This is a genomic window from Nocardiopsis alkaliphila YIM 80379 (assembly GCF_000341005.1).
Lineage (GTDB): Bacteria > Actinomycetota > Actinomycetes > Streptosporangiales > Streptosporangiaceae > Nocardiopsis > Nocardiopsis alkaliphila.
On the sequence record NZ_ANBD01000103.1, the window covers coordinates 1 to 57,671 of the forward strand.

The following is a 57,671-nucleotide window of genomic DNA, read 5'->3' on the forward strand; positions in this document are numbered from 1 at the left end:
AGAAGTCCGGCTCGCGCTCATGGAGGAGCACGTCGATGGTGATGGCCGCACCGAGCACCAGGCGACGCAGGGGCCAGGGCAGGTCGTAGGCGAACTCCAGGGCGTAGCGGTCGTCGGTGGTGAAGAACCCGCCCGCCAATCCGGGATGCTCCTTGCCGATGCGGGCGATCTCGATCCCGGTGTGGTCGAGGATGGTGAAGTCCCAACCGCCCCAGTCGCCGCGGATCTCGGCGATGGTGTGACCGCGGGGGTCGTTGAGGCGAAAACGCGACCCCATGAAGGAACGATCCTGCACGATGCTGCCGTAGGGCTCGCCGTGCGGGCCGGTCACGTGGATGTAGGGACGGCCTCGGTCCCAGGGCTTGTCCAGGGTGAGCAGAGGATAGCCGTCGGGTCCGTAGATGGTGAACCGGTGCGGGGGGTGGGATCCCTGCCGACGGGACCAGGCGATCATGTGCTCGTTCACGTACGCCAGGGGGTGACCGGACTCGCTGAGGACCTCGTAGTGACCTTCATGGGCGTACAGCTGGTGGGGCTGTTCGATCAGGAGTACGGGGGCGGTGAACAGGGGTGCGTGCATGGGGGCCTTTCCAGCGTCGCCGTCCACACGGGGCGGCGGAGTCAGCGTGTTCAGGCGGGGAGGGACTCGGGGGAATCCGATGGAGAACCTATCGCCCGCCTTCGACGCGCGTGGCCGCTGCCCGGTTCCGGTCGGGTCTGGCGGGGTGGTGTCGACTCCGCTGGGGCTTGCGCAGACAAACCTAACAATGTTAGGTGGTGACAGTACCGACCCAAGGAGGCCACAGGTGGACGCCGAACACATCGTGACGACCGTGAACGGACCGGTTCGCGGCACCCCCTCGTCCCGATCCGGAAAAGTCACGGTCTACCGGGGCATCCCGTACGCGGCGGCGCCTTTCGGAGAACACCGGTTCGCCGCACCGCGACCGGCCTCCTCTTGGGAGGAGGTACGCGACTGCTTCGAGTTCGGCGCGCCTCCGCCCCAGGGCACCCAGCTCATCGGCGCCGCTCCTTGGAGTCCGGACACCTCCCTGGACTGCCTGGTCCTGAACGTGTGGAGCGCGGTGGAACCGGACGCCAAGGCCCCCGTCCTGGTGTGGATCCACGGCGGTGCCTACATCGTCGGTTCCGGATCCGAGGCCACCTACGAAGGCTCCCACCTGGCCGCCGCCGGTACGGTGGTGGTGAGTCTCAACTACCGGCTGGGTTTCGAAGGCTTCGGCCACGTACCGGGGCGTCCCGACAACCGGGGCCTGCTCGACCAGATGGCGGCCCTGCGCTGGGTGCGCGACAACATCGCCGCGTTCGGCGGCGACCCCGACAACGTCACCATCGCGGGTGAGTCCGCCGGCGCCGGCTCCGTGGTGTGCCTGATGGCCTCGCCCGAGGCCCGAGGCCTTTTCCATCGGGCCATCGCGCACAGTGTGCCCGGCGACATGATCACCACCGACACCGCGCGTTCGGTGTCGGAGGCGGTAGCCGAGGCGGCGGGTGTGCCCTTGGAGGCCGAGGCACTGGCCGCTTTGGCTCCGGAGAAGATCCTGGAGGCCACGGACGTGGTGCTCTCGGGCCGGGGCCGCTCCGAGGAGGGGGTGCGCACCAAAGCGTTCACCTGCTACGCCCCCGTGGTCGGTGGGCCCGAACTGCCCGAAGCTCCGCTGGCGGCCATCGGCCGAGGTCAGGCCCGGGAGGTGGACCTGCTCGTCGGGCACAACACCGAGGAGTATCGCCTGTTCACCGAACTAGGGCAGCAGGTGGAGATCGACGGGGAGGGGGCCTTGGCGATCACCGCTGGACGTTTGGGGTTGAAAGAGGGCGCCGTGCGGTCCTACCGGGCCGTGTACCCCGACGCCTCCTTGCGGGAGCTGTTCAACCAGATTCAGGGTGATGCGTTGTTCTGCGAGTACTCGGTGCGCTTCGCCGAAACGCACGCCGCCGCCGGGGGGCGTGCGTTCTTCTTCCGCTTCGCCGCGCAGAGTCTCACGATGGAGGGCCGTCTGGGCGCCTGCCACGCCTTCGATCTCCCCTTCGCCTTCGGTAACCTCGACAGCGACCTGGCGGTCTTCCTGTGCGACGGAGAACCGGACGCGGGGATGCACGCGTTGTCGGAGCGCATGGTCCAGGCCTGGCGGGACTTCGCCGCCACCGGTGACCCGGGGTGGCCGGCGGTAAGGCCCGAAGGCACCGTGGTCCGGGTCTGGGACGTGGAGGACACCGTGCGGGAAAAGGACACCTCACCGCTTCGGGCTTTGTGGGCCGACGTCGACTTCGCCCCCAGGTAGCCGCCGGCATCCAGCGGCGCCGAATGTTTCCACGGCTCATGTCTCCCACGGATAACATGCGATTTCGATGTTGCTGGTGTTGTGGGGGCTGATGTTGTGGATGACGTGTCCGAAGCGCTGTTGGAAGCGCGTGAGGACGTCGCACGCTTCCTGATGTCGTACCGGTTCGCCATCGACACACTGTTGTTGAAGGTGAACCTTCTCAATGAGGAGTTCCGCTACGCACACGACCACAACCCGATCGAGCACGTGGGCTCGCGGCTCAAGAGCCCGGCGAGCATCCTGGCCAAGGCCCGGCGTCGTGGGGTGGCCCTGGACCTGGACAGCATCGCCCAGGAGATCCTGGACATCGCCGGTATCCGAGTGACGTGCAGTTTCATCTCCGACACCTACACCATCCGGGACATGCTCTCCGGGCGTGAGGACATCCGGGTGATGGAGGAACGGGACTACATCCGTTCGCCCAAACCCAACGGGTATCGGAGTCTGCACCTGCTGGTCCGTACGCCGGTTCGGATGTCGGACCGGACGGTGGAGGTCCCGGTGGAGATCCAGATCCGCACCATCGCGATGGATTTCTGGGCCAGTCTTGAACACAAGATCTACTACAAGTACGGCAAGTCGGTGCCCCAAGGGTTGTTGGACGAGTTGCGCTCGGCCGCAGGAACCGCGAACCGGCTGGACGTGACGATGGAACGACTGCACGATGAGGTACGTGACCTGGGAGATCACTCTCAGGAACCGCTCCCCGGGCCGGACGACCTACGCAGGATTCCGTTGGCTGATGAGCTGTTGGGTGCCTTGGCCGACCGCGTCAACTCCCGACGCACCGACTGAGGCCGCCCGAAGAGCCCGAGGGAGCGGCAGGGGGCGATGGGCCCGGCCGGTTCGTGCGCTCACGACCGTTTGACCGGCGTCCTCACCGGTAAGCCGAGTGGGAATGAGACCCGTTCGCGCTCGGGGAGGAAGCCGGCCTTGGACACCACGATCACTCTGACGGTGGACGGTGAACGCCGTGAACTCACCGTCGACAACCGGACCACGCTTTTGGACGCACTCCGCGACGGTCTGGGGGTGTATTCGCCGAAGAAGGGGTGTGACCACGGTCAGTGCGGTGCCTGTACCGTGCTGCTCTCGGGCCGGCGGATCCTGTCCTGTCTGGCTCTGGCCGTCGCCCACGATGGTGCCGAGGTGACCACCGCCGCCGGACTGGGGGAGGGGGAGGAACTCCATCCGGTCGCCCAGGCCTTCCTGAACCACGACGGTTTCCAATGCGGTTACTGCACACCGGGTCAGATCTGTTCGGCGGTGGGCATGCTGGCCGAGGTCGACCAGGGATGGCCCAGCCACGTCACCGAGGACCTGGGCGCCCCGGTGGAGTTCGATGAGGCCGAGATCCGCGAGCGCATGAGCGGCAACCTCTGCCGTTGCGGCGCCTACCCGGGCATCGTCGACGCGATCAGGGAGGCGTCCCGATGATCCCCTTCACCTACTCACGCCCGAGCGTGGCCGCGGAGGCGGTGGAAGCCGTCACCGCGGACCCCGGGGCGAGCTTCCTCGCGGGCGGCACCAACCTGGTCGACCACCTGAAGCTGGGGATCGCCTCGCCCACCGCCCTGGTGGACGTGCGCGACGTGGTCGGTGACCAGGTCGAAGAGCTACCTCGGGGCGGGGTCCGGATCGGAGCGGGGGTGACCAACAGTGAACTGGCCGCCCATCCGTTGATCCGTGCTCGTTACCCGCTACTCTCCTCCGCCGTGCTGGCTGGTGCCTCCGGACAGCTCCGCAACATGGCCACGACCGGCGGAAACCTGCTCCAGCGCACCCGTTGCCCCTACTTCCAGGACGTCACCACCCCCTGTAACAAGCGTGCTCCTGGAAGCGGGTGCTCCGCACTGGAGGGGTACGGGCGGGACAACGCCGTACTGGGAGCTTCGGAGCAGTGTGTGGCCACCCACCCCTCCGACATGGCGGTGGCGTTGCTGGCGCTGGAGGCGGTGGTCCGTGTGCTGGGCCCGTCGGGTGAGCGAGAGGTACCCCTTGAGGCCTTCCACCGCCTACCGGGGGCCGACCCCGAGCGCGACACCGTCCTCGAACACGGGGAGCTCATCACCGCGGTGGACCTGCCCGCGCCGCCCAAGGGTGCCCGGTCCGCCTACCGCAAGGTACGTGACCGGTCCTCCTACGCATTCGCCCTGGTGTCGGTGGCCGTGATCGTGCGTGTTCAAAGTGAGCAGATCGCCGATGCGCGGATCGCCTTCGGTGGCGTGGCCCACGCCCCGTGGCGGGCCCACCGGGCCGAGGAGGCGTTGCGCGACAGGTTGGTGACCGAGGCCTCTTTCCGGGTGGCGGCCGAGACCGAGTTCGTCGAAGCGCGCACCGGGCGAGAGAACGCCTTCAAGGTGCCTTTGGCGGTGAACACGTGCGCAGCGGTTCTGCGATCTTTGACGGGGGCGACCCGGTGAACGGTGAGGTGAGGGACATGGTGGACGTGGCACCGGGAGCCGGGGCCATCGGCGAACCGATGGAGCGACTGGAGGGCCGGGCCAAGGTGACGGGCACGGCCCCTTACGCCTATGAGCATCCCTTCGACGATCCCCTGTACCTGCATCCGGTGCTCTCGACCGTGGCGCGGGGGCGGGTGCTTTCGGTGGACACGGCCAAGGCCGAGACGATCGAAGGGGTGCGGGCGCTCCTGACCCCGTGGAACGCCCCGCGTCTGGTCGACACCGGGGATCGAGAATTCGCGGTCCTACAGGACCGAGAGGTGCTCTTTCGGGGGCAGTTCGTGGCAGCCGTGATCGCGGACGGCCCCGAGATCGCACGTCAGGCGGCCGACCTGGTACGGGTGGAGTACGAGGCGCTCCGCCACGAAGTGGACCCATCCTCGCCCGGGCGGGAGGTGTACCGACCGGACGCGGAGGACGCCGGTGTGGAACCCGACACCGAACAGGGTGACGTGGAGGGCGCTCTGGCCGCCGCCACGGTGCGGATCGACCACACCTACCGGACGCCGCGCGCGTACAACAATCCCATGGAGCCGCACACCACGATCGCGCTGTGGGAGGAGGAGACCGAGCGGCTCACGCTGTACGACTCCACACAGGGGGTGCACGTGGTCCGGGGGACCGTGGCCGAGGTGGTGGGGCTCGACCCCGAGCGGGTACGCGTGGTCTCACCGCACGTGGGCGGTGGATTCGGGTCCAAGGGGTCGGCGCACGCCCACAACGTCCTGGCGGTGCTGGCCGCCAAGGCGTCGCCGGGAAGACCGGTGAAATTCGCGCTGACCCGGCGGCACATGTTCTCCCTGGTGGGTTATCGGCCGGACACGGTCCAACGGATCCGGATGGGCGCCGAGGAGGACGGACGACTCGGTGTGCTCGTCCACGACGTGGTGGAGACGTCCTCCCGGGCCAAGGAGTACGCGGAGATGAGCGGGGCGTGCTCGCGGACGATGTACGCCGCTTCGGCCCGGCGCACCACGCATCGGCTTGCGGCCTTGGACGTGCCGATCCCGTTCTGGATGCGTGCGCCCGGGAAGGCACCGGGAATGTTCGCGTTGGAGACGGCGATGGACGAGCTCGCCTACGCGTGTGCGCTGGACCCGATCGAATTACGGGCGCGCAACGAGCCGGAGCGTGATCCGCAGACGGGGCTGCCGTGGTCTGGCCGCCACCTGGTGGAGTGTCTGCGTCGGGGGGCCGAACGGTTCGGCTGGGACGAACGGGATCCCAAGCCCCGAGCACGGCGAGAGGGTGACTGGTGGGTGGGCACCGGGGTGGCCTCGTCCATGTACCCGAGGTCGACCATGCCGGGTTCGGTGGCCGAGATCGCCCATGAGGGGCAAGGGCGTTACACGGTCTCCATCGGGGCGGCCGATCTGGGCACCGGCACGTGGACGGCGCTCACCCAGATCGCCGCGGACGCGCTGGGATGCGGCATCGATCGGGTTCGGTTGCGGATCGGGGACACGGACCTTCCCCCGGCCAGTGTGGCGGGTGGCTCCTCCGGGATCTCTTCGTGGGGATCGGCCGTGGTCGCGGCGGCCCGTCGCCTTCGGGACGAACACGGTGGCGACCCCGCTCCGGGGGCGCGCTCCCGGGCCGGGACACCACACAACCCGGACGAGGAGCGGTACGCGTTGTACTCGTTCGGCGCCCACTTCGCGGAGGTGCGGGTCAACGCCGACACCGGAGAGGTACGTGTGCCGCGGATGTCGGGGGTCTTCTCCGTGGGCCGGATCATCAACCCCAGGACCGCACGATCACAGCTCGTGGGCGGGATGGTGATGGGCATGTCGATGGCCCTGCACGAGGAGGGGGTGGTGGATCCTCGGTTCGGTCACGTGGTCAATGGGGATCTGGCCGAGTACCACGTGCCCGTGAACGCGGACGTGGGCAGGGTCGAGGCGGAGTGGTTGGAGGAGGCCGATCCGCGTGTGAACGCCTTGGGCGCGGCGGGGGTCGGTGAGATCGGCATCGTCGGCAGCGCGGCGGCCGTGGCCAACGCCGCCTTCCACGCGACGGGGACCCGGGTGCGCGAGTTGCCTTTGACACCGGACCGGTTCCTGAGCTGAGCGGTGACGGGTCCGGTGGAGACTTCGTGTTTGGGTTCGGTGGCGCAGGGTAATATGGCGTGCGGGAGCGCTCCCGGTGAGTTTCACCGAAGGACGCGAAAGAAAGATGAACAACGACCCCGCTACCACCCCCGTCACCACCTCCGATCCGCGTCGTACCCTGACCCGGACCGCTGTTCTGGGCGCGGTCGCCCTCTTGGGCGTCGGCCTCAGCGCCGTTCCGGCCTCCGCGCACGGCTCCATCGTCGACCCCGCCGCTCGGGCCTACGGCTGCTTCGAGCGTTGGGGCTCCGATCACCTGAACCCGGACATGGCGCAGGAAGACCCCATGTGCTGGCAGGCGTGGCAGGCCGACCCCAACGCCATGTGGAACTGGAACGGCCTGTACCGCGACAACGTGGGTGGTGACCACCGGGGCGCCGTCCCCGATGGCACTCTGTGCAGCGGTGGCCAGACCCAGAACGGTCGCTACAACGCCATGGACACCGTGGGGGCGTGGGAGACCACGCCGGTGGGCGACGACTTCACCCTGCACCTGCACGACGGCGCACGTCACGGCGCCGACTACTTCCAGGTCTACGTCACCAGGGAGGGATTCGACCCGACCACACAGGCACTGGGCTGGGGCGACCTGGAGTTGGTCGAGGAGACCGGCTCCTACCCGACCGTCGAGGACATCTGGATCGACGTGAGCGTCTCCGGCCGTACCGGTCACCACATCGTCTACACGGTCTGGCAGGCCTCGCACATGGACCAGAGCTACTACTTCTGCAGTGACGTGGACTTCAGCTGATTCGGCTGAGGAACACGGAGGGGCCGGGGGTCTTCCCCCGGCCCTTGCCGTTTCGGTGGATCGGTGGGGCGGAACACCTCGCCGCGTTCGCCCGAGCGGGGGACACCACCCGAGCGAACGGCCCACGCACCGGACACAGAGCGTGGCCGGCGGAGCCGGGGCCACGGCCCGTCTGGCCCTGACCTCCTGTTCAGGAGTCGTTCCGGGGAAGGAGGGAACCGAGCGGCCCCAGATCCAGGTTGAGGTCCTCAACGGTCAGGTCGTAGCGTTCACGCAGTTCGTCCATGCGTTCTTCCAACAGCATCAGCGTCATGCCGATGCGTTCCTCCTGCTCCTCGCTCAGGTCCCCCTGGTCCACGCGGCGTAGCGCCTGACGTTCCATGAGCTGTCGGACCAGTTCGACCACGGTCAGGACCAGCTTGATCAGGTCCCGTTCGACCGTGTCCGGGTCGGTGGCCAGCCGGCGGTGCGTAGTCGTGGGCTCTCGCCTGGCCTGGGAACCCCGGGGACGAGGGACGGGCCCGTCCAGGGCGCGTTGCAACCGGCCCAGGAGTTCGGGCCCCGGAGCGTCCTCTTCGAGGTCCATCTCGTCCAGGTCGTATACGTGACCAGAACGGGGAACGCGCGGTTCGTCGGGGCGTTCTCGGCGCCGAGGGCCCTCGCTCATGAACGGTCTCCTTTCCGGGAACGTTCGTCCTGGTGCGCTTCGGTGCGGGGAGCCCGGACCACACCCCGCACCGGATGTCCGTGTTCCCAGGGCGAGGGAACGTCCTCGTTGATCGAGGAGATCAGAGCACGTAGTGACACACGCACCAGATCGACGTCGGCGATGGAGATGGTCAGGTCACCGGTGACGATCACCCCTTTGCCCAACACACGATCGAGCAGGTCGACCAGTGAGATGTCACGGTCGGCGAGCGGATGGTCCTGGTCGAAGGACCGTGCCAGAGAACTCGTGTTCTCGAAGAAACCGGTGACGCCCCGCTCCCGTTCCGAAGGCACGGCGGGGTCACGGGTGGTCATGAGGCCTCCGTGGTGGCATCGAGCATGAGAAGACTTCGACACCGATGAACGCAGATGGTCCGAACGGGTCGGGACCGGGCGACCTTTTTCCGCCGATGCGTGCTCCCCTCAAGGCCTCGGAGCACGTCCGCGGGCCGAGAACCGTCCCCATGGCGACGAGAGCGTTTCCGGGTCATGGCGTACCCGCGCGTGCCCTCCTTCGGCGGGTTCATGGGCGTTCCTCGAAAGAGCGTGAAGATGGAGCCTGCTCGGAGGCCTGCGACTCGGCCTGATCGAGTTCGGGTGAGTGTCCGCCTTCCAAGGCCATGACGCGCTCGCGCAGCCGCCGGTTCTCCTCGGCCAGTTCATCGTCCTGCCGTTCCCTGGCCTTGGAGGAGAGCGCGGGATCGTGTTCCCACCAGTCGATCCCCATTTCCTTGGCCTTGTCCACGGAAGCCACCAGCAGTCGGAGCTTGATGGTGAGAAGTTCGATGTCGAGCAGGTTGATCTTGATGTCGCCCGCGATGACGATGCCCTTGTCCAAGACCCTTTCCAGGATGTCGGCGAGACTCGCCGAGGAGGACCCACCTCGGGGGCGGACCTCTTGGGCCGAGTTGCGCCAAGGCGCGGGTTCTGTCACGTGTTCCTCCCATGGAGTGGGACGTGTGCGCGAGTCGGTTCAGCGTGCCTCGTCCTCTTCCGGCTCGTCCTCGAAGTCTTCGTCGTCGGGGCCTTCCTCCTCGAAGTCCTCGTCTTCGTCGTAGGGCTCCTCGTCCTCGAAGTCCTCGTCCTCGGGCTCCTCCTCTTCGAGGGCTTCGTCCCCTTGGGGCTCATCGTCGTAGAACTCGTCCTCGGAGTGATCCTGTTCCTCGGAGGAAGCCTGTTCCTCTTCCTCTGCCAGGGCGTCCTCGTGGGAGACCACGACCTCGCTGTCCCGGATTTCGCCGCGCCACCCCTCTATCTCCTGGGCCTGCGCTTCGGCGAGCATCATCAGGTGGCGGCGGTACTGCTTGAGTTCCAGGCGCAGACGTCGCCCCTGGGCTCGCCAGAGGTTGGCGGTGCGTTCGAAGAACCCTCGGGGGGTGTACTCGGTGACCAGGAGGATCTTGGTGAGGTTCTCACCCAAGGGGTGAAAGGTGACCACACCCTTGGTGGTGCCCTTGGCGCCCTCGCTGGTCCAGGCGATGCGTTGATCCTGAACCTGCTCGGTGACGATGCCCTTCCACGAACGGCTGGACCAGAAGATCTTGGCGCTCCATCGTGAGTTGACCTCGTCCTCCTCCTCGACGCTCTCCACCCGGTGGGTGAATTCGCTGAAGTCCGAGAAACGACTCCACTGGTTGTAGGCGACGCGCACCGGCACCCCGACGTCGATGTCCTCGACGATGTTGGTGGCCTTGTTACCGCCACCTCCACCTCCACCGCCGGATCCGCCCTCGTCGTCGCCTCCGCCCCCGGTCAACGTCTCGACGGCGCCCTTGGTCTTGTCCTTGACGCCCTGGCCGGCCGCGGCGAGCGTACTCTTGAGGGGCCCCTCCCCTTGGGCCATCTTCTCCGCGCCCTTGGCGAGTGCACCTCCACCGTCGCCGCCCCCCATGAAACGTTCGACGGTCTGGCCCAGCTTTCCGGAGGCACCGCTCACCAGGCTGCGTGCCTTGGCCGACAGGTAGTCTTCCACCGCATCGGCGAGCCTGGAGGTGCCCTCGTTGCGGTCCGCGATCTCACGGAGCTTGGCCAGGGGACCGCTTTCCTCTTCACCCGCGCTCATCACTGTGCTCCTTCGAACTCGCCCGCTTACGGGTGGTGGCCTTGCGGGTGGTCCCACGCCCACCGCTCGTTGCCTGCTTAGCGGAGGTGCTGCTCGAGCGTGAGGCCTGCTTGGTGCTCGTGCTCTTGCTCCGTCGGCGCTTGGGAGCGGGCTTGTCGGCCTCGGACGGCTCTTCGGCTTGCTCGGGTCCTTGGGCGGCTTCGGGTTCCTCGGTGGACCCTTCCTCCTCGACCTGGGGGGCCTTGGACTCCTCCTCGACCCCGGATTCTTCGTCCGGGGTCTTCTCGTCCGCCTCGGATTCCCCGGTCCCGGATTCTTCGGACTCCGATGCGGAAGTGGTCCCATTGAGGCGCTCGGTCCGTTCGGTCAGGGCGGTGGCCAGATCACCGGCCCACTTGGCCACGACCTTGTCGACCGCGTCCTTGGTGCTCGTACGCAACTGCTCCCGACCCTGCTCGGTCAGTTCGCTCACCAGAGGAAGTTCGGAGACCTCCTTGCCCAGACCGGTGAGGATCTCTTGAGGTTTGATGTTCAATTTCTTTGCGCCCAGATACAGGCCCAGTCCCACGGCGAGCTTGAACTTCTTCTTCCGGCCCAAGACGTACCCGGCGCCGGCGGCCAGGAGGACCTTCGCGGCGTTGCCCATTTTCGTTCCCCCGGTCAGTGGGTCTCGTGCGGGTCCACCCGCCCGGTCATACGCCGAAGGAGATCGTCCTCGGCCTGGTCGAATTCCTCTTCGGAGATCTCTCCGTTGTCCGCCATGCGGGCGAGTTCCGCCAACTCCCGTCGGATCACCGCGGGATCATAGAGTTCACGCTCGGCGGCGTCGAGGACCTGATCCGCCGTCCAGCCGACGAAACGGACCGGTGCTAGCGGTGCGCTCAAAAGAGCGGTGAACAGTCCCATGCCCTGGCTCCGTCCTTCATGTGCCGTCTTGCGACTTCTGGTGTTCGGGGCTCCGTGTTCTCCGTGCCGAGGCCCTATCCGTGCCGAGTCATGCTCAGGCGTGTTCTCGCTCCTCCGTCTCGACGAAGCTGTAGGGAGGCAGCGGGCCGTTGAGGTGGAACTCCATCAGCCGGCCCATGGTGCGGCGCAGCTCCTCCACCGTCTCCAGGACCTCCTGCGCTCGTTCCTGGCGCACCAACAGGGAGACGTTGGCCAGGTACCCTTCGACGGGCGAACCCGTGACGACCTCTTCGGCGCTCGCGGTGAGTACGGGCAACAGGGCCGAGGCGTGGTGTTCTCGTAGATCCTCCAAGGCGTGCGAGACGCGTTCCCCGAAGGCCATGCGCTCGTCCGGGCCGCCGCCCCCCATCGCGCGAAGTCGCTCGTTGGCCGCGCGCAGCCCTTCGTCCTCGGTGAGTACGACTCGCAGGGCCTCTTCCTCGACGTGGGAGACCTTGACGTTGAACTCGAAACATCCCTCCAACCGGTCGAGAAGTTCGGTGTAGCGGGACGCGTTGTCGTGAAGTTCGGTGGCGACCGCCTCGTCATCGGGGGCCAGGGCGCCGAAACGCATCGGAAGGACCGGCCCTCGCTCGCCCAGCCTCATCAGGACGTCCTGATGGGCGGCGAGGTCGCGTCGCTTGGGCAACAGGTCCTCGGAGGTGGTGCTGACGGCCGCGCTCAGGTCGCCCTCCTCGATCAGGCGGACCTTCGCGGGAGGAGCACCGACCCCGGTCAGTGTGGAGGGGTCGACGGTCGGGGTTCGGCGAACGATGCCGTAGACGTAGGTGCTCACTTGTGGGCCTGCTTTTCGGAACCGCCGGTGGTGCGGGTCCCCTTCCGCCGCCGTTCGGGCTCAGCGGATTTCTCCCGTTCGTCCGCACGACCCTGTTGGAAGGAGTCGGTGATGGCGTCCTTGGCCCCCTTGAGCGCGCCCTTGGTCTTGCTCTGAGCACCCTTTTGGGTGGCACCGCCGACGAGGTCGGGCAGGCCCACGCCACGGCTGTCGGACAGATCCAATCGGTTGCAGGCCTCGGCGAAGCGCAGATAGGTGTCGACGCTGGCCACGACGATGCGGATATCGATCGTGATGAGTTCGATCCCGACCACGCTGACTCTGGCGAAGACATCGATCACCAGGCCCTTGTCGAGAATCAGGTCGAGGACTTCGTAGAGGTTGCCGGAGTGTCCCGAGGGGCCTTGGTATTGCTGCATGACGGTCATGGATCGGCTTTCCTTCCCGGTCGGATGACCGGTGGTGGGCTCGGCCGAAGCCGAGTGGGTTGTGCCGGCTCGCGCTCAGAGCCGGTCGGGACGACCTCGGGCGTAGCGGTTCACCCGGTGATACGAGGTCAGGGAGCCGTTCCGGTCGGTGTCGGCGACGTAGGTGGCCAAAAGGCTCATCGTGTCGGGCACCCGTCGTAGCTCCAAAGCCTCCAAGGTCAGGGACCATCCGTCCTCGGTCTGTTCCATGCCGGACACGGATTCGATCTCGATGCCGATCAGTTCTTCGAGTTGCTGCCGGGTCTTACGAAGGAGATCGGTGTGCGAGGGACGCTTGCTGGTTCGGCTGCGGGGCTCGGCCCCATCGGCAGGCTTCTCCCTGGTCATGAAGAAAGGTCCCCTCACGGAGGCGAACGGGCTACGGGTGTGCCCTACATCCAGACGTACCGTCTTTGGTCTGACATAAAGGACATGAGGGGCAAAAAAGGGATATAGGGCGGCAAACTCTTCAGAGGTGGGAGCCGTTCCGTTTCCCGGAACCGGCGTCCTTGCGTGGAGCGGGGGTCGGTGCGACCGGGGCCTCCTAGGGCGGAATCCGGAAGGCGGGGAAAGGAAGTCCGGGGGTTTTCGGCCGCCCGGTGCGGGGCGCGTGACCGAAACGACTCTTCGCTCTATGAAATCAACTGGTGACCCAAGGTGATTAATGAGGGTCGAAGAGGGCGGAGGAGGCCAGGCCTCCTCCGCCCTCTTCGACCCGTGGACCCAGGTCTTGCTATCGGGTCAGACCGGCTCGCCGCAGCGCGTCGGCCATGGCCCCCGAAGCGGCCGGGGCATCGCCGCGCCCCTTCCGACGGTCGCCGCCACGCTTGTCCCCCCGTCCCTTGCCGCCACCGTTACCGCGACGGCGGTCACCACCGCCTCCGCCCTGGTCGCCTCGGCCACCACCCTGGGGGGCCTCGTCGTCCAAACGCATGGTCAGTGAGATGCGCTTGCGCGGGATGTCCACGTCCTGCACCTTGACCTTGACGATGTCGCCCGGTTTGACGACGTCGCGCGGATCCTCCACGAACTTCCGGGACAACGCCGAGACGTGGACCAGGCCGTCCTGATGCACTCCCACGTCCACGAAGGCACCGAAGGCGGCGACATTGGTCACCACACCCTCCAGGATCATGCCCTGTTCCAGGTCCTCCAGCTTCTCCACGCCCTCCTTGAAGGTGGCGGTGGTGAAGGCCGGTCGCGGGTCACGTCCGGGCTTGTCGAGCTCGCTGAGGATGTCGGTGACGGTCGGCAGCCCGAACTTGTCGTCGACGAAGTCCTGGGGGCGGATGGCGCTCAGGGCCTTCTTGTTCCCGATCAGCGAGGGCAGGTCGCCGCCGACCGCGTCCAGCATTCGCCGGACCACGGGGTAGGCCTCGGGGTGTACGGCCGAGGCGTCCAAGGGGTCGTCGCCGCCGAGCACCCGGAGGAAGCCCGCGCACTGTTCGAACGCCTTGGGCCCCAGCCTCGGCACCGAACGCAACGCCTCACGGGTGCGGAAGGGGCCGTTGGCGTCACGGTGGGAGACGATGTTGCGGGCCAGGGTGGAGGTCACCCCGGACACCCGGGTCAGCAACGGGACCGAGGCGGTGTTGACGTCCACGCCCACACCGTTCACACAGTCCTCGACCACCGCGTCCAGGGAACGAGAGAGCTTGGTCTGGGCCAGGTCGTGTTGGTACTGACCCACACCGATGGACTTGGGATCGATCTTGACCAGTTCGGCCAACGGGTCCTGTAGGCGGCGAGCGATGGAGGCCGCGCCGCGCAGGGAAACGTCCAGGTCCGGCAGCTCCTCGGAGGCGTAGGCCGAGGCCGAGTACACCGAGGCACCCGCTTCGGAGACCATCACCTTGGTGAGATTCAGCTCGGGGTGACGTTTGATCAGGTCGCCGGTGAGCTTGTCGGTCTCACGGGAGGCGGTGCCGTTGCCGATCGCCACCAACTCCACCTCGAACGCGGCGCACAGCTTGGCCAAGCGATCGATCGAACCGTCCCAGTCCCGACGCGGGGCGTGCGGGAAGATCGTGTCGGTGGCCACGACCTTTCCGGTGGGGTCGGTGACGGCGACCTTCACCCCGGTGCGCAGGCCGGGGTCCAGTCCCAGGGTGGCACGGCTGCCGGCCGGGGCGGCCAGCAACAGGTCGCGCAGGTTGGCGGCGAAGACGTTGACGCCCTCATCCTCGGCCTGTTGCCACAAGCGCATGCGCACGTCGATGTCCAGCCGGACCAGGATGCGGGTGCGCCAGGCCCAGCGCACGGTGTCCTGCAACCAGCGGTCGGCCGGACGTCCCCGGTCCACGATGTCGAAGTGGTGGGCGATGGCGCTCTCGTAGCTACTTCGCGCTACGACGCCGTCCGGGCCCGGCTCAGGGGTCTCCTCCGGCTCCAAGGAGAGGGTGAGGACCTCCTCCTTCTCACCCCGGTACAGGGCCAGAACGCGGTGCGAGGGCAGTGCAGTGAGGGGCTCGGAGAAATCGAAGTAGTCGGCGAACTTGGCGCCGACCTCCTCCTTGCCCTCTCGGACCGTCGAACCCAGGCGTCCTTTTTCCCACAGGCGTTCGCGCAGGTGACCGGTGAGATCGGCGTCCTCTGCGAAGCGCTCCACCAGGATGGCGCGGGCACCGTCCAGGGCGGCCTTGGTGTCGGCCACGCCCTTGTCGGTGTCCACGTAGGCGGCCGCGACCTCCTGCGGGTCCTGGTTCGGGTCGGTCAGCAGGCCCTCGGCGAGCGGTTCGAGACCGGCCTCGCGGGCGATCTGGGCCTTGGTGCGGCGCTTGGGCTTGTAGGGGAGGTAGATGTCCTCCAGACGGGCCTTGGAATCGGCCGCCTGGATGCGGGCCTGCAGCTCGTCGTCCAACTTGCCCTGGGAACGGATCGACTCCAGGATCGCGGTGCGTCGTTCGTCCAGATCCCGGAGGTAGCGCAGGCGCTCCTCCAACGCGCGCAACTGAGCGTCGTCCAGTGCGCCGGTCACCTCTTTGCGGTACCGGGCGATGAAGGGCACGGTCGATCCGCCGTCGAGGAGCTCGACGGTGGCGCGGACCTGGTGCGCGCCTACGCCGAGTTCCTCGGCGATGCGCTGGTCGATCGTGGGTGTCACAGGGGTCGTCACTTGGTAAACGTCCACTCTTAGGCTGTTCGGTGCGCGGACATTCTCGCGGTGCGCACGAGTGTTGTCACCCCGGCGCGTCGCGGCCCGCACCACTCAGGTTCTCGCATGTGCGGACGTGGTCGATCCTCTTGATGGTCAGGGGCCGGCGCCGTCGAGGTAGTCGGGAGCGTAGTACTCGTCCACGGGGGTGGGGCCGCGGTAGCCCTGGCACATGCACTGACGGTAGGTGGAGTTCGCCTGGCCGGTCCAGCGTCCGGGGATGACGACCTGGGTCTGGCAACGCTTGGTCTGTTGGTCGTGGAAGACCAGGTTGTGGCCGCAGCCGCAGATGGGTTGGGGGGTGGTGGGTCTGTCCCGGCCGCCTTGGAGGGACCGAGGATCGGTGTGCTGCTGGAGTTGTCTGGTGAACTGGCGTCTGCTCGTCGATCGACCCACGAAGTAGCCGCCGACCGCGATCGCCACTCCGATGACCATGGAAATCGGATCCATGCGGTGACACTTCCCTTCGTTTCGTGGCTCTGGTTGTCAGGCTCCGTGCCACAGCGGGCGTTCGATTCATTCTCCCCCATCCGACGCCCAGGGACGAGGAGAAGGTTCCCCGGCTGTTCCGGTTCTTCAGGTATCCCAAAGAAATATCTGCAAAGGTATTTTTGCAAAGAAATCTTTGCGGTACGGTCGGCTCATGAGCGAAGAACCCGAACCCACCGGACCACGACCTTTGGAGGTCGGCGCCGAGGCCCTACGCGGCCTGGCCCACCCATTGCGCGCCCGCATCCTGGACGAACTTCAGATCCAGGGGCCCGCCACCGCCACCATCCTGAGCGAGCGCCTGGGGGAGAGCAGCGGATCCACCAGCTACCACCTGCGCCAACTCGCCCGCTTCGGGTTCGTGGAGACCGACCCCGGACACGCCGGCCGACGCGACCGTTGGTGGCGGGTCCGCCCCGGTGGTTGGCGTGTGAGCGGTACCGAGTTCCTGCGCGGACCGGTCACCCGCGAGGCCGCCGAGATCGTTCTGGACCGCTACTACGGCGGACGCCGGGAGCGGCTCCAGCAGTGGCACGCACTGACCCGGCGACGGGCCGAGGACCCCGAGGTGCGCCGCTGGCTCAAGGCGACGCAGGACTCCGTTTCCCACATGCGGATGACCCCGGAGGAGGCCGAGGAGTTCGCCGGTGAGCTACAGGAGTTCCTCCGCGCCCGGGCCCGCCGTTTCGAGGGCCGTACCGCTCAGAGCCACCCCGACACCGAGTCGGTGGAACTGCAGACCGATCTGTTCCCCAACCTCGTCGATCAGGACATCGCACCCGACGAGCGATAGTGCCACCTGAGAACCCACCCCCCGTCAGGAGCCGCACCATGACCACCACACCCCCTACCACGCGCACCCCTCGCTCCGAGCGTTTGAGCGGCGACTTCCACCGCTTCTGGGGCGCGGGCGTGTTCACCAACCTGGCCGACGGCATGCTCTTGGTCGCCCTGCCCCTGATCGCCGCCACCCTCACCCAGGACCCGATGCTGGTCGCCGGACTCACCGCCGTGCGGTTCCTGCCCTGGCTGCTGCTGGCCCCGCTGTCCGGCGCACTCATCGACCGCGTGCACCGGATGCGCGCCATGGTCGTGTCCAACACGGTCGCCACCCTGACCATGGTCGGTCTGCTCCTGACCCTGGTCACCGGGAACCTGTCGATCTGGGCGCTGTACGCGGCGATGTTCGCGCTCATCTGCTGCGAGACCGTCACCGACCCGGCCGGCCGCATCGCCGTGGTCCAACTGGCCCCGGCTCGGCTGTTGGACCGGGCCAACGGCCGGGTCGAGGGCGGCCGGTTGGTCGCCCAGGACTGCCTCGGACGTCCGGTGGCCGGGTTCCTGTTCGCCGCCGGGGCCGCCGCGCCCCTGCTGGGCATCGCCGGTTCCTATGCCTTGTGCGTGGTGTTGCTGTGCGCCATTCCGATGGTGTGGCGCCGTTCCGTCCCGGAGGGTGGCCAAGACGTGGCCTCCCGGCCCGAGGGGCTTTGGCGTTCGACCGGTGAGGGGTTCCGGCAGGTCTTCGGTGACCGGATCCTGCGCGGCAACATGCTCTGCAACGCCGGGATGATGCTCGGGATGAACATGGGCGTCGCGGTCCTGGTGCTCTACGCCCGGCACGACCTCGGAGTGTCCGCCGCCTACTTCGGAGCCTTCACGATGTCGTCCGCGATCGGTGGTGTTCTGGCCACCTTGGTGGTCGGCCGGACGATCGCCCACTTCGGGCGGCGCGTGGTCGTATTCGGCGGCTATCTCGGGGTGGGTGCCTGTTCGGTGGGTGTGTCCCTGGCCGTCGACGCCTACACGGCCTTCGTCCTGTTCATCGGGGTCGGCTTCTTCGTCGTGGTCTCCAACATCGCCGCGAGCCCCTACCACCAGACCGTGGTCCCCGACCACGTGCGCGGTCGTGTGGCCGGGGCGAGCAAGATGATCGGGTGGGGCGTCACCCCGATCGGGGCTCTGCTGGGCGGGACGTTGGGCCGGGTCGACCTGGCGCTGCCCTTCCTGGTCGGTGGACTGATCATGGTCGTCACCGCGCTGTCGGCACGGCGGGTCATCGCCGACACCGCGCGCCTGGCCGACCAGGCCTTGGCCGAGGCCGTCGAACCCGCGAAGCCGCGCGGGTGAGTTCCCTTCCTCGGGTTCGAGCCGTCAAGAGAAGAAGCCCGCCGGGTCGGGTGCGATCCGGCGGGCCCGGGGACGTTCGAGACGTCAGGCCTGTTCGCGTAGCTTCTTGAGGGTGGTCACGTCCTCGGCGTGCGGACCCTCCGGCCCGGGGGTCTCCAGGGTGATGGGCACCCCGGCGGTCACCGGGTGACGGAACAGTTCCGCGAACGGCTCGGCGCCGATGTGGCCCTTGCCGATGTTCTCGTGCCGGTCCTTGTTGCTTCCGCAGGGTGCCTTGGAGTCGTTGCAGTGGATGAGCTTGAGCCGATCGGCACCGACCACCTCACCGAAACGGTCCAGCGCCTCGCGCATACCCTCCATGGTGGAGATGTCGTGCCCGGCTGCGAAAAGGTGCGCGGTGTCCAGGCACACCCCCACGTTGGGATGCCAGTCCAGGGCCTCGAAGTAGGGGACCAGGTCCTCGACCGTGGCGCACAGCACCTGGCCCTGACCGGCCATCGGTTCCAGCAGCAGCGGCGGAACGTCCTCGCCCAAGCGCTCCAGCATCGGCAGCAGGCGTTCGCGGGCGCGGGCCAAGCCCTCCTCGCGGGTGCCCGAGACAGCCGAACCGGTGTGCATGACCGCGCCCAGCGCGCCGATCTGCGCACTGCGCAGCAGGGCGTGCTCCATCGAGACGATCGACTTGGCGGCGGTCTCCTCGTTGGGGGTACCCGGGTTGATCAGGTAGGGGGCGTGCACGAACACGGGCAGGTCGGTGCGTTCGCGCATCAGTGCGTCCTGGGCCGGGTCGCCGCCGTTGGTGGCCCACCCACGGGGGTTGGACACGAATACCTGGATGGTCTCGGCGCCGATCTTCTCCGCGTAGGCCAGGCCCTTGGTGGCCATACCACCCGCGACCGGAACGTGCGCTCCGACCGGGGACAGGGGTCTTTGTTCGGTGTTGTTCATCGCGGACTCAACTCTAGGCCGGAGCCGCGGGTGGGTCGGGCGTGCCTCCGCTCACAGCACGTTCAGGCGCGGTCCCGTAGTTCGGTGAGCAGATCCGGCATCTCCCACAGCACGGTGATGTGGCCGTGATCGGGCAGCACGCGCGGCTCGGCGGTGGGGATCAGTTCGGTGGTGTGTTCGGAGTGCGCCAGGGGCACCACGGTGTCCTGGTCACCGTGCACGACCAAGACCGGGACGGTGATCGCGGCCGGGTCGAAGGCCCAGGGGCGCCCCTGCACCCAGGAGTCCTGTGTGTAGCCGCCCACGCCTTGGGCGAAGGCCTCCTTGGAAGCGCCGGCCAGGTGCGGAACGTGGCGGGTGGCGAACAGGTCCCGGTCGGGTGCGGGCAGGTCGGAGCCGTCTTCGGCGAGGTTGCGCTCACCCCAGGCCAGGGCCGCCTGTTCGTCGGGCAGACGCATCATGGCTTTTTCGTCCTCGGAGTAGCCCTCCCAGGCCGTGGGCCAGGCGAAGTCGGTCACCCCGGCCAGGATGAGTGCGCCCCGCACCCGTTCGGGCAACAGGGCGGCGGTGACCACCCCGTAGGGGCCACCGGAGGAGTGCGCGGCCACCAGGAACCGGTCGAGTCCCAAGGCATCGGCCAGGGCCGCCGCGTCGTCGGCCCAACCGGTGAGGGTGCGGCCCGGAACGGGGGAGGAGCCTCCGTAGCCGGGGCGGTCCGGGGTGATCACCCGCAGCCCCGCCTCGGCGAACTCCGTGTCCTGGTCGCCCAGGTTCGTACGACTCATCGGGGCACCGTGGCAGAACAGGACGGGCGTTCCGTCAGGATCGCCGATGTCGGTGTAGGCGACCGTACGCCCCTGGAGTTCGATCGTGGTGTCTCGCATGTATGCCCCAATCCCCGTCTGTGGTGTGCGCACCGTAGACACCCCATGGTGAGGCCGGCAAGTGGGTTTTCGTCGACCACCCCGAGGGCACGGCCGATGCCGCGAGTGCGTGTGTGGCGGTCTGGACCGTTAGTCTCGTGCTCGTGAGCACCTCGACCACTCCAGCCGCCACCCTGTCCGACGTCACCATCGCCTTCGAGGAGGTCTATCCGCCCACCTGGGCGGCCTCCTGGGACGCGGTGGGTCTGGTCTGCGGAGACCCGCTCCAACCGGTGGAGAAGATCCTCTTCGCCGTCGACCCGGTGGACGCGGTCGTCGACGAGGCCCTCACTTGGGGCGCGGACCTGATCATCACCCACCACCCGCTGATGCTGCGCGGGGTCACCAGCGTGGCCGCGAACACTCCCAAGGGACGCATCGTGCACCGGCTCATCCGTTCGGGTGTGGCCCTGTACACCGCCCACACCAACGCCGACACCGCTTCCCCGGGAGTCTCCGATGCCTTGGCGCGCGCCGTCGGCCTGACCGGCCCGCTGAGCCCGCTGGAGCCCGACACCACCGACCCCGAAGGGCGACGCGGTATCGGTCGCATCGGTGAATTGGCCACCCCGCTCCTCCTTCGCGACTTCGCCGACCAGGTCACCCAAGGGCTGCCCGCCACCGCCGGTGGCGTTCGTGTGGCAGGGGACCTGGACCGGCTGATCACCACGGTGGCGGTCTCCGGAGGCGCCGGTGATTCCCTGCTGGGGGCGGCCCGCGCCGCCGAGGTGGACGTCTACGTCACCTCGGACCTACGCCACCACCCGGCCTCGGAGTTCATCGAACAGTCGGGTGGCCCCGCCTTGATCGACACCGCTCACTTCGCCAGTGAGTGGCCGTGGCTGGCCGATGGCGCCGCCCACCTGGGCGACGCACTCGGGCGCGCTGGTGGCCCGAATGGGGCTACGGTGGAGACCCGTGTGTCGACCACGGTGACGGATGCCTGGTCACAGACCTTTCAACAGGTGTAACAGCCGACACACCGACCACAACTGCACAGGGCGCGGGCGGCCCTCCCGGCCTCCCAACCGTGATTCTCAGGAGACCCCAAGTGAAAGCCGAACCCGCTGCTCAGGCCAGACTCCTCGATCTCCAGGAGATCGACTCCGAACTCCAGCGACTGGACCACCGTCTTCGGAGTCTGCCCGAGATCGCCGAGGCGGCCGAGCTCAAGGAACGTGCCGACGCCCTCGACGCCGAACTCATCACCACGCAGACCAAGGCCTCTGACATCGAACGTCACCAGCGCAAGGCCGAGAGCGACGTCGATCAGGTGCGTTCCCGTGCCGAACGCAACGCCAAACGCCTGGATTCGGGGGTGATCACCAACGCCAAGGACCTGCAGAGCCTGCAGTCGGAGATCGAGTCGCTGGGACGTCGCCAGGCCGAGCTGGAGGAAGCCCTCCTAGAGGTCATGGAGGAGGCCGAGACCCTCAACGCCGAGGTGCGTCGCCTGGCGGAGGAGCACGAGGCCGCGGCGGCCGCGTTCACCGAGGTCACCGCTCGCCGGGACACCGCCGCAGCGGAGATCCAGTGGGACCGCACCCGCCTCATCCAAGATCGTGATCGGGTGGCCGCCGACATCCCCGAAGTCCTGCGCGACTTCTACGACAAGCTGCGTTCGCAGTACGAGGGTCTGGCGGTCGCCTCGCTGCGTTATGGGCGCTGCAACGGTTGCAAGTTGGTGTTGAGCACCGTGGAGCTCAACGAGATCCGTGCGGCCGCCGCCGACGAGGTGACGCGTTGTGAGAACTGCCGGCGCATCCTGGTACGTACCGAGGAATCGGGCCTCAACGCTCCCGTCGCCGAATGAGTCGCGGGTGGGGCGCGCCCGACACCGAGCCCACTCGGCTGATCTTGCTTCGGCACGGTCAGACGCGGCTGTCCGTCGAACGGCGCTTCGCCGGACGTGGTGACATCCCGCTGACCGAGGCGGGGCACGCCCAGGCGGAGGCCGCGGCCCGTCGTCTGGCGGCCACCGGTGTCGACGTGGTGGTCTCCTCACCGTTGCTGCGTACCCGGCAGACCGCCGGGTACGTGGCCGACATCCTGGGCCTGCCGGTGGAGGAGGACGCGGGGTTCATCGAAACCGACTTCGGGGCCTGGGAGGGGTTGACCTTCGCCGAGGCCCGCGAGCGCGACCCCGCCGGGGTGGATCACTGGTTGGCCGACCCTGAGACGGGTCCGCCCGGGGGTGAGAGCTTCGCCCAGGTGGCCGAACGTGTGGCCAAGGCACGCGAGGACGTCCTGGCGCGCCACACCGGCCGTCGGGTGCTGGTGGTCGCCCACGTCACCCCGATCAAGATCTTGGTCCAACAGGCGATGTCGGCGCCCATCACGGCGTTGTACCGGATGCACCTGGACACCGCTTGCCTGACCGAGGTGGATTGTTACGCCGACGGGCCTCAGGTGGTGCGTTCCCTCAATGACACCGCCCACCTGGAGCGGCTAGTAGACTGACCCCCGAGGGGGAGTCGGCCAGACGGTCGCGGGCCCGCGCCTGACGCGGGTTCGAGGAAAGTCCGGACTCCATAGGGCAGGGTGGTCGGTAACACCGACCCGGGGCGACCCGCGGGACAGTGCCACAGAAAGCAGACCGCCACCGCTCGCGGTGGTAAGGGTGAAACGGTGGTGTAAGAGACCACCAGCGGTCGGAGTGATCCGGCCGGCTAGGTAAACCCCACCCGGAGCAAGGTCAAAAAGGGAACCCTCGGGTTCTCGCGCGGATGTTCGAGGGCGGCCCGCCCGAGTCCGCGGGTAGACCGCACCGAGGTCGTCGGCAACGACGGCCCCAGATGGATGACCGTCCGGTCCACGAGGACCCGACAGAATCCGGCTTATCGGCCGACTCTTCCTCTCACCTGCCTCCTGACCAGGCACGCGGCTCGGGGAGCCGGCCGTGTCTTCTCCCAGGGACAGCCGGACCGCAGGAGCAGGTCGGGCTTGGTGTCCCGGTTCCTCACGTGGATCCCGTAGCGCTGGGAAACGCTGGGAGGCGTGGCTGTTCCGGATCGGTTCGACGAACCGCGAGACCTGTGCGTGCGGGTGACGCGGCCTTGTGGTTCTCGGTTCGATCAACGCGGCGTACCCGCTCGGATCGGGCCCGCTCTCCCGCCCACTCCTGGACTGCCGCCCCGTACCCGTGGTCCCGTCTGGACGCACCGTGGGTACGGGGATACCGCCCAATGGTGATAGTCCGATCCCTCCGTCACCGGTAGATTGTCCCCTGCGCTCCGGTCCCCGGAGTGCGAAGGCCCGCGGGCCACCGGGGTCGATGGCTCCACGGGCATCCGCGTTCACGGGAATGGGTGACTCCAGTTGGACTCCACCGCTGTCTGGGCGGTCCTTTTCGGCCTACCGATCCTGGCGATCGTGGCGATCGTCCTGCTCGCCATGTACCAGGCGTCAGGCGTTCAGCAGGACGGTCGTGATGACGCCGCTCCCGACGACGACTCCGCCGGCTGACGAGGCCACGGCATCGGGTCGGGCACGCCTGGGACGCCCTGAACCGGGAGGAACACCCCGGTCTCGGTGTCCAACAGGTGTACCTCGGCGGTCTCCAGGTCGTAGTACATCCCCGACAAGGTCAATGAACCCGACTCCACCCTCTCGCGTACCACGGGGTGCCCCATGAGGTTGCCGAGCTGTTCGACCACGTTGGCCTGGGCCAGTCGGCGCAGCGCCTCGGTGGTGGGCGATCCGGCGAGGGAGTGGTGTCCCCCTCCCACTTGGCGCAGGCTCCCTGATCCCTTGGCCAGCCAGCGCCGTATGTGCGTGGTCTCCACAGTGTCCGGCTCCTGGTGGGTGTGGTCGAGCAGGGCCTGCATGGCGCCGCAGTGCGAGTGACCACAGACCACGATCGAGGGCACGTCCAAGACGTTGACGGCGTACTCCAGGGCGGCTCCCACGGAGCGGTCGGAGTCGCCGTGGGGCGGTACGAGGTTGCCCACGTTGCGCAGGGTGAACAGGTCGCCGGGGCCGCTCGCGGTGATCAGGTTGGGCACCACCTGGGAGTCAGCGCAGGTGATGAACAGGGCGGTGGGCCGCTGGTGGTGCGCCAGACGACCCATCACCGAACGCATGCGGTCGGCGGTACTCGCGTGGTACTCGCGGGCCCCGGCGGCCAGCAGCCCCAACGCGTTGAGGTCCGCACCGGCCCGGACCTGGTCGCGCAGCTCCCAGGGCGCCCACCAACGGCCCTTGGGAATGGTCTTGGCGGCGGGCGCCGACCGCGTGGAGCTGCGCGCGTACCATTTCTCGTGCACCTCGTCGATGTCGACGCTGCCACCGGTGCGCTCGTGGTCCACTCGCCAGGCGTGGATGGACTCGAAGGCGGCGTGGTCCATGAAGTCCACGTGCAGGTCCAGGTCGACCTGGGCGCCGGCCGGGACCGTGCGCAGCACGTGCGCCAGGCGGGGAACTCCCAAGAAGGTGAGCGAACCGTGCACGGTGACGTGGACGCGCCCATCGCGTTCTTCCGTGCGCACGGTGAGTTTGGTCAGTCGGCGTAGGGAGACGATCATGGCCAGCGCGAAGCCGACGCACACGCCTTCCAACAGTCCCAGGAACACCACGCTGAACAGGGTCACCAGGTAGACGCCCGCCTCGTGGTGGCGGCGTAGGTCGCGCAGGTGGGCCAGGGACACCATCTGTACACCGATGAACACCAGTAGCGCGGCCAGAGCCGGCATCGGGATCAGTTCGACCACATGCGCGAAGAACGCCACGAACAGCAGGATCCACACACCGTGCAGGATGGTGGACAGTGGGCTGCGGGCCCCGGCTCGCACGTTGGTGGTGCTGCGCACGATCACGCCGGCGATGGGCAACCCGCCGAGGGCACCACTGACGGTGTTGGCGGCGCCTTGGCCGCACAGTTCGCGGTTGAGCTGGACACGACGGCCGCTGTGCAGGCGGTCCACGGCGATGGCGGCCAGGAGTGACTCGACGCTGGCGACCATGGCCACGGCGACCACCGCCAAGGCGATGCCGTGCCACTGGCCGGATTCGGGCAGCATGGGCCCGTTCCATGCTTGGGCCAGGGAGTCGGGCAGGGCCACCGTCTCGACCTCCCACCGGCTCAGGGTGGCGATGATCGTTGCGGTGCCTACGGCGACCAGGGCCGCGGGGATCATGCCCGGCCGTACTCCGCCGATGGTGGGAAGTCGGTTCCAGCCGAACATGATGGCCACGGTGATGACGCCGACCGCGACGGCGGGAGTGTGGTTGTGCGCGATCTGTTCGGGCAGATCGGTGACGTTGGCCAGGGCGGAGCTCTGTGGGGCCCCGCCCAGGACCACGTGTAGTTGGGCCAGGGCGATGGTCACGCCCACTCCGGCCAGCATGCCGTGGGCGACGGCGGGTGAGACGGCCAGGGCGGCCCGGGCGACCCGGAAGGCGCCCAGGGTCAGCTGGACCAGCCCGGCCAGCAGGGTGATCAGGCAGGTGACCCGCCAGCCGTAGGTCATGATCAGGTCGGCGACGATGATGGTGAGGCCGGCGGCGGGGCCGCTGACCTGGACCACCGAGCCACCGACGAGACCGGCGACGATACCGCCCACGACGGCCGCGACGATGCCCGCGATGAGTGGGGCGCCTGAGGCCACGGCGATCCCCAGGGACAGGGGGACGGCGACCAGGAAGACCACGAGGGAGGCGCCGACGTCGGCGGCGATTCCCTTGCGATCCGTGGAGGTCCCGGGCAGCGAGGGGCTTTCCCCCGGCCGCTCGGGTGGTACTCCCTGGGCGTCGTTGCGCATGGTTGCTCCGTTCGGGTTGGACCAGGCAGGGCTTACGGGAACGACGGTCTCCGCCGATAGGGGGCGTACGGCTGTACGCGGACAGCCGAAGCACGCCTGTGCGTGCTGGATCTACTACTAACTGTAGTCGATTCTGGTGACTCTGCGTGACGAATCTTTGTGGTTTTGGGAACCGTTTTCGTCGCTTGATCCGTTCCGAATCGCGCTTCGGACACAAAGAAAACCGAGGTGGCGGATCTTTCCACCACCTCGGTCGTATGAGGTGTCGCAGTCGACGGCTCCCCTTAGGGGAGAGGGTGCCTCACCCTCCGTCGTGTGTTCGGGAAGAAGGGGAAGCGGTCAGCGGTACTGACCGTCCTCGTACTCACCCTCGTAGTACCCCTGACCGTAAGCGGGTCGGTGATCCTGCCCGTAGGGTCCAGGTCCGGGCCGAGGGACGTTGCCCCCGTGGCGTGGGCCCTCAGCGGGCTCCTCGCCGGGGCGTCGGCCCTGTGCCGGTGGGTAGCCGTAGTCCGCCGAAGGGAAGTCGCCACCCAGCATGTCCGAGTAGCCACCCGGGCCGCCCTGGCTTCCAGGAGCACCGGAGGCCTGGGGGCCGCCCTGGCTTCCAGGAGCACCGGGGGTCTGGGGGCCGCCCTGGCCCCACGGGTGTCCGAAGGGATCGGTTTGCTGCGGCCCCTCCTGGTAGGACGCACCACCGCCGAACTGGCCGCTCTGGTGGGCACCGGTTCCGTAACCCGGAACGGAGGGGTGGCCACCCCCGGGTCGCCCCGAAGCGCCCATCCCACCGGAGAGACCATCTTCGGGTAGGGGCCGCCCTGGGGCATCGTAGGCACCACCACCCTGCGGATTCTCCCACAACGCGGGGTTGGCGCCGGAAGGGCCCTCGGGGACGCCGGGCCCGCCCGGCGTCATCGGCCCTGCGGGCGCGTCCGGAACGTCGTAGCGGGCGGGGTCGCTCAGGCTGCTTTGGTGGCTTGGGCGGGTGTGGGTGCCGCTGTCGTAGGGGTTGTAGTGGTGGGTGCCGGTGTCGTATTCGGGCCGGTTGAAGGAGCCGGTGTCGTATGCGGGGCGGGTGTGCTGCCCGGTGTCGTAGCGGGTGGGGTCGCTCAGGCCGTTTTGGTGGCTTGGGCGGGTGTGGGTGCCGCTGTCGTAGGGGTTGTAGTGGTGGGTGCCGGTGTCGTATTCGGGCCGGTTGAAGGGGTCGGTGGAGTGCGTGCCCGGACCGTAGGACATGCCGGAGTAGGCACCCGAGGGGTAACCACCGCTCAGCGGGTCCGTCCCGGAAACGGTGTGACTCGGTGCCGAGGGGCCACCCATGGGCTGGCCGGGTGCGGGCATGGCACCCGTACCCGAGGAACCACCGAAGCCGTCCGAGGAACCGGGGCCGCCCGGGTTCGTGTTCCCGTATCCGCTCAGATCCGGGCGCTGGTGGGCGCCGGTGTCCATGCTGGACCAGATGGGAGACCCCAGGTCCTGGCCACTGCTCTGGCCGGGGCGGAAGCCCGGGGCCAGGGGATCGCTTGAATCGCCGCCCGCGCTCGGTGAGAAGCGCTCCGAAGAGTAGGATCCGCCGCCGTCGTAGGACGGGTGGTGGCCGCCGCCCAGGACACCACGTCGTTCTTCGGGGGAAAGGGGTTCACGGCCTTCGAACGGGTCTCCGGTCGAGGGTGGACGTGAGGGCCAGGAGCCCGTTCCCAACGGGTCGTCCTCTTGTGGTGTGGGCCGGCTCGGGGGCAGGCCCTGAGTGGACGGTAGCGCGGAGTGGGTGGGCCCCGGGCCCAAGGCCGGAGGTTGCTCGGGTTCCGATGAGGGGTCGGGTGGACCCGCCGGGGTGCTGTTCTGACCCAGGCTCGCCAACATCGCCAGATCGGAGGTCGATCCGGGTGGGGTTCGAAACCCGTCCGAGACGTCCTCGGAGCCGGAAGGGAGCGCGGGACGGACAGCACCGGTCGGGGTCTGCTCGATGGGGCCGCCGCGCTCGCCGTCATGGTCGTCGTACTCGTCGTCGTGATCGTCGGTGCCCCCCGCACCGAAGGCGTCGCGCTCACGGGGGCCGGGGCGAGCAGGGGCCTCCTCGCTCAGGCTCGACCAGAAGTCGTTGTCGGAGAGGCCATCGGAGTCGTCCTCCCAGCCGGCTCCGCGCTGACGTCGTGCCTTGGGGCGCCGCTCCGTCCTCCCCCCGCTCTGACGCGACCGGCGGCCACGCGAACGCGACTCGTCCTCGTCGTCCTCGAAATCGTCGTCCTGATCTCGGTCGCGACCTCGATCACGCCGGTCGTCGTGATCGTCCTGGACGTCGTCGTAGTCGTAGTCGTCGTCGTAGTCACGCGAACCGAGACTGAGCGCCCGCATCCCCAGGAGAAGGAGTACGAGCACGGCGAGCACGACGATGACGGCGATGATGATGATGACGGTGACGGTCATGTTGTACGCACTACCTTGGGGAGGTCTGCCGCACCCGGGACGCACCGGGGGCCGATCGGAGGAGGATCGGCCCAGGGAAGGCGGCGGTCTGGTTCCACGAGTCCACGAAGCGGCGGCCCCACCGTGTCCATGGACGGTGGAGGTCGCGGTCGCGTCGTGGTCTCGGCTCAGGGTGCCGCGCGGCGGATGGACGGGAATCGGTCATCTGAAAAGGGGCGAGGGGCACAGGCCCACTGTATGTGTTGTCGTGCGCTATGTGCAGAGGGCTACGGTGGCTTCCTCGGTTCGTCTCTCCGGTTCCTGACCGAGTGGGTTCGCTCGGATTCATGGTATGAGGAAACGGCTATTATGACCTATGTCACTCGCTGGTGGTCACCAGGGACCCCCGAGCCACCGCCTGCTCGGCGATGCCCTCCAAGGTCAGGTCCAAGGCCGCGCCCTCGGGCAGGCCGAGGGTGCCGTCCAACGCGTACACCGTGAACCGGTAGGAGTGCGCGTCGCCCTCCTCCGGGCAAGGCGCGCCGTAGGCGGTGTCCCCGGAACTGTTCTGGGCGAGCTTGGCGTCGGCCGGCACGGTGTTCTGGCGCAATTCCACCAGCTGCGGATCCAGGTCGTAGATCACCCAGAACACGACGGCGGCCTGGGGGTCGTCCACGACCACCGCGATCGAACCCACGTCGTCGGGCAGCCCCGACCAGCTCAACGGGGGTGAGACCGGATCGTCTTCGGCCTCACAGGTATAGGCGGCGGGCAGTGGCCGGCCCTCCTGCATCATCGGGCTGGTCACGTTGATGTCGGTGGGCATCTCGCCGCTCAGCCCCGAGTCGAGCACCTCGCAGCCGGTCGACGCGAGCAGGGCGACCCCCGCCACGACGGCACTCACGCGAGCGCCGAGGGGGACGCGGGACACGCCGTGCGCGGTGAGGGTCCTGGTGTAAGGCATGACCGGGAACAAAATGGGCTCCTGCTGGGCTTTCGGGCCGTAAGGCGAGACTCGCTGTGCACCGGATCCGGCACGCGGCCATGGCCCGGTGCCCGTCACGGTGGAACCGTGCGCACCGTCACCGGCGTCGTCACACGGTCCTGAGCGAACCCTACTGTGGTCGGGCGGACCTTGGTGACCGACGCGAACGGGTGCGCAGTGGGCGCACGGCGACCACCCGGAAGAACCCGCTGCCGCCCGGCACCCCTGATCGACATCGCGGAACCCGCCCACACCGGATCGGCCATCATGGGGCGGTGCGGTTCTCCATTCTCGGTCCTCTCCAGGTACACGACTCCTCAGGGCGTCCAGTGGGTGTGGGCGGGACCCGCCTGCGCACCCTGCTGATACTGCTCCTGCTCCGTCCCGGCCGTTCGGTGGCAGTGGAGGAGCTCATCGACACCATCTGGGGCGAGGACGTCCCCACCGTCGCCGGCAACGCCCTCCAAGCCTTGGTCTCCCGACTGCGGCGATCCCTGGGCACGGAGGTTCCGCTGTTCGGTGATGGCACCGGGTATCGGTTGGAGATCACTTCCGAACAGGTGGACATGCACGTGTTCGAGGAGCTGGCAGCGCAAGGCAGAGCCGAATTGACGGCCGGGCGGGCCGCAGCGGCCGAACACGTGTTGTCCGAGGCACTCGGGCTGTGGCACGGCCCCGCCCTGCCCGACCTGACCTCGCGTGGGCTGGCCGAGGACGTGTCCTCGCGGCTGGCGCAGATCCACCGCACAGTCGAGGAGGACCTCTTGGAGGCCTTGGTCCTTTTGGGTCGTACCGCTGAGGCCCTACCGAAGGCCGAGGCCCTGGTGGCCCTGGACCCCCACCGGGAACGCCCCGTCGAACTGCTCGTGCGGGCCCTGGCCGGTAGCGGTCGTACCGCGGACGCCCTCGCCGTTCACAAGGAATTCCGCACCCGTCTGGCCGAGGACCTGGGGTTGGACCCCTCGCCCCGGTCACGTCGGCTCCATCTCGACCTGTTGCGCGGGAAACTCGCCCCGAGCGAACGTGACGAGGCCGCACCGAGGGAGCGGGAACGGACCGGTGGGCCGGCCACGTCCCCCGCTCGCGCCCGGGCCCGAGAATCGGCTCCTGCGCTCCGCATCCCTCGCCACCTGACCGATTTCGTCGCGCGTGAGGCCGAGGTGGGGGCGACCGTGGACCGGCTCTCCTCGACCCGGATGGTCACTCTCACCGGCCCCGGAGGGGCGGGCAAGACCCGTCTGGCCTCGGAGTCGGCCACCATCCTGGCTGAACGGGACCCCTCCCTGGTCTCCGGCGGCCTCTGGTGGGTCGAACTCGCGCCGATACGGCAGGGCGCGGATCTGCCCGAAACGGTCGCGAGCGCCCTGGGGCCGCGTGAGTTCGCCGTCCTCAACACGCGCACCGGTTCCGCGCATCGACCACCCGTCGAACGCATCGCCGCTCAGTTGGGGGAGCACCCCTGCCTCGTGGTGTTGGACAACTGTGAACACCTGGTCGAAGCCGTCGCCCGGTTCGTCGAATCCCTGCTGGCCCGTTGCCCGGGCCTTCGTGTGCTGGCCACCTCCAGGGAACCGATCAAAGTGCCCGGAGAGGTCCTCCTGCCGGTGCCCTCCCTGGAGTCGCCACCGGAGGGCGCCGAGGTCGACCAGGCCCTGGCCTGTTCGGCCGTGGAGTTGTTCACCGCACGTGCCGAGGCGGCTCGGCCCGGGTTCCGGCTCACCCCCGACAACGTCGCCCACGTCATACGCATCACCCGTGAACTGGATGGCATGCCGCTGGCCTTGGAGTTGGCCGCGGCACGCCTGCGGGTGATGTCCCCGGCACAACTCGCGCACCGTCTCACCGACCGGTTCCGACTGCTCACCGATGGCGATAGGACCGTGTTGCCCCGCCACCGCACCCTGCGGGCGGTGGTCGACTGGAGCTGGGAACTGCTCGATGAACCCGAACGCCGCCTGCTGCGACGGCTCGCGGTCTTCCCCGGTGGGGCCACCCTGGAGGCCGTTGAAGAGGTGGGCTCGGACCCCGACGACGAAGTGGGAAGGGTGGGTGGTCGGGACGTGTGGACCGTCCTGTTCGCCCTCGTGGACAAGTCCCTGGTGGTCGCGGAGAACCCCGCGCGTGAGGATGACCCACCCATCTATCGGCAGTTGGAGACGGTTCGCGCCTACACGATGGAACGCCTGGCCCGTTCTGGAGAGCAGGAGCGGGTTCGCAGCACCCATGCCCGCCATGTGGTCGACCTGTGGCGTCGCGCGGACCCCGAACTGCGGGGCCCCGGGCAGAGGTCCTGGTTGGCCCGCTTGGGGGCGCGGACCGACGACTGCGTGGCCGCTTTCAACCTGGCGTTGGAACGCCGTGACCTGGACCTGGCCCTAGATGAGTAATTCCAAGGGGTGCGTGGTCCGAGCATGAGGCGAGGGAGCCCATGGTCATGTTGTGACGCAAAACCTGAACTCCCTCGCCCGTGCACTCTACGACACCACCGAACGACTCTTGAAGCACCGCCCGGACCTGGCCCCCTGGCGCCCCAGAATCGGCTTCCAACCCCGCCTGAGCGACGCCGACCTGGTCACCCTGGCCCTGATGCAGGCCCTGCTCGGCTACACCAGCGAGGCCCGATGGCTGCGCTACGCCCGCACCCACCTGAGCGAACAGTTCCCCTACCTGCCCCAACAAAGCGGCTACAACAAACGCCTGCGCAAAGCCGCCTCCCTGATCCGCACCCTCATCCGCCACCTGGCCACCGACACCAGCGCCTGGACCGACGATGTGTGGGTGGTCGACTCCACCCCCGTGGAGTGTGCACGCTCCCGGGAGACCGTCAAACGCTCCGACCTGGCCGGATGGGCGGCCTACGGGTACTGCGCCTCCCACTCGCGGTTCTTCTGGGGGCTGCGCCTGCACCTGGTGTGCACCCTGAGCGGGCTCCCGGTCGCCTTCGCCCTGACCAGCGCCAAGTCCGACGAGCGCACCACACTGGTCGGGATGTTCGCCGCCGATCCCGGCCTGGTCGACCAGCGCCCGGGGCAGACGCTGATCGCGGACAAGAACTACTACGGGCGCGACTTCGAGCGGTCCCTGGCCCAGGCGGGGCTGCACCTGCTGCGTCCGGCCCGCAGGGGCGAGCCCCCACGGGCCGGAGCGCACCTGTTCCGTCCGTTGCGGCAGGTGATCGAGTCCATCAACCAGACGTTCAAGGGCCAGCTGGACCTGGAGCGGCACGGCGGGCGCACCCCTGGCGGGGTGATCGCCCGGGTGCTCCAGCGGATCCTGGCGCTGACCGCTGCTATCTGGCACAACGACCGCACCGGCCAACCGGTCCTACGCTCGCTGACCGCCTACGATCACTGACCCCTTGGAATTACTCATCTAGACCTGGTGGAGTACACCCAGTGGTAATGGACTTTGGCCGGTTCTTGGCGGCAAATCCACGCCTGGGCCGGGCAGACCCTCGACCTGGTCGGTGAGCAGGTGCCGTCCGGCCGTGAGAGCGCCTACGCCGCCTGCCTGTTCCATCGCGCGGGAGGGATGGAGTCGGGTCGCGAGGCGCTCCTGGAGCGACTGGACCGGGTGGAGGAGGTGCTCGAAGCCGGTGGTGTCCAGAGCGAGAGCCACCCCGTGTTCATCTCCTGCCTGATCTACCGGGCCATGATCGACGGCGATCCGAGCGGAGACGCCCGCAGACGTGTGGAAGACGCCCTCGAACAGCCGAAGGACACCTGGAGTCGGGCCCTGATCCATCTGATGGCCTCGTTGCTCGACTCGCTCTTCGGTCAGGCGTCGCGCTCCCGGGAACGGGCGGAGGTCGCCTTGGAGGGTATGCGCGCGTGCGGTGATGTCTGGGGGCAGTGCAATGCTCTGGTCCAACTCGTGGACGTCAACGTGGCCACCGATCTGGAACGGTGTCTGAGGTTGCTCGGGGAGGGGATCGATCTGGCGGAGGGAGCCGGGCTCCACGAACTCGGTGTGCTCTTCCGTACGTTGCGGGCCCAGTCCCAGGTCGAACTGGGTCGATCGGCGCAGGCCGAAGCGGAACTGGATCGGCTCGAAGGCGTCACGATGGAGGACGAGACCAGGGTGGCGCTCCGCATGACCCGGATCATGTGGCTCCAGGCCACCGGAGACCTGATGGGGGCTCGTCGACTCTTGGACGAGAGCGGGGTCCTGGTGTGGGGCCTGGGCGGGTTCGCGCCGGTCTACCTCGGGCCGAGTTGGCTCGCCATGGCCGCTGAGATCGCTTGGGCGGAGGGTGATCACGAACGGGCCTGGCGGGAGGCGGGCCGGTCTTGGTGGGTGTCCCTGCGAGGCGCCGCCCTCTCCGGGGTGGGCGCCTTGGAGGTCCTCGCCGGACTCGAGGTCGAGAACGACCCCGTCCACGCCGCGGTGCTGCTGGGCTACTCCGCCTCCCTGCGAGGCGCCGCCAACACCGCCCTGCCGCGAGTACGTCGTTTGCGCGAGCGACTTCGGGACGCCTTGGGCGAGGCGGAGGCGGATCACCTGATGGCCAGGGGAGCGGGCACGCCCCAAACGCGGCTCCGGGAATCCGTGGGGAGGTGGTTGGCCCCGATCGTGCCCGAGGACGTGGAGGCCGGTGACCGGAGCCAAGATCCGTGAACGCTTTCGGCGGCCTCGCCCGCACGTCCCGGCCACCCGTCCCGGTGGGGAGGTGAAGACCCACCGGGACGCTCAATGGCACCTCTCAGGTGCGACGCCGGTAGGCCCACACGGCCAGAGGGAAGAAGATCGCGGTGATGATGACCGCCCACACCAGGGTCCAGGCCACCGGACCGCCGGCGTCGCCATCGAGCATGAGCGCACGCATGGCGTCCACCACGTGGGTCACCGGGTTGTTCGCGGCGATGGGAGCCAACCAGCCCGGCATGTCGTCCGGTGAGACGAACGCCGAACTTCCGAAGGTCAGTGGGAACAGCAGGATCATCGCGAACGACTGCACCGCCATGGGCGTGCGCGCGAGCATCCCCACGAACGCCGACATCCAGCACAGGGCGAAGGCGAACAGCAGGATCAGACCCGCGGCCGACACCACGCCCACCACACCACCCTCGGGACGAAAGCCGATCGCCAGGCCGACCAGCAGCACCATCACGACCGTGATGGCGTAGCGGACCAGGTCGCCCAGGATCGCGCCGATCAGCGGGGCCGAGCGGGCGATGGGCAGTGAGCGGAAACGGTCGAAGATGCCCTTTTCCACGTCCTGGCTCAAGGTGAAACCGGTGCCCATGGTGGCGAAGATGACCGATTGCGCGATGATGCCGGGCATGAGGAAATCGCGGTAGGTCTGCCAGTCACCCATCATCGCCTGACCGAAGACGAAGACGAACAGGGTGACGAACATGACCGGCTGCAACATCAACCCGAGGACCTCCTCGGGGTTGGCCTTGATCTTCAGCACGCTGCGCCAGGTGAGCTGGAGACCGTGTCGCATGGTCACCAGCGGGCCGAGCCGCTCGGGGACGTGCGGTGCGCCCGGGGACGCGGGCGTGGACGGTCGGGTGGTCACGGTGCTCATCCTCGAGCCCCTTCATCGTCGGAGGTCGTGGCCTGGGCGGTGTGTCCGGTCAGGGCCAGGAACACCTCGTCCAGGCTGGGTTTGCGCAGGGACAGTTCGCTCACGGCCACGCCCTGTTCGTCCAACCGGCGGACCACCTCGGGCAGGACCGCGGAGTCTTCGACCGGCACGCTGGCCACCAGTCCGTCGCTGTTGACGGGGGCGCTGGTGACCGCCTCGACGATCTTGGCGGCCAGGGACAACTGTCCGCCGTCCACCGTGCGCAGTTCCAAGACCTGGTCACCGGCCCGGTTCTTGAGTTCCTCGGGAGTGCCTTGAGTGATCACCCGGCCGTGGTCGAGCACCATGATGTCGTCGGCCAGGTGGTCGGCCTCCTCCAGGTACTGGGTGGTGAGCAGCACGGTCACGCCATCGTTCACCAGGCCGCGCACCACCTCCCACAGCCCGTTGCGACTGTGCGGGTCCAAGCCGGTGGTGGGTTCGTCCAGGTACAGCAGACCGGGCCGACCGACCAGGCTCGCGGCCAGGTCCAAGCGCCTGCGCATACCCCCCGAGTAGGTCTTGGCGGGGCGGCCGCCCGCATCGGCGAGACCGAATCGCTCCAGGAGTTCGCCCGAACGAGCGCGGGCCTGTGTCCGGTCGAAGCCGAGTAGACGGGCGATCAGCACCAGGTTCTGGGTCCCGGTCAACTCCGCGTCCACCGCGGCGTACTGGCCGGTCAGGCCGATCTGGCGGCGCACCTCGTGGGGTTCGCGGAGCACGTCGAAGCCGCCGACGATGGCGTGCCCCGCGTCGGGGCGCAGCAAGGTCGACAGGATGCGTACGGTCGTGGTCTTTCCGGAGCCGTTGGGTCCCAGGACGCCCAGCACGGCCCCCGTCCTGGCGGTCAGGTCGATTCCGTCCAAGGCCCGTTTTCCCTTGAACTCCTTGACCAGACCTTCCGCGCGGATGGCGTCGGTCATGAGGTCCTCCGTTTCGGTGTCCGTCCCAGTATGTCGACCTGGGCTGACAGAACGCTGACAGACGGATTCGTCGTTTTCGCCCCTGTCCGTCAGCACCGGACACCGTCCTGGCGGTGCCACGCGTCGAAGCGATCGGTGTCGGCCGGTGGCCCGTTCTCGGAGGAACACCGCTTCGAAGCGGGGTCTTCCACCGGGGCACGGGGCAAGGAATGATCCGCCCTATAGGCACTAGACTCGGGCGGGTGACGAACATTCCGCCACACGAAGACGTGTTTCGACCGGGAGAGACACCCGCACCCCCGGAGCCCGAGACGGGTGTGGCCCACCTGCGGCCCCCGTTGCGGAGGGTGAGTGGCCGTGCGATCGGAGTGTGGACCCTGCGCCTGGTCTTCGGCTCGTTGATCAGCCTGCTCCTACTGAGCGCCCTGGCCTGGGTCGTGGGCACCTTCGCCTGGGACTGGGTGCCCGAATGGATCCGGCGGAACCCGTGGGTGCTCCCGGCGGCCTACACCGTGTACGCACTGCTCAAGATCGCCATCGTGCCCTCGTGGCGGTATCGGGTGCATCGGTGGGAGGTCACCGAGGACGTCATCTACACGCGGGTCGGCTGGATCAGCCGAGCCTGGCAACTCGTACCGGTCAGCCGCATCCAGACGGTCGACCACACCCAGGGCTGGCTGGAGCGGGTCTTCGACGTGGCCACGCTCAAGGTGCAGACCGCCTCCTACGCCGGGTCCTCGACCATCGAGGGTCTGGACGCCGAAGAGGCGCGCGGGCTCAGCGAAGAGCTGGCCGTGCGCGCCGGAACGCTCCGGGACGACGCGACCTGATGGATCGACAGTACGAACCCGAATCCGGCCCTCACGACCCGCCGCGGAACACCGATGGCACGGGCGGGTGGATCGCGCCGGGCAGTACCTCCGGGACGTCGGGGGACCAGCGGTCTGGGCGGGAACACCTCGACGATCAGCAGGGGCGGCCCTCGCCCTCCTCGTGGCCCACGGGGGAGGCCCATGGTGCCCACCGACGGACGGAAGAACCCGGCTCGGCCACGCCCACCTTCCTTCCCCCGGTGGCCGATACGGGGGGCGAACCGGCCGCTCCACGTTCCTGGTGGGGTGAAAAGTCCTCGAACGACCAGGGAGGGGTCCTCGGGGCCGAAGAAGTCCACGGCCTCAGCCCACGCAGCCTGGTCGTGGGGCCGATCAATCAGCTCAAGAGCCTGTTCCTACCGATCCTGGCCGGTCTGGTCGTGGGCGGTTTCAATCCCTGGGTCCTCACCGCCACCGGATTCGCGGTGGTGGCCCTGCTCATCGGTGGCTTCGTCACCTGGAAGACCTTTCGTTACGAGGTGGGCGAGGAACGCCTGGAGATCCGCAGTGGCCTGATCCGGCGCTCCCGCCGCACCATCCCGCTGGAGCGGATCCGGGGAGTGGACGTCACCAGCACGCTTTTGCACCGGATACTGGGTGTGGCCGTGGTGCGCATCGAGGCGGCGGCGGGCTCGGCCGAGGGCACCGAGGACGGCAAGCTCGACGCGGTGGACCTGGCCGAGGCCGAGCGTCTGCGCCGGGTACTGCTGCATCGCAAGGCCGTGCTCATGGGACGGGAGCGCCAGGAGGAACCCGCCAGAGGGAGAGAGGACACCGACGAGGAAGCCGCAGTGGCGGAGGAGCCCGCCGACGACACGGTCACCTACTTCCGGATGCCCCGGAACTGGTACCTGTACGGGGCGCTCAGCCTGGGCTACCTGCTCACCCCCTTCGTAGTCCTGACCACACTGTTCGGCATGCTCCAGCAGTCGGCGGGGGAGATGGTCACCGATTTCCTTCTGGACTGGGTGAGCAGCACCGACCGGGGCTTTCTGCTACTGCTCGCCGTAGTGTTCGTGGGCGCATTGGTGCTATTGATGCCGGTGTTCGCGGTGGTCTCCTACGCCCTCACTCACTGGGGGTTCTCACTGCGTGGCCGGGATGGGTCCCTGGTCGCCGAACGTGGCCTGTTCACCCGCCGCAGCGTGACGTTGGAACGGCGACGCATCCGTGGGTACGAGTTGTTCGACAATCCCCTCGAACGCACACGCGGGGCGGTGCGCCTGCGGGCCATCGTCACCGGTCTGGGCGACACCGCCAACCGTGCGGTCCTGCTGCCCATCGGTCCTCGGGCGAGAGTGGAACAGGTGGTGGACAGCGCCCTGGCCCTGTTCCGTGCTCGCCTGACCCGCCATCCCAGGGCGGCCCTGTACCGCCGTCTCACCCGTGCGGTGCTGCCGTTCGTGGTGGTGACCGTGGTGGCCGCCGCTTCGGGGATCACCTGGGTGGCCGTCACCGCCGGTGTGTTGGCCGTACTCGGTGTGCCTTTGGCGGTGGACCGGTACCGGTCGTTGGGGCACGGTTACGACGGTGAACGGGTGAGCGTGCGTTCGGGATCGCTCTCGCGAGGCCAGGCCACGGTGGAACGTTCGGCGGTGATCGGTTGGACCTGGACCCAGACGCTGTTCCAGCGCCGCTCCGGGTTGGCCGACCTCCAGGTGACGGTGGGCGCGGGCACCGGTGGTTACACCGCCCAGGACGCCTCGTTGGGGGAGTCGGTGGACTTCGCTGCCCGGGTCACCCCGGAGATGGTGCGTCCCTTCCTGGTCCGACCACGGGGAGAAGACGAGGGCGGGTCCGCGGATCGTCAGGACTGAGCGAAGACGCGAGGGCGGTCACCGATGGGTCGGTGACCGCCCTCGCACCTGTGCGGGTCGTGGGGGATCGTTTACTCGTTCTTCTTCGAGCCGAACATGATCTCGTCCCAGGAAGGCACCGAGGCGCGGCGGCCCCGGCCCTTGCGCTTGGGCGTGGTGGCGCCGGCGCCGGTGGCACCTCCCGCTCCGGTGGCACCGTTCGCGGCGGCCGGGATCGGTGCCGAGGGTGAGGGCTCGTCCTTGGCCCGGCGCGGGGTGCCCGTTTCGTTGAGGTCGATACCGACCCTGCGCCGACGTGGAGGCTGGGGCTCGACCGCGGGCGGGGCCGACTCGGGCTCCGGTGCGGGACGTGTGTCCGACCAGCCCGGTGCGGTGGGGGCCTCGGGAGGGCCTCCTGGTTCGGGCCATGCCCGTACCTCGGCCGCGGGCCGACGTGATTCGGGTTCGGTGCGTGGCTCCGCCCAGGACTCGGGCCGGGGCGCGGGACGTGTGGGTGGCTCCTCGACGGGACCGCGTCGAGGCGGCTCGTGACGGAAGGCCCCGGGCAGCGGTGCGGCGGGCGGTGCCTCTTGGGGCGTGGGCCTCCGTTCGATGCCCGGACGCCGGGTCTCCTCACGGATCGGCACCCCGAATTGGTCCGTGGGCATCACCGGGCGCAGCGGCTCGTCCGAGGGCGTGCTCTGCGTGGGTGATGGGCGAAGCGGTGCGGCGTGGTCGAGACGTCGCTCGGCGGCGGGTTGTGGGTCCGTCCGGGGCGGGTCGTTGGTGGCCTCGTTACGCCGGGGCGCGAACGGGGTGACGTTGGTGCCGGGTGCGGGAGAGGAGGCCGGGGGCTCGTTGGAGGAGAACCAGGCGGCCTCTTCGTCGGCGGGTGTGACGGCGTTGTGTCTGGGCTCGTAGAGCCAGTGGGCGACTCGTTCATCGCCGCCGTGCAGGAAGGCGAGCTTGATCTGCCAGGTACGGTCTTCACGCTTCCAGGAGTCCCACACGGCGTCGCCGGTCTGCAGTTGGTGGGCGCCGATCCGCTTGCTGACGATCTCCTCCAGGGAGGGACCGGGGGTGGCCTCACCCTGGGCGCGTACGGTGGCGCGCTGGGCCTGCTGCGCGATGTACTCGCGTTCCTGCAGGATGGGCCCTTCGAACCAGCGGACCCGTTCGATCGGTATCCCGGAGATCTCGGAGATGGCCTCCGCGGTCTCGCCGGACCGAATGCGGGCCTGGATTTCCTTGGGGCGCAACGGATTCTCCACTTCGATCTCGTACTGGCCGAGCCGGGAGAACTGGCCGCGTACGGCGGCACGGAGGCGGTCGTCGACGGGCAGCGTGAAGCGGGTGCCGCGGCCGGTGCCGGCCAACACCAGGTAGGTGCCGTCCTCGCTCACGGCCACAAGGCGAAGCTCGTGCATCGCCCTCCCTTTCGCGTCCCGTCGAGGGTTGGTCAAGACCGCCCCTCGCGTTCTCCAAGTCTGGTCGGCCGACAACCGTCCGGCCAGTACCGGGCCCGGCATGTCCGAACTGTGCCCGCCTCCCACTGCCGTGGTGGTCACCACGGTGGGAGCCACCCCGGGGTCCCGGGGTCCTCGCGGTCGCTTCCGTTGCCAATCTTGACACGCTGGACCTTGCACGACCGGGAGCGATCGTGGGGGAATGTCGCCGATTCCAAGCGAAGGCTCCGCGGTGATGGTATCCCGCGTGCCTCGAATCCCCCTAGGCCTGGGAGAAACTCCGATCTCATGCCAGGTGGCGACATGGTGGGTCTTGGCGTTCGCAACTCGACACGCCGTGGGATGTCACATGGTGATGCTTCTTATTTGATGGCGTTATCAGCCCCTTGGGGCCTTTAAGGTTATGTATCCACTTGTGGGCGATATGCGAACCATGGGGCCTAAGGGGTCGTCTGCCCCATCACACGCCCATCCCATGACACGACGATGTGTCCCGCCGCGCCCCTGCGCGGCCGACGGAGGGGGGAACACACCATGCGAAGACCCGAACGAGGGGATGGTGCCGAGCCGAACGAAGGTCACCGAGGTTCGGAGGCGGGAAGCAAGGAGGGCAAGGACGACAAGAGCGGTGATAAGCAGGGAAAACGTATCGAATTGAGCGTGTCCCAGGTCGCCGGAGCGGGTGTGGCCACCCTGACCGCGGCCACCGCCGCCTCCTACCTCAACGTCTACGGAACGGTCGTCGGTACCGCCGTCATGGCCGTGCTCAGTACCAGTGCCGCGCCCGTGATCCAACACTGGATCACCCGCAGCGGAGAGCAAGCCAAGGAACTGGCGGACAAGGCCAAGCAGAACCAGGCACGCAACCTCGTCGAACGGCCGGAACCGGCCACCGAACACGACGAAGGGCTCCCCTTCGACTCCTCCCTCGACGTCACCCGGAGCATGGCGCTGCCCACCTTGGGAGAGAACCTGCCCGGTCAGACCCTCGCGCATGGCTTCGGCAACCCCACCGACCCCACTCGGCCCCACGATCCGGTCACGGACGAGGTCACTGAACTCCTGCCTCAGACGCCCCGCGAGGACACAGAACCCGTGCGACACGCGCTCGAGGACGAAAAATCGCGTCCCAAGCGCGGTTGGCGCGCGGTCCTGATCCCGGCCGGCGTGGTGTTCGTCCTGGTCATGCTGATCATCCTGGCCTTCGAACTGCTCACCGGCCGTTCCCTGACCGCCTGGACCCAAGGGCAGGACGACTCCACCGCACCCTCCCTCTTGGGCGGACACTCCGCCCCCGCCCAGCACGACGAGGACGAGGTCCCCTCCGAAACGGAGGAGGGACGGACCCCAGGGGACCCTCGACCCGGTTCCGGGTCGTGGTCGGACACCGAGGAGCCCGTCGACCCGGGATCCGTTCCAGGCGATCAGGAGACCGGTGCGCCCACCTCACCAACGACCCCCTCCGAACCACCGGCGGAAGGGCCCGACACGGAGCGACCGAGAGAGCAGATCGCTCCGGGAGACGGTGACCAGAACCAGGGCGAGGGCGCTCCACCGGGTGGCGCGCCCCAGAACGGAGTCCAGGACGGTTCGCAAGGGGGACCCATGCCCACCGGCTGACCGCGGGTCAGCCCAAGACCCGTTCCAGATAGGGGTTGCCGAAGCGGTGGTGTGGGTCCACCCGCTCCCGCACCGCGAGCGCGTCCTCCAGCCTGGGGTAGACGCCCTCCAGGTAGGAACGGTCGCGCGTGTGCATCTTGCCCCAGTGCGGGCGTCCTCCCACCGAGGTGAAGACCGCCTCCAGGTCGGCGAAGTACTTCTCGTGGGGGACGCCCTGGTACATGTGTACCGCCACGTAGGCGCTCTCACGGCCGTAGGCGGTGGACAGCCACACGTCGTCGGCGGGGGCGAAACGCACCTCCACCGGAAAACTCACCCGGTGGTCGCCACGGTCCACGATCGAACGCGCCTCCCGAAGCACGTCCACGGTGTGTTCGGCCGGGATCGCGTACTCCATTTCCACGAACCGCACCTCGCGCACCGAAGCGAACACCTTGTGCGAGACATCGGTGTAGGCCCGCGCCGACAACGCCCGAGAACTGAACTGGTTCACCGTAGGCACCATCGACGGGAAACGGCGGCACACACGGTTGACCCGCTCGAAGAGTCGGTTGGAGAGCAAGTCGTCGTCCAGCCATGCCTTGAGCGGTGACAGCGGACGTGCAGGACCCTCCACGATGTTGTTGCGTTTGGTGTTGGTGTTACCGGTGTGCGGGAACCAGAAGAACTCGAAGTGGTCGTTGTCGGCTCGCAGTTCGGGAAGCCGCTCCAGCACCTCGTCCAAAGGCATCGGCTCCTCCCTGGCGTGCAACAGGAAGGCCGGACGTACCGCGAAGGTCAGCGCCGTGACCACACCGAACGCGCCCAGCCCCACCCGGGCGGCGTGGAACAATTCGGGGTCTTCCTCGGCCGAACACTCCACCACCGATCCGTCGGCCAGGACCAGTTCGAGGCCCACCACCTGACTCGCCAGTCCGCCCGCGTCTCGACCGGTGCCATGGGTGCCGGTCTGTACCGCCCCGGAGACGGTCTGCACCGCGATGTCGCCCATGTTGGCCAACGCGACCCCGTGCTCCGCCAAGGCTTCGTTGAAGTCGCACAGCGGTGTGCCCGCGGCCACGGTGGCGGTGCCGGCGACCGGATCGACGGAGCGCAGTCCGGTCAGGGCGGTGGGGGACAGGAGTAGGCCGTCCGTGATGGCCACGTCGGTGAAGGAGTGACCCGTACCGACCATGCGTACACGCAGGTCCTCGGCGGCCGCCGCCGCGATCGCCGAGACGACCTCGTCGGTGTTGTCGGGGGTCGCCATGCGGCGAGGGCGTGCCTGGTGGGTGTCGGCCCAGGTGTGCCACAACACATCGTTCATGTGGTGACATTAACGGTCGGTCACCTGGGTGACCAGATGTGACCGGAACGGGGAGTGGACCTGGTCACTTCCGGGGCGAAAGTCCCATGACATGGGTCGAGGGCGGCTCGAGGGAACCCGTGGGAGCTGGTTTCATGAGGTACATGAGGCCTTACGACGCGTTTTTGCTGATCTCCTTCGGTGGACCGGAGGGCGAGGACGAGGTCATCCCGTTCCTGGAGAACGTCACCCGCGGGCGCAACATCCCCCGCGAACGGTTGGCGGAGGTCGGTGAGCACTACTTCCTCTTCGGTGGAGTGAGCCCGATCAACCAGCAGTGCCGGGACCTGCTCGCCGCGGTCACCACCGACTTCGACGCCAAGGGTGTCGACCTACCGATCTACTGGGGCAATCGGTTCTGGGCCCCGATGCTCACCGACACCCTGGCTCGGATGAAACAGGACGGCGTCCGCCGCGTCCTGGCGCTGCCCACTTCCGCGTACTGCAACTGGTCCAGCCGGACCGCCTACCAGGAGGACATCGACCGGGCCCTGGCCGACCTTGGCGAGGACGCCCCCGAGGTCGACCTGATCCGTCCCTTCTATGACCACCCCGGATTCGTCACACCGCTGATCGAGCACACTCAAGCGGCTCTGGACCGACTGCCCGACCAGCAGCGCGAAGGGGCGCACCTGCTGTTCTCCGCGCACTCCATCCCCACGACCATGGCCGAGGCCAGCGGAGGACCGGACCACTCCTTCGGCCCCGAGGGCGCTTACGGGGCCCAGCTCGCCGAGGTGGCCCGTCTGGTCGCGGAGAAGCTCGACCGGGAATACCCCTTCGAGGTCGTCTACCAGAGCCGTAGTGGCCCGCCCAGCCAGCCCTGGCTGGAGCCGGACGTCAACGATCGAATGGAGGAGCTCAAGGCGGAGGGGGTCCCCGCGGTCGTGGTGATCCCGCACGGGTTCGTGTCCGACCACATGGAGGTCAAGTTCGATCTCGACGTGGAGGCCAAGGAGACCGCCGACAGGCTCGGTATGGGTTATGAACGCGCGCTCAGCTCCGGTTCGCACCCGGCGTTCGTCTCGATGGTCACCGACCTGGTGCGCGAGTACATCGACGGGGCCGAACCGGTCCGGTTGAGTTCGCTGCCCCGTTGCAACGAAGGCGACAGGAAGTGCTGCTGACGGGCTGACCCCGGGCGGGGCGCAGGTGATCACCTCCGCCCCGCCCAGGAGGAACCTGAGGGGAAGAAGGGGGTCAACAGTGTTGATGCCCTCTGTACTGGGAAAAGGTGGTGATCGATGTCGCCTGGGCCGATAAGGTCGAATTCGACCATAAGTCGATGATCCTGGAGTATCTGTCTTGGTTCGTTCTTGGTATGAACTACCGGAGTACGTCCGTCTGCGGCGCGTCAACGGACTGCGTCTGTCCCCGGACGGCACCCGCCTGGTCGCCCCCGTGAGCGATCTGTCCCCCGACGCCAAGTCCTTCCGCAACGCCCTGTGGGAGATCGACGTCGTCCCCGAAGCCGAGGGCGGGCGAGCTCCGCGGCGGTTGACCCGTGGGACCAAGGGCGAGGCAGGGGCCGAGTTCCTCCCGGACGGATCGCTGTTGTTCACCACGGCACGTCCCGACCCCGAGGCCGAGTCCGAGGACAAGCCCAAGGGCGCCCTGTGGTTGCTGCCGGCCGACGGCGGCGAGGCCAGGCAGGTCGCCTCCACCCATGGTGGCGTCGGTGCCTTCACGGTCGCCCGTGATTCCGGGCTGGTGGCCTTCACCGGTCGCGTCCTACCCCGCTCCGAGGACCAAGAGGCCGACGCCCGGGCTCGCAAGGCCCGCGAGGAGGCCGGGGTCACCGCCATCCTGCACGAGACCCTGCCGGTGCGATCCTGGGACAGTGACGTCGGCCCCGACCACCCCCGCCTGTTCACCGCCACCCCACCAAAGGACGGCGATTCCCGCCTGGGTGAGCCCAAGGACCTCACCCCCGACGCCGGGATGGCCCTCCTGGGCGCCTCACCCGCGCTCACCCCCGACGGTTCCACCTTGCTCACCTCCTGGTCGGTGCCCACCACCGGGGGAGCCACCCGTGAGGAGGTGGTCGCGATCGACACCGCGACGGGGCGACGCCGCACCATCGCCGGCGGTTCCGAGGCCGAGTTCGAGTTCGGTGCTCCGCTGGTCTCCCCGGACGGGGCCCGGGTCCTGCTGTTCGCCGACTTCGAGGGCCGATACGACGGGGAGCCGCGCAACTCCACCCTGTGGCTCACCGACCTGGACGGTGGACAGGGGCGCGACCTACTGGCCGGACACGAACTCTGGCCGCGCGACTACGCCTGGTCGGACGACTCCACCACGGTCTTCTTCGTCGCCGATCAGAACGGTCGCCGTCCGGTCTTCCGCGTGGAGGTGGCCACCGGCGAGCTCACCCGGATCACCGGCGACCACGGCGCCTACAGCGCACTGAACCCCTCCCCGGACGGCCGCCACGTCTTCGCCCTGCGCGACGCCTGGGACGCCCCACCCGCCCCGGTGCGCCTGGACGCCGACGTCACCGACGGTGAACCCACCTACCTGCGAACTCCCGGCTCCGAGCTGTCCATGCCGGGCACGCTCACCGAGATCGAGACCACCGCCGACGACGGTACTCGTGTCCGTTCCTGGCTGGTGCTGCCCGAGGAGGCCTCCGCGGACTCGCCCGCCCCGCTCATGCTCTGGGTCCACGGCGGTCCGTACATGAGTTTCAACGGGTGGAGTTGGCGGTGGAACCCGTGGCTCCTGGCGGCCCGCGGATACGCCGTCCTGTTGCCGGACCCGGCCCTGTCCACCGGTTACGGCCAGGACATGCTGCGTCGTGCCTGGGGCGAGTGGGGGCCGCGTACCCACGCCGACGTCATGGCCATCACCGACGCCGCCGAGGCTCGGGAGGACATCGACGCCGAGCGCACCGCGATGATGGGCGGATCCTTCGGTGGATACATGGCCAACTGGATCGCCGGGCACACCGATCGGTTCAAGGCCATCGTCTCCCACGCCTCCCTGTGGCAGCTGGACGCCTTCAACGGGGCCACCGACTATCCGCCGGTCTGGGAGAGCGAGTTCGGCGCTCCCTTGGCTCGGCCGGAACGCTACGAGCTCAACTCCCCGCACCTGCACGCGGACAAGATCCGTACGCCCATGCTCGTCATCCACGGCGACAAGGACTACCGGGTGCCGATCGGTGAGGGACTGAAGCTGTGGCGCGACCTCCTCCTACACGAGGTCGACGCCAAATTCCTCTACTTCCCCGATGAGAACCACTGGATCCTCACCCCGGGTAACGCCCAGATCTGGTACGAGACGATCTTCGCCTTCCTGGACCACCACGTCCATGGCAAGGAGTGGGTCAAGCCCGAGCTCCTGTAGACACGGACACCGGGATGAGCGGCGGGCCCGGCTTCGGTCGGCACCCGCCGTGTTCCCCGTCCTCGATGGCGATGACGCCTCTGCCGTACTCGGCTTCGCGGCGTAGGCTGCCGGGAGTGCCCGGGCACTCCCGCCCGGGTCTTCGCGAGCGGAGAGGACAGCAGTGAGCACCATCCAGCCCCCACATGACCGGGGGAAGCTGCGGGACCTCGCGGTCGCCGTGGCCGCGGAGGCCGGAGAGCTCGCGGCCAGGGGACAAGCGGGCATCACCGTCCTGGACACCAAGTCCAGTCCCACCGATGTCGTCACCGAGATGGACCGGGCCACCGAGGAGCTCATTCGGGACCGATTGCTCGCCGCCCGCCCCGACGACGCGCTTTTGGGAGAGGAAGGTGGTGGGATCGAGGGGACCAGCGGGGTGCGTTGGGTGGTCGACCCCATCGATGGCACCGTCAACTACCTGTACGGCGGTCCCGACTGGGGGGTTGCGGTCGCCGCCGAGGTCGACGGGGTGATCGTGGCCTCCGCGGTCGCCGTCCCCGTGCGAGGACAGATGTTCGACGCGGTTCTGGGAGGCGGTGCTCGTCTGGGAGGGCGTCCCCTGAACGCCCCGGAGGCCGTCCCGCTGGAACAGGCGTTGGTCGCCACCGGCTTCGGTTACTCGGCCGACCGTCGGATTCGGCAGGCCAAGGTGTTGACCGAGGTGATCGGGCGTGTGCGCGACATTCGCCGAGTCGGTTCGGCCGCGGTCGACATCACCGGCCTGGCCCTGGGACGCACCAACGCCTACTACGAGCGAGGGCTCCACTTGTGGGATTGGGCGGGCCCGGGGCTGATCGCCACCGAGGCGGGTGTGCGTGTGGGCGGCCTGCGGGGCGGCCCTCCCACCAATGACCTGGTGATCGCCGCCCGGCCGGGCCTGTACGAGGAGCTCGATGCCCTCTTGGCGCCATTGGGCGCCGACACCGACGGTTGAGGGGACACGAACGGTCCCGGGCGATGTCCGCTCGGGACCGGTGCTTCTCGGAGGGCGGGGTCGGTGGTGTGGACTCACCGCCCCGCTGGAGGGATCCAGGACCTAGACGTGGGTCTCGATGCCGTTGCGCGCGGCGATGCGGTACAGGTCCTCGAGCTCCGACGTATGGGTGTCGACGAGGAAGTCGTCTTCGGCGGCCTGCGCCGACTGGAGCGACCGGTAGGTCTCGTTGATACGGACCTTGATCTCCGCCTTGAACTCGCCCATTGCACCTCTTCCAGGGGTAGACACCGGGGCACGATGGTGCGCCGGTGTACGTCGGTCTGCGCACGCCTTGCGCGTGGCATGGATGGAAGTCGTCACGACCCTGTGACATGCGTTGCTCGTCGCGGTCCGGGGTGGGCCCGGTGTCCACGCGTGCGCTTCCTATCCCTACCGCACTGTGACTTGCACCAAACCCCCGCCCCCTGTGCGTGATGTTTCCGTTATGTAAGGAATGTTTTCGTGAAGTGGAAAAGGGCTCGTCGGTGGGGGTGGGCTGATGGAGGCCGGGATGCCCCGAAGTGGTCGACGCGTAAGGTGAAGCCATGGTAAAGAGTGTCTCAAGACACATTTTTCGTGAGCCCGGGGTGCTTACTTGTTTCTTATTCTTGATGTGTCAGATTTGAGATGTGCGGGGTTGAGTCGTCGCCGACGGTTGGGGGATTCGTCGGCGGCGACCACCTCGCGCACAAGGGGTCGTGAGACCCCCGGTTCAGCGCCCGTCCCGGACGGGGGCGAGGACGGTGCGAATGCCTCAACCGCATCCGCGACGGGTTTACCGTGTCCTTACCCCGGTTTGTGAGAGAACGGTTGCCGCGGCCGGGGCCAAGAACGCCGCTGCCGGTGTGTTGGGGGATGCGCCGGCAGCGGCCCCCTTTTTTGTTCCCAGGTATCGAACTCCGCAAAGGACAACGTTGCGCGTACTCGTGGTCGAAGACGAACGGGTTCTGGCCGACACGGTGGCGGTCGGGCTCCGACGGGAATCCATGGCCGTGGACGTGGTCTACGACGGTGACTCCGCCTTGGAGCACGCCGTGGTCAACGAGTACGACGTGATCATCCTCGACCGAGACCTGCCCGGAACCCACGGCGACGACGTCGCCCGCACCCTGGTCAACGAGAGCTACACCGGTCGCATCCTGATGCTCACCGCCTCCGATGGCCTCCAGGACAAGGTCGATGGGCTCACCCTGGGCGCCGATGACTACCTGGCCAAGCCCTTCGCCTTCCCCGAACTGATCGCCCGCGTGCACGCCCTGGGGCGCCGCTCGGCGCCACCGCTCCCTCCCGTTCTCGAACGCCAGGGCCTCACCCTGGATCCGGCCAACCACCGGGTGTACCGGGACGGCCGTGAGGTCTCCCTCACGCCCAAGGAGTTCGCGGTCCTCCAGGTTCTCATGCGCGCGCAGGGCACGGTGGTCAGCGCCGAAGGACTGCTGGAGAAGGCCTGGGACGAGAACGCCGACCCCTTCACCAACGTCGTTCGGGTCACTGTCATGACCCTGCGCAAGAAGCTCGGTAGTCCTCAGGTCATCCAGACGGTCCCCGGTGCGGGATACCGACTGTGAGACCGGGTGAGCGTCCCGAACCGGGGCAGGTGGAAGCCACCCGGCCCGGTGACACCGGGACTTGGCGGAGCCTGAACTCGGTGGCCCCCGGAGGGGAGAGCATCGAGCGCTCCGCCGCCCACGCCAGGGTCCGTCGCTTCACCGACAACCTCAGCCTGCGCGCCCGCCTCACCCTCATCTACGGGATGCTGTTCTTCGCGGCGGGCTCCCTGCTGGTCCTGGTCAACTACCTGGTCGTCGCGCTGCTGCTCAACGCACTCCTGGCAGAGGAGAGCCTGGCCGAGCTCATCGAGCACAGTCACCACATCGAACAGGTCCTCACCCACGTCACCCGCTACTCTCTGCTGGCCCTGTTCCTGGTGGGTCTGCTCGCGGTCGCACTGGGGTACGCGGTCGCCGGGCGGGCGCTGTCACCGTTGCAAAAGATCACCCGCATCACTCGGCGACTGTCCGAACGTTCCCTGCACGAACGCATCGCCCTGTCCGGTCCCGACGACGAGATCCGTGAACTCGCCGACACCTTCGACGGCATGTTGGAGCGACTGGACCGGGCCTTCGATGGTCAACGTCGTTTCGTGGCCAACGCCTCCCACGAGCTGCGCACCCCCTTGGCCATCAACCGGACCCTGCTGGAGGTGGCCTTGAGCGCACCGGACGTGTCCGCCGACCTCAAGACCGTAGGGCAGACCCTCCTGGAGACGAACGCCCGTCACGAACGTCTCATCGACGGGCTGTTGTTCCTGGCCAAGAGCGACCGTGAACTCGAGGTCAAGGCCAGGGTCGACCTGGGCGAGGTCGCCGGAACCGTGCTCAGTCAGCTTTCCGGCGACATCGACGAGTCCGGTTTGTCGCTGCGCCAAGACCTGCGCCAGGCTCAGGTCATCGGGGATCCGGTGCTGTTGGAACGGTTGGTCGCCAACCTGGTCGAGAACGCCCTCAAGTACAACGTGACCGACGGAGAACTCACCGTTCGCAGCGGTATGTACGAGGGAATGCCCGCGGTGCAGGTGGAGAACTCCGGCAAGGTCATTCCCGCCTACGAGATCGAAGGGCTCTTCGAACCGTTCCGGCGTGGCTCCGAGGACCGCGTGGGCTCGGGACGCAGCGCCGGCCTGGGGCTGTCCATCGTGCGTTCGGTGGTTCGTGCCCATGAGGGCGTCGTCACCGCCTGGCCCCGTGCGGGCGGCGGTCTGGTCGTCACCGTGTGCCTGCCCGTCCCGCCCCGTCAGGGTGGGGAGGGCGGCGAACGCCGTTGAGCGGTGTTCTTTCTGCTCTTCCCCTCGGTTTCGGAGCGCGTTCGGGTGCCTGGGAGTCAGGGACGGGCTCCAAGAGGGACCGTGGCGCCCACCGTGCGGTCTCTCGTCCCTCGCCGGCTCGTTCGCCCTCGACGGACGGCCCGGCGGCCGGCGGTTCCTTCCCGAGCGATCCCGCCCACGTCACCTCCCCGGGTTTCGAAGAACGGAGCCTGCCGGAGCTCGAACGCCGGCCCCCGTGGTTCACCGAAGAGGACCCGGGGCGAACACCGAGCTGCGTTCGGCCCTGCTTCGTGGTATTCATACGTGTCCGAAGACACGCCCACCCCGGGCACGAGCGACTAGTCGGGGTGGGTATGCTTCCCCGGGCGTGGACACCGAGGGAATCCCTCCTGACGTGGGCATGTCCTGTGATTCGCCTGAATCGGGGGAGTCGTCCACGCTCGCCCATGATGGGGGGGCACGACGTGTTTTCCGGTCTAGGGGACACCCGGCGTTGGGTAGTACACGGGGAAACATCCCGTGAGGGGCCACCGAGCTTGGCCGCCTCCGGTCACGTTCTTCGTGAGCACGCCGCTGACCTGTGGAAGGTGGCCCGGGAGGGGGCACCTTCCATGAACACCGGGAAAACTCATCGACCGAACCGGGCACAACGAAGGTCTCTCAAGCGTTACACCCGCGCGACGAGGCACTAAAACGAGGGGGATGGAGTTAGCAGAGATGGCCACCGACTACGACAGCCCGCGCAAGACCGACGAGGACATCAACGAGGACAGCCTCCAAGAGCTGCAGGCGCGGCGCGTGGACAAGGGCACCGGGACCATCGACGTCGACCCCGACGAGGTGGCCGAGGGCATGGAGCTGCCCGGTGCGGACCTGTCCGGTGAGGAGCTCGCGGTGCGCGTGCTTCCACGCCAGGCCGACGAGTTCACCTGCTCGCGTTGCTTCCTGGTGCACCACCGCAGTCAGCTCGCCGAGCAGCGCGCCGGACAGCTGGTCTGCAAGGAGTGTGCCTGAATCAGACACCCACGGGTCCTTCGACCCCACGATGGTCGCGACGAGTGAACGGCGTCGGGAACGGGACTCGTGCGACCACCGGCCAGTGGGAACACGATCCGGTGCGTTCCTCCTCGAACGCGCCGTGCCCGGTACTCGACCACCCACCGTTTCAAGGGCCTCGATGGGCCCCCTGGTGACGTCGCCGCCTCCGGGTTCGGGGGGTGGCACACGGCGACGTGGGTGACGGCGGGCGGTGGACGGCCGACTCCACACGGGAACACCCGGTGGGGTGAGCCGTCCACCGCCACCCGTCCGTCACCGACGAGCCAGGACCTGGTCAGGGCTCCAGGTCGCGTCCGCCGGATCCGATCATCCGCTTACGGGTGGCGCGAACGGCCAGTACCCGGGCCACTTCCACGCCCACACCGGCGATCACGGCCCAACTCAGGGCACGTCCCAGGCTCACGTCGGGGGACTCCAGGTCCGTCGGCGGCTCCTCGCCGGTCGCGCGGGTCCAGGCGAAGGTCAGCGCCTTGCGCGTGACGAACTCCGCCGCGAAGCCGGCCACGAGTCCGAGGACGACCGGTGCGACCTCACCGTCCTTCTTAGCCATGTGAATCGTTCACCGTTCCCTTGTGCGTACGATGGTGCGCGCGAGGGCGCACCGTCTGCCCGGAGAGTCTTTCACGTCCGCGTCGTCTCGCGCAGCGTTGGCGGGGCGGCGTCGAGAACCGGCGTGGCCCAGGCCATTCCATTCTGTGCGCCCGGAGCCGAGAACCCGGAGCGATCATCCTTCGAAGAGCACTAACATTGGCCCCATGACCAACCGCTCTCATTCCTTCCGCATGCCCGACAAGCCTTCGCTGGACGGTATCGAGGCGAAGTGGGTGGACGTATGGGATGAGTCCGGCGTCTACCACTTCGACCGCACCCGCAGCCGCGAGGACGTCTACTCGATCGACACCCCGCCGCCCACGGTCTCGGGTTCGCTGCACATCGGCCACGTGTTCTCCTACACGCACACCGACACCATCGCGCGTTTCCAGCGCATGAACGGCAAGGCCGTCTTCTACCCGATGGGCTGGGACGACAACGGCCTGCCCACGGAGCGTCGTGTGCAGAACTACTACGGCGTTCGCTGTGACCCCTCGGTCCCCTATGACCCGGACTTCGAGCCGCCGGCCAAGCCCGACCCCAAACGACAGGTCGCCATCTCCCGTGGCAACTTCATCGAGCTGTGCGACGAACTCACCATCGAGGACGAGAAGGTCTTCGAGTCCATCTGGCGTCGCCTGGGGCTGAGCGTCGACTGGCGGCACACCTACGCCACCATCGATGACGATTCCCGGGCCACCGCCCAGCGCGCCTTCCTGCGCAACCTGGCTCGTGGTGAGGCCTACATGGCGGAGGCGCCCACCCTGTGGGACGTCACCTTCCGCACCGCCGTGGCCCAAGCCGAACTGGAGGACCGGGAACGCCCCAGCGCCTACCACAAGATCGCCTTCCACAAGTCGGACGGTACCCCGGTCCACATCGAGACCACCCGCCCCGAGCTGTTGGCCGCCTGCGTGGCCTTGGTGGCCCACCCCGAAGACGAGCGTTACCAGGACCTGTTCGACACCACCGTGACCACACCGATCTTCGGTGTCGAGGTCCCGGTCAAGGCGCATCGCCTGGCAGACCCCGAGAAGGGGTCCGGTATCGCCATGATCTGTACCTTCGGTGACACCACCGACGTCACCTGGTGGCGTGAGCTTCGGCTTCAGACCCGGCCCATCATCGGTTGGGACGGTCGCATCATCGCCGACCCGCCTCAGGGGATCGACTCCCAGGCCGCGCGTGAGGCCTACGCCGCCCTGGTCGGAGCCACCGTCCACACCGCGCGTGAGCGCACCGTGGAGATGCTGCGCGCCAGTGGGGAACTGGTCGGTGAGCCCACGCCCATCACCCACCCGGTGAAGTTCTTCGAAAAGGGTGACAAGCCCCTCGAGATCGTCACCACCCGCCAGTGGTACATCCGCAACGGGGGTCGGGACGAGGATCTTCGCGCCCGGCTCATCGAGCGTGGGCGTGAACTGACCTGGCACCCGGCGCACATGCGTCAGCGTTACGAGAACTGGGTCGGCGGCCTCAATGGTGACTGGCTGATCAGCCGCCAGCGCTTCTTCGGGGTTCCCTTCCCGGTCTGGTATCCGCTGGACGCCGACGGCAATCCGCGCTACGACGAACCGCTGTTGCCCAGCGAGGACCAGCTGCCCGTCGACCCCAGCTCCCAGGCGCCCGCCGGGTACACCGAGGACCAGCGTGGCCAGAGCGGCGGGTTCATGGGCGACCCCGACGTCATGGACACCTGGGCGACCTCCTCGCTGTCCCCGCAGATCGCCTCCGGCTGGGAACGCGACCAGGACCTGTTCGAGCGGGTCTTTCCGATGGACTTGCGTCCCCAAGGCCAGGACATCATCCGCACCTGGCTGTTCTCCACCGTGGTCCGCGCCCACTTCGAGAACGGAACCCTGCCCTGGAAGACCACCGGCATCTCCGGCTGGATCCTGGACCCGGACCGCAAGAAGATGTCCAAGTCCAAGGGCAACGTCGTCACCCCGATCGCACTACTGGAGAAGTACGGCTCCGACGCGGTCCGGTACTGGGCGGCCAGTGGTCGTTTGGGTACCGACACCGCGATGGACGAGGGCCAGATGAAGATCGGCCGTCGGCTCTCCATCAAGATCCTCAACGCCAGTAAGTTCGTGATGTCGGTGGCCGGTGAGAACACCACCACCGACCCCTCCAGGGTCACCGAACCCCTGGACCGGGCGATGTTGGCGACGTTGGCCGACCTGGTGGAGGAGACCACGGCCGCGTTCACCTCCTATGACCACACCCGGGCACTAGAGCGCACCGAGCGTTTCTTCTGGGACTTTTGTGATGACTACCTGGAGTTGGTCAAGGCTCGCGCCTACGACACCGAGTCCGCCGAAGGTGCTTCGGCCCGCACCGCCCTGCTCATCGCCCTAGGCGCTCTGCACAGACTGTTCGCGCCCTTCGTCCCCTTCGTCACCGAAGAGGTCTGGAGCTGGTGGCAGGAGGGGTCGGTGCACGCCCAGGCCTGGCCCGAGGCCGCCGAGTATCGTCGTGCGGCCACCGGTGGCGACCCGATGGTCTTGGCCGCCACCGCCGAGGTCCTCCACGCGGTCCGCAAGGCCAAGTCCGAAGCCAAGTTGTCCATGCGATCCGAAGTGGAGCACGTCAAGGTCTCCGGTAAGCAGGTCGAGGCGGCCCGTTCCGCCGCCTCCGACATCGCTGCCGCCGGTCGCACCGCCGGGATCGACTTCCAGGTCACGGACGAAAGTGAGCTCACCGTCCAGGTGACCCTCCCATCGGAGGAACGGACCACGGAGTAACGATTCGACCAGACCCGTTCGACGGGGCGGTTTCCGGTAGGAGCAGACCGGAGACGCCCCGTCGACGTCGTCTCCACATCGCTTCGCCTCGGCTCGGAGTTCGGGCACCCGGGTCATGCCGTGGGAGCGATAGGCTCGGCAGATGTGAGTACCTCATCCCTGGAAGACACCCGGGTGCCGATCACGGTGCACCGCCTGGATCCCGGGCTGCCGCTGCCCGCCTACGCCCATCCCGGCGACGCGGGTGCGGACCTGTACACCGCCATCGACGTCCTCCTCGATCCCGGGGAGCGCGTCACCGTACCCACCGGTCTGGCGATCGCGCTACCCGACGGTCACGCGGCCTTCGTACATCCCCGTTCGGGGCTGGCCGCCCGCTGTGGGCTGACGGTCGTCAACGCTCCCGGCACCGTGGACGCCGGTTATCGAGGCGAGATCAGGGTGACCCTGCTCAACACCGACCCGCGCACCGCCGTGAAGCTCTCACGCGGTGATCGGATCGCTCAACTGGTGATCCAGCGTGTGGAGCGGGCCGAGTTCGTTGAGACGGACAGGCTGCCGGAGTCGGCGCGCGGATCGGGTGGTTTCGGTTCGACCGGGGGCCACGCCGCCCGGCGCTGAGGTCCCCGACTCCCCGGCGTGATCCCGGGACCCACGAAGAAGCGAAGAGGTGAAGGCGTGTTCGGACGCCGCCGTAAGAAGCGGGACCAAGAGACCAAGAGAGCCGCTGAGGAACAGAGCCGTCCTCAGCCAAGCCAAGGCGCCGCGGGCGCGGTCTCCTTCGGCAACGAGGTGGAGCCGGAGCGCCCCACACACCGGCCCGTCAAGGAGGAGGACCGATACCGGGCCACCGGCCCCTGGGACTCGGAAGAGGACGCACCGGACTCCAAGCGGATGGACCTGGGCAGCATGCTCCTGCCGATGGAGCAGGGCACCGAAATCCAGGTGAACGTCGCCCAGGACCGACAGGGCAAACAGAAGATCATCGGCGTGACCCTGGTGCGCGGTAAGACCGCCCTACAGGTACAGCCCTTCGCCGCTCCCAAGTCCTCCGGACTCTGGGACGAGATGCGGGAGGAACTGCGCGGACAGGTCACCCAGCAAGGTGGCAAGGTCGAGGACCATGACGGCACCTTCGGCCCCGAGCTGCAGGCGGTCATCCCGATCAAGGGCAAGAAGACCGAGGATGGCCGCCAACTGGGCCAGCGGGTGCGCTTCATCGGTGTGGACGGTCCGCGCTGGGTACTGCGTGGTGTCATCCGTGGTGAAGGGGCCTCCAAACCCGAGGTGATGTCGGAGATCGAGCAGATCTTCGCCGACATCGTGGTGGTTCGCGGCGACCAGCCGGCGCCGCCCAGTGAACTGCTGCCGATCACGGTGCCCAAGCAGATCCAGGAGCAGATGGCCGCCGCGGCCCAGCAGCGCGCCGCCCAGCAGGCGGCCCAGCGTGGCAACGCCGGAAGTTCGCCCAACGGTTCGGCGAGCGGCCCGCCGACCGGTGGTGCCACGAACACCTGACGAAACGGCCTTTGGCCAACGTGTTCGGGGCGCGCGGTTTCCGTAGTGTGGCTTCATGGACGAGACAACGCGAAACAGCGCCCCCCGGCCATTGCCGGAGGACTGGCAGCGGCTCCCCGCGGTGGTGGCACACCCCGATGACTTGGAATTCGGCTCCTCCTCCGCCATTCACCGTTGGACCTCGCAGGGTAAAGACGTGGTCGAGCTGTTGGTGACCAAGGGCGAGGCCGGGATCGACTCGATGGATCCCGGGGCCGCTGCCCCGGTGCGCATGGCCGAGCAACGCGCCTCCGCCGAGGCGGTGGGCGTCGCCACCGTGGAGTTCCTGGACTTCCCCGATGGAATGCTGGAGTACGGGCTGCCCCTGCGTCGGGCCTTGGCGGCGGCGATCCGACGGCATCGACCGGAGGCGATCGTGTCCATCAACTTCCGAGAGAGCTTCGGTGAGGGGTCGGGCTTCAACCACGCCGACCACCGCGTGTTGGGACCGGCCCTGCTGGACGCGGTCCGTGACGCCGCCAACCGGTGGGTCTTCCCCGAACAGTTGGTGGAGGGCACCGAGCCATGGTCGGGGGTGCGTATGGTGGCCTTCGGGTCCGCTCCCGAGCCCACTCACTACGTGGAGCTGGGTGAGGAGGACCTGGCCGCCGGTATCGCGTCCCTGGACGCCCACGAGGTGTACCTGGCCAACCTGGAGGGTTTCGACCAGAAGACCTTCCTACGCAAGGGAGCTGTGCGTGCGGGCGAACAGGCGGGGGTGCCGTTGGCCACTGCCTTCGAGGTATTCGAGTTCTGAACCGATCCTTCCGGGTCACCCGACGCACATGGGAGATCGGGGAGCGAGATCCCGGTTCAGGAAGGTCGTGTCGTGGGGCCTGGCCGTGCTATCGGCCCTGGTGGTGGTGGCCGGCATCGCCTTTGTGGGCTGGGCGCTCGATCCGCACCAGGCCGAACCGGGGCCCCTGCGGAGTGTGCGGGAGGATCCCGCCGTGGAGGTGACCCGTGGTGAGGACGTCGTGGTGGTGTCCCCGACGGGGGAGCCCTCGGGTATCGGGGTGGTGTTCTACTCCGGTGCCCGGGTGGAGGCCGACGCCTACGTGGCTCCGTGGGCCCCGGTGGTGGCCGCCACCGGAGTCACGGTCGTTCTGCCCGACCTACGGCTCAACCTCGCCCTCCTCGATTCGGCCCGGGCCGAGGACGTGGTGTCCCAGGCACCGCAGGTACGGACCTGGTACCTGGGCGGCCACTCCATGGGTGGGGCCTTCGCCGCCCAGCACGTGGGTGCCGGGGACACCACGACCGAATGGGAAGGGCTGGTGCTGTGGGGTTCCTACGCGGTGGCCGCCGCCGATCTGAGCGACCGTGACGACCTGCGGGTGCTCTCGGTGGCCGGTGACCGTGACGGTGTCCTGCCCTTGGAGGAGATCGAGGACCGAAGACCGAACCTGCCGGCCGATGCCCTCACGGTGACGGTGGAGGGCATGAACCATGCCCAGTTCGGTGCCTACGGGGAACAGGCCGGGGACGAGGA

52 protein-coding genes and 1 other RNA gene (1 of these 53 running past the window's edge) are annotated in these 57,671 nt (G+C 68.1%); 30 read left to right on the forward strand and 23 right to left on the reverse strand.

The annotated features are described in order from the left end of the window. A partial coding sequence (locus D472_RS0114765; RefSeq protein ID WP_017605257.1) for an LURP-one-related/scramblase family protein occupies window positions 1–580 on the reverse strand: 580 nt, incomplete at its 3' end. Window positions 581–806: 226 nt separating this feature from the next. Here D472_RS0114765 and D472_RS0114770 point away from each other — a divergent pair. The 6 genes from D472_RS0114770 (at window position 807) to D472_RS0114795 (ending at window position 7,672) form a co-directional block, all read left to right on the forward strand. Then, the gene (locus D472_RS0114770; protein WP_017605258.1) at window positions 807–2,303 is read left to right on the forward strand and encodes a carboxylesterase/lipase family protein; all 1,497 of its coding nucleotides are present in this window, start codon (window positions 807–809) and stop codon (window positions 2,301–2,303) included. Window positions 2,304–2,456: 153 nt separating this feature from the next. Then, complete coding sequence (locus D472_RS0114775) at window positions 2,457–3,140, forward strand: GTP pyrophosphokinase (RefSeq protein ID WP_083903489.1); 684 nt, start codon at window positions 2,457–2,459, stop codon at window positions 3,138–3,140. 138 nt (window positions 3,141–3,278) lie between these two features. Then, window positions 3,279–3,782 carry a 2Fe-2S iron-sulfur cluster-binding protein gene (locus tag D472_RS0114780; protein ID WP_017605260.1) on the forward strand — a complete coding sequence of 168 codons (504 nt, stop codon included), beginning with the start codon at window positions 3,279–3,281 and terminating at the stop codon, window positions 3,780–3,782. Next, the gene (locus tag D472_RS0114785; protein ID WP_017605261.1) at window positions 3,779–4,768 is read left to right on the forward strand and encodes an FAD binding domain-containing protein; all 990 of its coding nucleotides are present in this window, start codon (window positions 3,779–3,781) and stop codon (window positions 4,766–4,768) included. The genes D472_RS0114780 and D472_RS0114785 overlap by 4 nt, the downstream gene beginning before the upstream one ends. A gap of 17 nt (window positions 4,769–4,785) precedes the next feature. Beyond that, entirely contained in the window at window positions 4,786–6,879 is a 2,094-nt protein-coding gene (locus D472_RS0114790; RefSeq protein WP_026117704.1) for a xanthine dehydrogenase family protein molybdopterin-binding subunit, read from the forward strand. 106 nt (window positions 6,880–6,985) lie between these two features. After that, the gene (locus D472_RS0114795; protein WP_017605263.1) at window positions 6,986–7,672 is read left to right on the forward strand and encodes a lytic polysaccharide monooxygenase auxiliary activity family 9 protein; all 687 of its coding nucleotides are present in this window, start codon (window positions 6,986–6,988) and stop codon (window positions 7,670–7,672) included. Between the two features lie 190 nt (window positions 7,673–7,862). On the opposite strand, the gene D472_RS0114800 is transcribed toward D472_RS0114795, so the two are convergent. From D472_RS0114800 to D472_RS0114850, 11 genes are all read right to left on the reverse strand, one after another. Beyond that, window positions 7,863–8,339, reverse strand: a complete 477-nt coding sequence (locus tag D472_RS0114800; RefSeq protein ID WP_017605264.1) for a gas vesicle protein K — start codon at window positions 8,337–8,339, stop codon at window positions 7,863–7,865. Beyond that, entirely contained in the window at window positions 8,336–8,695 is a 360-nt protein-coding gene (locus D472_RS0114805) for a gas vesicle protein (protein ID WP_017605265.1), read from the reverse strand. Before D472_RS0114805 ends, D472_RS0114800 begins: the two co-directional genes overlap by 4 nt. A 208-nt stretch (window positions 8,696–8,903) precedes the next feature. Continuing rightward, window positions 8,904–9,314 carry a gas vesicle protein gene (locus D472_RS0114810; protein WP_017605266.1) on the reverse strand — a complete coding sequence of 137 codons (411 nt, stop codon included), beginning with the start codon at window positions 9,312–9,314 and terminating at the stop codon, window positions 8,904–8,906. Between the two features lie 39 nt (window positions 9,315–9,353). Then, window positions 9,354–10,442, reverse strand: coding sequence for an SRPBCC family protein (locus D472_RS0114815; protein ID WP_017605267.1), 1,089 nt, complete (start codon window positions 10,440–10,442; stop codon window positions 9,354–9,356). Beyond that, window positions 10,429–11,088, reverse strand: coding sequence for a prolipoprotein diacylglyceryl transferase (locus tag D472_RS25605; protein ID WP_017605268.1), 660 nt, complete (start codon window positions 11,086–11,088; stop codon window positions 10,429–10,431). Before D472_RS25605 ends, D472_RS0114815 begins: the two co-directional genes overlap by 14 nt. Window positions 11,089–11,102: 14 nt before the next feature. Then, complete coding sequence (locus tag D472_RS0114825; RefSeq protein ID WP_017605269.1) at window positions 11,103–11,348, reverse strand: gas vesicle protein GvpG; 246 nt, start codon at window positions 11,346–11,348, stop codon at window positions 11,103–11,105. 94 nt (window positions 11,349–11,442) lie between these two features. Beyond that, a complete protein-coding gene (locus D472_RS0114830; protein WP_017605270.1) occupies window positions 11,443–12,183 on the reverse strand; it encodes a GvpL/GvpF family gas vesicle protein in 741 nt (246 codons plus the stop codon). Then, complete coding sequence (locus tag D472_RS0114835) at window positions 12,180–12,611, reverse strand: gas vesicle structural protein GvpA (RefSeq protein WP_017605271.1); 432 nt, start codon at window positions 12,609–12,611, stop codon at window positions 12,180–12,182. The genes D472_RS0114830 and D472_RS0114835 overlap by 4 nt, the downstream gene beginning before the upstream one ends. Window positions 12,612–12,686: 75 nt before the next feature. Next, the gene (locus D472_RS0114840) at window positions 12,687–12,998 is read right to left on the reverse strand and encodes a gas vesicle protein GvpO (protein WP_017605272.1); all 312 of its coding nucleotides are present in this window, start codon (window positions 12,996–12,998) and stop codon (window positions 12,687–12,689) included. A 385-nt stretch (window positions 12,999–13,383) separates the two neighbouring features. Further along, entirely contained in the window at window positions 13,384–15,765 is a 2,382-nt protein-coding gene (locus D472_RS0114845) for a Tex family protein (protein ID WP_033303886.1), read from the reverse strand. 135 nt (window positions 15,766–15,900) lie between these two features. Beyond that, on the reverse strand, window positions 15,901–16,254 hold the full coding sequence (locus D472_RS0114850) for a hypothetical protein (protein ID WP_017605274.1): 354 nt from the start codon (window positions 16,252–16,254) through the stop codon (window positions 15,901–15,903). A gap of 193 nt (window positions 16,255–16,447) precedes the next feature. Between D472_RS0114850 and D472_RS0114855 the strand changes: the two genes are divergently transcribed. Next, complete coding sequence (locus D472_RS0114855; protein WP_017605275.1) at window positions 16,448–17,086, forward strand: winged helix-turn-helix domain-containing protein; 639 nt, start codon at window positions 16,448–16,450, stop codon at window positions 17,084–17,086. Window positions 17,087–17,124: 38 nt separating this feature from the next. After that, a complete protein-coding gene (locus D472_RS0114860; RefSeq protein WP_017605276.1) occupies window positions 17,125–18,420 on the forward strand; it encodes an MFS transporter in 1,296 nt (431 codons plus the stop codon). An 84-nt stretch (window positions 18,421–18,504) separates the two neighbouring features. Here D472_RS0114860 and D472_RS0114865 read toward each other — a convergent pair whose 3' ends face one another. Beyond that, complete coding sequence (locus D472_RS0114865; RefSeq protein WP_017605277.1) at window positions 18,505–19,368, reverse strand: deoxyribonuclease IV; 864 nt, start codon at window positions 19,366–19,368, stop codon at window positions 18,505–18,507. A 62-nt stretch (window positions 19,369–19,430) separates the two neighbouring features. Further along, window positions 19,431–20,252 carry an alpha/beta fold hydrolase gene (locus D472_RS0114870; protein ID WP_017605278.1) on the reverse strand — a complete coding sequence of 274 codons (822 nt, stop codon included), beginning with the start codon at window positions 20,250–20,252 and terminating at the stop codon, window positions 19,431–19,433. Window positions 20,253–20,389: 137 nt separating this feature from the next. On the opposite strand from D472_RS0114870, the gene D472_RS0114875 reads away from it, so the two are divergent. From D472_RS0114875 to D472_RS28680, 5 genes are all read left to right on the forward strand, one after another. Beyond that, window positions 20,390–21,262 carry a Nif3-like dinuclear metal center hexameric protein gene (locus tag D472_RS0114875; RefSeq protein ID WP_017605279.1) on the forward strand — a complete coding sequence of 291 codons (873 nt, stop codon included), beginning with the start codon at window positions 20,390–20,392 and terminating at the stop codon, window positions 21,260–21,262. A gap of 80 nt (window positions 21,263–21,342) precedes the next feature. Continuing rightward, complete coding sequence (locus D472_RS0114880) at window positions 21,343–22,104, forward strand: zinc ribbon domain-containing protein (RefSeq protein ID WP_017605280.1); 762 nt, start codon at window positions 21,343–21,345, stop codon at window positions 22,102–22,104. Then, entirely contained in the window at window positions 22,101–22,751 is a 651-nt protein-coding gene (locus D472_RS0114885) for a histidine phosphatase family protein (protein WP_017605281.1), read from the forward strand. Before D472_RS0114880 ends, D472_RS0114885 begins: the two co-directional genes overlap by 4 nt. A 10-nt stretch (window positions 22,752–22,761) precedes the next feature. Beyond that, window positions 22,762–23,147: RNase P RNA component class A (gene rnpB, locus D472_RS27165), an RNA gene on the forward strand. Between the two features lie 462 nt (window positions 23,148–23,609). Then, window positions 23,610–23,756 carry a hypothetical protein gene (locus tag D472_RS28680; protein WP_193373469.1) on the forward strand — a complete coding sequence of 49 codons (147 nt, stop codon included), beginning with the start codon at window positions 23,610–23,612 and terminating at the stop codon, window positions 23,754–23,756. On the opposite strand, the gene D472_RS0114895 is transcribed toward D472_RS28680, so the two are convergent. The 3 genes from D472_RS0114895 to D472_RS25610 all read right to left on the reverse strand — a co-directional run bounded on the left by D472_RS0114895 (window position 23,705) and on the right by D472_RS25610 (window position 29,432). Beyond that, a complete protein-coding gene (locus tag D472_RS0114895; RefSeq protein ID WP_017605282.1) occupies window positions 23,705–26,050 on the reverse strand; it encodes a SulP family inorganic anion transporter in 2,346 nt (781 codons plus the stop codon). The two genes, D472_RS28680 and D472_RS0114895, sit on opposite strands and share 52 nt — an antisense overlap. A 339-nt stretch (window positions 26,051–26,389) precedes the next feature. Further along, complete coding sequence (locus D472_RS29310; protein WP_026117705.1) at window positions 26,390–28,477, reverse strand: hypothetical protein; 2,088 nt, start codon at window positions 28,475–28,477, stop codon at window positions 26,390–26,392. 358 nt (window positions 28,478–28,835) lie between these two features. Next, window positions 28,836–29,432 carry a YbhB/YbcL family Raf kinase inhibitor-like protein gene (locus D472_RS25610; RefSeq protein ID WP_026117706.1) on the reverse strand — a complete coding sequence of 199 codons (597 nt, stop codon included), beginning with the start codon at window positions 29,430–29,432 and terminating at the stop codon, window positions 28,836–28,838. Between the two features lie 284 nt (window positions 29,433–29,716). Between D472_RS25610 and D472_RS25615 the strand changes: the two genes are divergently transcribed. Genes D472_RS25615 through D472_RS26790 form a run of 3 tightly spaced genes read left to right on the forward strand, consistent with a single transcriptional unit; the run spans window position 29,717 to window position 34,058 of the window. Continuing rightward, window positions 29,717–31,828 carry a BTAD domain-containing putative transcriptional regulator gene (locus D472_RS25615; protein ID WP_083903485.1) on the forward strand — a complete coding sequence of 704 codons (2,112 nt, stop codon included), beginning with the start codon at window positions 29,717–29,719 and terminating at the stop codon, window positions 31,826–31,828. Between the two features lie 52 nt (window positions 31,829–31,880). Continuing rightward, complete coding sequence (locus D472_RS0114915) at window positions 31,881–32,795, forward strand: IS982 family transposase (RefSeq protein ID WP_026117707.1); 915 nt, start codon at window positions 31,881–31,883, stop codon at window positions 32,793–32,795. A gap of 54 nt (window positions 32,796–32,849) precedes the next feature. Then, entirely contained in the window at window positions 32,850–34,058 is a 1,209-nt protein-coding gene (locus D472_RS26790) for a hypothetical protein (protein WP_026117708.1), read from the forward strand. Between the two features lie 85 nt (window positions 34,059–34,143). On the opposite strand, the gene D472_RS0114925 is transcribed toward D472_RS26790, so the two are convergent. Next, window positions 34,144–34,974 (reverse strand): ABC transporter permease, encoded by an 831-nt coding sequence (locus D472_RS0114925; protein WP_017605284.1) that lies wholly within the window; start codon window positions 34,972–34,974, stop codon window positions 34,144–34,146. Next, complete coding sequence (locus D472_RS0114930; protein ID WP_017605285.1) at window positions 34,971–35,936, reverse strand: daunorubicin resistance protein DrrA family ABC transporter ATP-binding protein; 966 nt, start codon at window positions 35,934–35,936, stop codon at window positions 34,971–34,973. Before D472_RS0114930 ends, D472_RS0114925 begins: the two co-directional genes overlap by 4 nt. Window positions 35,937–36,145: 209 nt before the next feature. On the opposite strand from D472_RS0114930, the gene D472_RS0114935 reads away from it, so the two are divergent. Then, complete coding sequence (locus tag D472_RS0114935) at window positions 36,146–36,766, forward strand: PH domain-containing protein (protein WP_083903486.1); 621 nt, start codon at window positions 36,146–36,148, stop codon at window positions 36,764–36,766. After that, window positions 36,766–38,625: a PH domain-containing protein gene (locus tag D472_RS0114940; protein WP_017605287.1), complete on the forward strand. Its 1,860-nt coding sequence runs from the start codon at window positions 36,766–36,768 to the stop codon at window positions 38,623–38,625. Before D472_RS0114935 ends, D472_RS0114940 begins: the two co-directional genes overlap by 1 nt. A gap of 71 nt (window positions 38,626–38,696) precedes the next feature. On the opposite strand, the gene sepH is transcribed toward D472_RS0114940, so the two are convergent. Beyond that, complete coding sequence (sepH, locus tag D472_RS0114945) at window positions 38,697–40,031, reverse strand: septation protein SepH (RefSeq protein WP_017605288.1); 1,335 nt, start codon at window positions 40,029–40,031, stop codon at window positions 38,697–38,699. Between the two features lie 573 nt (window positions 40,032–40,604). On the opposite strand from sepH, the gene D472_RS25620 reads away from it, so the two are divergent. Then, window positions 40,605–41,690 (forward strand): hypothetical protein, encoded by a 1,086-nt coding sequence (locus tag D472_RS25620; RefSeq protein WP_017605289.1) that lies wholly within the window; start codon window positions 40,605–40,607, stop codon window positions 41,688–41,690. 7 nt (window positions 41,691–41,697) lie between these two features. Here D472_RS25620 and D472_RS0114955 read toward each other — a convergent pair whose 3' ends face one another. Then, window positions 41,698–42,996 (reverse strand): D-arabinono-1,4-lactone oxidase, encoded by a 1,299-nt coding sequence (locus D472_RS0114955; RefSeq protein WP_026117709.1) that lies wholly within the window; start codon window positions 42,994–42,996, stop codon window positions 41,698–41,700. Window positions 42,997–43,139: 143 nt separating this feature from the next. Here D472_RS0114955 and D472_RS0114960 point away from each other — a divergent pair, with 143 nt between their 5' ends. The 3 genes from D472_RS0114960 (at window position 43,140) to D472_RS0114970 (ending at window position 47,359) form a co-directional block, all read left to right on the forward strand. Continuing rightward, window positions 43,140–44,162: a ferrochelatase gene (locus tag D472_RS0114960; protein WP_033303889.1), complete on the forward strand. Its 1,023-nt coding sequence runs from the start codon at window positions 43,140–43,142 to the stop codon at window positions 44,160–44,162. A 178-nt stretch (window positions 44,163–44,340) separates the two neighbouring features. Further along, on the forward strand, window positions 44,341–46,383 hold the full coding sequence (locus D472_RS0114965; protein ID WP_017605292.1) for a S9 family peptidase: 2,043 nt from the start codon (window positions 44,341–44,343) through the stop codon (window positions 46,381–46,383). 163 nt (window positions 46,384–46,546) lie between these two features. After that, entirely contained in the window at window positions 46,547–47,359 is an 813-nt protein-coding gene (locus D472_RS0114970; RefSeq protein ID WP_017605293.1) for an inositol monophosphatase family protein, read from the forward strand. 102 nt (window positions 47,360–47,461) lie between these two features. Here D472_RS0114970 and D472_RS28690 read toward each other — a convergent pair whose 3' ends face one another. Then, window positions 47,462–47,626 carry a hypothetical protein gene (locus tag D472_RS28690; RefSeq protein ID WP_017605294.1) on the reverse strand — a complete coding sequence of 55 codons (165 nt, stop codon included), beginning with the start codon at window positions 47,624–47,626 and terminating at the stop codon, window positions 47,462–47,464. A gap of 689 nt (window positions 47,627–48,315) precedes the next feature. On the opposite strand from D472_RS28690, the gene D472_RS0114980 reads away from it, so the two are divergent. The 3 genes from D472_RS0114980 to D472_RS0114990 all read left to right on the forward strand — a co-directional run bounded on the left by D472_RS0114980 (window position 48,316) and on the right by D472_RS0114990 (window position 51,239). Continuing rightward, complete coding sequence (locus D472_RS0114980; protein WP_026117711.1) at window positions 48,316–48,969, forward strand: response regulator transcription factor; 654 nt, start codon at window positions 48,316–48,318, stop codon at window positions 48,967–48,969. Continuing rightward, complete coding sequence (locus D472_RS0114985) at window positions 48,966–50,225, forward strand: sensor histidine kinase (protein ID WP_017605296.1); 1,260 nt, start codon at window positions 48,966–48,968, stop codon at window positions 50,223–50,225. Before D472_RS0114980 ends, D472_RS0114985 begins: the two co-directional genes overlap by 4 nt. Window positions 50,226–50,942: 717 nt before the next feature. Next, window positions 50,943–51,239, forward strand: a complete 297-nt coding sequence (locus tag D472_RS0114990) for a DUF4193 domain-containing protein (protein WP_013153901.1) — start codon at window positions 50,943–50,945, stop codon at window positions 51,237–51,239. A gap of 319 nt (window positions 51,240–51,558) precedes the next feature. Here D472_RS0114990 and D472_RS0114995 read toward each other — a convergent pair whose 3' ends face one another. Then, the gene (locus D472_RS0114995; RefSeq protein WP_017605297.1) at window positions 51,559–51,834 is read right to left on the reverse strand and encodes a DUF4235 domain-containing protein; all 276 of its coding nucleotides are present in this window, start codon (window positions 51,832–51,834) and stop codon (window positions 51,559–51,561) included. Window positions 51,835–52,039: 205 nt separating this feature from the next. On the opposite strand from D472_RS0114995, the gene valS reads away from it, so the two are divergent. The 5 genes from valS to D472_RS0115020 form a co-directional block, all read left to right on the forward strand. Continuing rightward, window positions 52,040–54,622 (forward strand): valine--tRNA ligase, encoded by a 2,583-nt coding sequence (valS, locus tag D472_RS0115000; RefSeq protein WP_017605298.1) that lies wholly within the window; start codon window positions 52,040–52,042, stop codon window positions 54,620–54,622. Between the two features lie 144 nt (window positions 54,623–54,766). Next, window positions 54,767–55,243: a dUTP diphosphatase gene (gene dut / locus D472_RS0115005; protein ID WP_026117712.1), complete on the forward strand. Its 477-nt coding sequence runs from the start codon at window positions 54,767–54,769 to the stop codon at window positions 55,241–55,243. Between the two features lie 57 nt (window positions 55,244–55,300). Beyond that, complete coding sequence (locus D472_RS0115010; RefSeq protein ID WP_017605300.1) at window positions 55,301–56,140, forward strand: DUF3710 domain-containing protein; 840 nt, start codon at window positions 55,301–55,303, stop codon at window positions 56,138–56,140. Window positions 56,141–56,195: 55 nt separating this feature from the next. Beyond that, a complete protein-coding gene (locus tag D472_RS0115015) occupies window positions 56,196–56,936 on the forward strand; it encodes a PIG-L deacetylase family protein (RefSeq protein WP_026117713.1) in 741 nt (246 codons plus the stop codon). A 28-nt stretch (window positions 56,937–56,964) separates the two neighbouring features. Beyond that, window positions 56,965–57,671: the 5' portion of an alpha/beta hydrolase gene (locus tag D472_RS0115020; protein WP_083903487.1), read on the forward strand. 70 nt of this gene lie beyond the right edge of the window; 707 of the gene's 777 nt are visible here — the first part of the coding sequence; the start codon lies at window positions 56,965–56,967; its stop codon lies beyond the right edge, outside the window.

Excerpts from the sequence above, each read along its gene's own strand:
- D472_RS0114795 (WP_017605263.1), top strand. The coding sequence starts at position 6,986 with ATGAACAACGACCCCGCTACCACCCCCGTCACCACCTCCGATCCGCGT.
- D472_RS0114895 (WP_017605282.1), bottom strand. The coding sequence starts at position 26,050 with ATGCGCAACGACGCCCAGGGAGTACCACCCGAGCGGCCGGGGGAAAGC.
- D472_RS0114865 (WP_017605277.1), bottom strand. The coding sequence starts at position 19,368 with ATGAACAACACCGAACAAAGACCCCTGTCCCCGGTCGGAGCGCACGTT.
- D472_RS0114800 (WP_017605264.1), bottom strand. The coding sequence starts at position 8,339 with ATGAGCGAGGGCCCTCGGCGCCGAGAACGCCCCGACGAACCGCGCGTT.
- D472_RS0115015 (WP_026117713.1), top strand. The coding sequence starts at position 56,196 with ATGGACGAGACAACGCGAAACAGCGCCCCCCGGCCATTGCCGGAGGAC.
- D472_RS0114925 (WP_017605284.1), bottom strand. The coding sequence starts at position 34,974 with ATGAGCACCGTGACCACCCGACCGTCCACGCCCGCGTCCCCGGGCGCA.
- D472_RS0114940 (WP_017605287.1), top strand. The coding sequence starts at position 36,766 with ATGGATCGACAGTACGAACCCGAATCCGGCCCTCACGACCCGCCGCGG.
- D472_RS0114790 (WP_026117704.1), top strand. The coding sequence starts at position 4,786 with ATGGTGGACGTGGCACCGGGAGCCGGGGCCATCGGCGAACCGATGGAG.
- D472_RS0114885 (WP_017605281.1), top strand. The coding sequence starts at position 22,101 with ATGAGTCGCGGGTGGGGCGCGCCCGACACCGAGCCCACTCGGCTGATC.
- D472_RS0114930 (WP_017605285.1), bottom strand. The coding sequence starts at position 35,936 with ATGACCGACGCCATCCGCGCGGAAGGTCTGGTCAAGGAGTTCAAGGGA.
- D472_RS0114955 (WP_026117709.1), bottom strand. The coding sequence starts at position 42,996 with ATGAACGATGTGTTGTGGCACACCTGGGCCGACACCCACCAGGCACGC.
- D472_RS25605 (WP_017605268.1), bottom strand. The coding sequence starts at position 11,088 with ATGGGCAACGCCGCGAAGGTCCTCCTGGCCGCCGGCGCCGGGTACGTC.
- D472_RS0114805 (WP_017605265.1), bottom strand. The coding sequence starts at position 8,695 with ATGACCACCCGTGACCCCGCCGTGCCTTCGGAACGGGAGCGGGGCGTC.
- D472_RS0114840 (WP_017605272.1), bottom strand. The coding sequence starts at position 12,998 with ATGACCAGGGAGAAGCCTGCCGATGGGGCCGAGCCCCGCAGCCGAACC.
- valS (WP_017605298.1), top strand. The coding sequence starts at position 52,040 with ATGACCAACCGCTCTCATTCCTTCCGCATGCCCGACAAGCCTTCGCTG.
- D472_RS0114860 (WP_017605276.1), top strand. The coding sequence starts at position 17,125 with ATGACCACCACACCCCCTACCACGCGCACCCCTCGCTCCGAGCGTTTG.
- D472_RS0114995 (WP_017605297.1), bottom strand. The coding sequence starts at position 51,834 with ATGGCTAAGAAGGACGGTGAGGTCGCACCGGTCGTCCTCGGACTCGTG.
- D472_RS0114990 (WP_013153901.1), top strand. The coding sequence starts at position 50,943 with ATGGCCACCGACTACGACAGCCCGCGCAAGACCGACGAGGACATCAAC.
- sepH (WP_017605288.1), bottom strand. The coding sequence starts at position 40,031 with ATGCACGAGCTTCGCCTTGTGGCCGTGAGCGAGGACGGCACCTACCTG.
- D472_RS0114785 (WP_017605261.1), top strand. The coding sequence starts at position 3,779 with ATGATCCCCTTCACCTACTCACGCCCGAGCGTGGCCGCGGAGGCGGTG.
- D472_RS28690 (WP_017605294.1), bottom strand. The coding sequence starts at position 47,626 with ATGGGCGAGTTCAAGGCGGAGATCAAGGTCCGTATCAACGAGACCTAC.
- D472_RS0114815 (WP_017605267.1), bottom strand. The coding sequence starts at position 10,442 with ATGAGCGCGGGTGAAGAGGAAAGCGGTCCCCTGGCCAAGCTCCGTGAG.
- D472_RS0114850 (WP_017605274.1), bottom strand. The coding sequence starts at position 16,254 with ATGGATCCGATTTCCATGGTCATCGGAGTGGCGATCGCGGTCGGCGGC.
- D472_RS0114870 (WP_017605278.1), bottom strand. The coding sequence starts at position 20,252 with ATGCGAGACACCACGATCGAACTCCAGGGGCGTACGGTCGCCTACACC.
- D472_RS0114935 (WP_083903486.1), top strand. The coding sequence starts at position 36,146 with ATGATCCGCCCTATAGGCACTAGACTCGGGCGGGTGACGAACATTCCG.
- D472_RS25620 (WP_017605289.1), top strand. The coding sequence starts at position 40,605 with ATGCGAAGACCCGAACGAGGGGATGGTGCCGAGCCGAACGAAGGTCAC.
- D472_RS0114835 (WP_017605271.1), bottom strand. The coding sequence starts at position 12,611 with ATGACCGTCATGCAGCAATACCAAGGCCCCTCGGGACACTCCGGCAAC.
- D472_RS29310 (WP_026117705.1), bottom strand. The coding sequence starts at position 28,477 with ATGACCGTCACCGTCATCATCATCATCGCCGTCATCGTCGTGCTCGCC.
- D472_RS0114825 (WP_017605269.1), bottom strand. The coding sequence starts at position 11,348 with ATGGGACTGTTCACCGCTCTTTTGAGCGCACCGCTAGCACCGGTCCGT.
- D472_RS0114855 (WP_017605275.1), top strand. The coding sequence starts at position 16,448 with ATGAGCGAAGAACCCGAACCCACCGGACCACGACCTTTGGAGGTCGGC.
- D472_RS0114775 (WP_083903489.1), top strand. The coding sequence starts at position 2,457 with ATGTCGTACCGGTTCGCCATCGACACACTGTTGTTGAAGGTGAACCTT.
- D472_RS0114960 (WP_033303889.1), top strand. The coding sequence starts at position 43,140 with ATGAGGCCTTACGACGCGTTTTTGCTGATCTCCTTCGGTGGACCGGAG.